The following is a 57,671-nucleotide window of genomic DNA, read 5'->3' on the forward strand; positions in this document are numbered from 1 at the left end:
CCAATTCAATGATTTCTCGAGACATTTCTCAAGAACGAAGTCAGTCGTCGCTAGCAGCGCCGCCGCCCTCGTCAGTGAGTGGGCTTATAGATCCACCACCCCCAAAACGTCAACACTCAAAAATCATAAATCTCACAAAATCTCGCAAGACATTGATTTTATAGGGGAAATTTCGGCGCAAAAGCGACATAACCCCGGGGGAGGTAAACATGTGGCCTCCACGACCGCCGGAGCAACAGGCCACAAGGGCACGAAAGCGACAATGAAAGGGAAACCCTGGCAAGTCGGTTTAAATCCGGACAGCCTGGTTCGCGGACAGGTGTCTGCTGCCCCACGGGACTGCGCCTCGCTTGTTCTACGTCTATATGAAGTGCCTGCACTGCACAGAAGCCGGAAGAGAGATGAATCGCAGCACCTCCGACCCGCGACTTGTCGCGGCACGGCCTGACATGCGATAGAAAGGCCTTCCCGACAGACGCCCTATGCAGTGTTGACGTCTGCCACTATGCCCGCCGCGTTGCGGCCTCTTTTAAGAAAGATCCGTCCGTGCATGTTCTTGCCGAAGCCTTCATTGCCGAACTTCCCAATTATTACCGCGGCAAGGTTCGCGACAATTACGATCTGCCGGACGGGCGCCGGATCATCATCTCGAGCGATCGGCTGAGCGCCTTTGACCGCAATCTCGCCGTCATCCCCGACAAGGGACAGGTGCTGACGCAGACGGCGCGCTACTGGTTCGAGAAGACCGCCGACATCTGCCCCAACCATGTGCTGGCCTATCCCGACCCCAATGTAGTGATCGGCAAGCGGCTCGACATCCTGCCTGTCGAGATTGTCGTGCGCGGTTATCTCGCCGGCACGACCGGGACCTCGCTGCTCACGCTCTATAAGAAGGGTGAGCGCCATATCTATGGCCTTTCCCTGCCCGATGGCCTGCGCGACAATCAGGTTCTGCCGCAGGCGGTGATCACGCCGACCAGCAAGGCCTTCGACGGCGGCCATGACGAACCACTCTCGGAGAAGGAAATCGTCGAGGCAGGGCTTCTGACGGCCGAGCAGTGGCAGACGGTGAGCACCTATGCGCTCGCGCTTTTTGCCCGCGGTCAAGCGCTTGCCGCCGAGCGCGGCCTGATCCTCGTCGATACGAAATACGAGTTCGGCGTCGATAAGACCGGCACGATCATCCTTGCCGACGAGATCCACACGCCCGACAGCAGCCGCTACTGGATTGCCGCGACTTATCAGGACCGTTTCGAAAAAGGCGAGCGACCGGAGAGTTTCGACAAGGATTTCGTGCGGGCCTGGGTTGCTGAACGCTGTGACCCCTATCACGATGACATTCCGGAGATTCCGCAGGAGCTCGTTGAGGCGACTGCCGATGTCTATCGCAAGGCCTATCACAGCATTACCGGGGAGACGATCACGCCGGTCAGCATGGAGACAGACGTGCTTGCGCGTGTCCGGGCAAACCTTGCCCCCTACTTCGTGTAGGCCGGGACCCGATGCAGGAGCGGGAGGACAAGGTGCGCAGACCCAGGCGACGGGCAGAAGAGACACGGGCGGAAATTCTCGACACCGCCGAAACCCTGTTTCGCAAGCAGGGCGTTTCCGGCTGCTCGATCGCCCATATTGCTCAGGCGCTTTCCATGTCCCCCGCCAATGTGTTCAAGCACTTTCATTCCAAGGTGGCGCTCGCCGATGCGATCTGCGAACGCCAGATCTCTGCCATGTCGCAGAAGGTGGAAGCGCTGCATCTCGAAGGGCCGGCGCCCGAGCGGCTGAAAACGCTCGCCTTTGGCCTGATGGACCTGCACACCCAAGCCGTGGCCGATAACCAGTTCATGCTCGAGATGATCTTCTATCTGTCGGAGACGGAAATCGAGAGCAGCAAGCACTACGAGAAGATGGTCGAAACCCTGTTTGCCGACCTGATCCGGCACGGCGTCGAGGCCGGCATCTACCATAGCCGTGATCCGCAGGTGAGCGGGCGGGCGGCGGCGGCGGCCTTTGCAAGCGTTTTACACCCGGTTTTCCTGACGCGTCACTCACGCGCGCAGACGGCCGAGCGGTGCAGCCAGATTGTCGATCTCGTCAATGCCGCACTGCAAAATCCCCTTGCTAAGTGACGGTATCTGAATTACGTCACTTAGCAAATGTCGCGAGTGCCCTGCCCGGAATGCATTGTTTCGCTTGCCGGATATAAAGGTGCACTTCACTATTCCCTGCCGTGCACCGCTCCGTGCACCCTCATTCTGGATGTGACCATGACCACACGTCGCCTCATCGTTCCCCTTCTCCTGACTGTCGCCCTTGCCGGATGCAGCGATCAGGGCAAGTCCGGGCAGGCAGCAGGCGGGGCTGGCGCAGCCGGTCAGCAGCGCCCGCCGTCAAAGGTCAGCGTCGTCACCATGACCAAAGGCGAGCGTCCGGTGACACGGGTTCTGCCGGGTCGCGCCGTGGCCTATCAGACCGCCGATATCCGTCCGCGCGCCAATGGCATGATCGAGCAAATCACCTTCAAGGAAGGCAGCGAGGTCAAGGCCGGCGACCTTCTCTACAAGATCGACGACGATACCTATGTCGCCCTCCTGGAAGAGGCGAAGGCAAGCCTCGCCAAGGCCGAGGCAAGCGTTCCGAGCGCCCAGGCCAACCTCACGCGCTACGAGCGCCTGGTGAACAGCGGCGCCACCCAGATCGAATATGAAAACGCCCGCGTTACCCTGCTGCAGGCGCAGGCGGACGTGGCTCAGGCCAAGGCCTCCCTGCAATCGGCCCAGATCAATGTCGGCTATACGGAAATCAGGGCGCCCTTCGATGGGGTTACGACGATCTCCACCGTCAGCGTCGGCAATATCGTGACGGCCAATCAGACGACGTCGCTGACGACGCTTCGCCGGCTGGACCCGATCTATGTCGACCTTAACGATTCCAGCGCCAACCTCCTGGAGCTGCGCTCGGCGATCGCCGCCGGCCGCCTGAAGGGCAACCCGACCCAGGCCGATATCAAGCTGACGCTGGAAGACGGCACCAATTACGACAAGACCGGCAAGCTCGACATGGCGGAACTTGCCGTCAGCGAAACGACAGGCACCTACCAGATCCGCGCCGTCTTCGACAATCCGGACAATCTCATCCTGCCGGGCACCTATATGCGCGCCACCGTCACCGTCGGCTATGAAGACGGCTATCTCATCCCGCAGCGCGCAGCGACACGCAATGCCACCGGCCTCCTGTCGGCGAAATTCGCGACCGCCGACAACAAGGTGGAAACCCGCACCTTCGAGCAGAGCCAGGTATCGGGCAACAACTGGCTGGTGACCACCAATATCAAGGACGGCGACAAGCTGATCGTCGATGGCTTCCAGTCCATTGCAGACGGTGCAACGGTCGTGCCCGTCGATGCCAAGGTCGATGACAAGGGCTTCGTCGTCGAATCCGCTGCGGCCCCGGCCGCAACCCCTGCTGCAAAACCATGACCGGTTTCTGGCACGGACAATCAGGCGTTAAGGGGTAACCAATGGCCAAGTTTTTCATCCGACGCCCGGTCTTTGCATGGGTCATCGCAATCGTCATCATGCTTGGCGGCGGGCTTGCAATCTCGACACTGTCGATTGCGCAATATCCGGAAATTGCCCCGACGACCGTTCGCATTTCCGCCACCTATACAGGGGCCAGCGCCGAAACCGTCGAAAAATCGGTGACCACCATCATCGAGGACGGCATGACCGGGCTCGATGACCTCACCTACATGACGTCGTCCTCGAGCACCGGCTCGGCCACGGTGACGCTCACCTTCGGCAACACGATCGATCCCGATATCGCGCAGGTGCAGGTGCAGAACAAGCTGCAGCTCGTGCAGTCGCAGCTGCCGGACGTGGTTCAAACCAATGGATTGTCGGTGGAGCGCACCACATCCAGCATCCTTCTGGTCGGCGCGCTTGTCTCGACCGATGGCAAACGCCAGCCCGTCGAACTCGGCGACATCTTCTCCACCCAGATCGAGGACCAGATCAAGCGCCTGGAAGGCGTCGGCAGCGTGCAGGTGTTCGGCACCGGCTATGCCATGCGCATCTGGCTCGATCCCTTCAAGCTCAACAAGTTCCAGCTGACGCCGACCGATGTGACGTCCGCCATTCGCGCCCAGAACACTCAGGTTTCCGTCGGTTCGATCGGCGCCCAGCCGGTGGGGGAAGGCCAGCAGTTGAATGTGACGGTCACCGCGCAGAGCCAGCTGCAGACCGTGGCCGACTTCCGCGCCGTCATCTTGAAGACGGAAACGGGCGGCGCCACCGTGCGCCTGTCGGACGTGGCCCGCATCGAGATCGGCCAGGAAAGCTATTCGACCAGCACCCGCTCGAACCGCAACCCGGCAACCGGCTTTGCAGTCAACCTTGCCACCGGCGCCAATGCGCTCGACACAGCCGCCCGCGTGAAGAGCGCGCTTGCAACGGTCGGTCCCTCCCTGCCGGAAAACGTCATCATCACCTATCCCTATGACACCTCGCCCTTCGTGCAGCTGTCGATCGAGAAGGTGGTGCATACGCTGATCGAGGCGATCATCCTCGTCTTCGTCGTGCTCCTGGTCTTCCTGCAGAATCTGAGGGCAACCTTCATTCCGATGATCGCGGTGCCGGTCGTGCTTCTGGGGACCTTCGGCATCCTGGCGGTGACCGGCTATTCGATCAATACGCTCACCATGTTCGCCATGGTTCTGGCGATCGGGCTTCTCGTCGACGATGCCATTGTCGTCGTGGAAAACGTCGAGCGCATCATGACGGAGGAAGGCCTGTCGCCGCTCGAGGCGACGGAAAAATCCATGGGCGAGATCACCGGCGCCATCGTCGGCATCGCGCTTGTGCTGACGGCCGTCTTCATTCCCATGGCGTTTTTCGGCGGGTCGACCGGCATCATCTACCGCCAGTTCTCTGTCACCATCGTTTCCGCCATGCTGTTGTCGGCAGTAGTGGCCATCGTGCTCACACCGGCGCTCTGCGCCACCATGCTGAAGCCTGCCCATCACGGCGAAAGACGGGGCCTTGCCGGCTGGTTCAACCGCAATTTCGACCGCACCACCGGTGGCTATGTGAAGACCATCGGCTATTTCCTGAAGCGCCCGCTGCGGGTGATGCTGATGTTTGCCATCATCATCGGCGGCTGCGCCTGGTTCTTCCTGCGTCTGCCGACCTCCTTCCTGCCCCAGGAAGACCAGGGCGTACTGTTCACCATCGTGCAGCTGCCGAACGGCGCCACGACCGCACGCACGGAAGAAGTGGTCAAGAAGATCGAGGACTATTATCTCGACAAGGAACCGGACGCTATCCAGGACGTGTTTTCCGTCAACGGCTTCTCGTTCACCGGTTCCGGGCAGAATTATGCGATGGTGTTTGCCAAGCTGAAGGATTTCGACAAGCGCACCGATCCGAAGCTTGCCGCCTCGGCGGTTGTCGGGCGTGCCATGGGCTATTTCTTCACCCTTCGCGATGCCAGGGTCTTCCCGCTGCAACCGCCGGCCATTCCCGGTCTTGGCAATTCCAGCGGCTTTTCGATGTATCTCGTCGACAGCGGTAAAACCGGGATCGATGCATTGACCTCGGCCTCTCAGACACTTCTTCAGGCAGGCAACAGCAATCCGTCCGTCACGGCGCTCAGATCCAACAGCCCGCCGGCGGAAAACCAGCTGAAGTTCCTGCTCGACCAGGAGAAGATGGGAGCGATGGGTCTCGACATCGCCACCGTCAATTCCATGCTGTCGACCATCTTTGCCGGCAGCGACGTCAACGACTTCACGCTGAACAACGAATTGAAGAAGGTCTATGTGCAGGGCGATGCGCCCTATCGCATGCAGTCTGACGCCATCAACAGCTGGTATGCCCGCAACGGCAACGGCGAGATGGTGCCCTTCTCGTCCTTCATCAAGCCGCAATGGGTGAGTGGGGCGCCGACGCTCAGCCGCTTCAACGGGATCAGCGCCATTTCCATGGAAGGTGCCGCTGGCCCGGGCGTCAGTTCCGGTACGGCCATGGACGCAATGGAGAACCTCACCGCCGGTCTTGGCGGCGGCTATACCGTGGCCTGGCAGGGCATTTCCTATCAGGAACGCCTGTCGGGCTCACAGGCGCCGATGCTCTATGCCTTGTCGCTTCTCGTCGTCTTCCTCTGCCTTGCAGCGCTGTATGAGAGCTGGTCGATCCCCTTCTCGGTCATCATGGCCGTACCGATCGGCGTTCTGGGGGCTGTGGCGGCTGCAACGCTGCTCGGCCAATCGAACGACGTCTATTTCAAAGTGGGCCTGCTGACGACCATCGGTCTTGCCGCCAAGAATGCCATCCTGATCGTCGAGTTTGCCAAGGATCGCCAGATGGCGGGAATCGGGCTGATGGAGGCGACGTTGGAGGCGGCGAAACTGCGTCTGCGTCCCATCATCATGACCTCGCTTGCCTTTATCCTGGGGGTCGTGCCGCTTGCCATTGCAACCGGAGCAGGGTCTGCCGCGCAGAACTCCATCGGCATTGGCGTACTGGGGGGTATGCTTTCTGCAACACTCCTGGGAATTTTCTTCGTTCCTTCATTTTTCGTGGTGGTCAGAAAGCTTTCACGCGGTAAAAAAACGCCGAATTAACCTTTTGTGCCGCGAGGCATTAACCATTCCGAATCGCGGGTACCGCCTCCGACCGTCGCGGCCGGGGGCATTACAATAAGAGTTCGATGAGTGAAATCATCGCCAACCAGGGTGTACTCATGACTTCCATTCGCGCAGCAGCCCCCCTCGTCATGCTTCTGCTTTCAAGCTGCGTGCTCGGGCCGGACCACAAGGCACCGGAAATTACCCTTCCGGCGAAATTTGCCGAAGGTGGCGTGGCAAGCAACGGCGATCTTTCCCAGCAGGCCTGGTGGACTGCCTTCCGCGACCGTCGCCTCGATGGCTTCATGAAGCAGGGGCTCGAACAGAACCTGTCGATCCAGGAAGCTCTGGAGCGAATCAACCAGGCCGAGGCCAATGTGGTGGTTGCCGGCGCCGGCGCCCTGCCGAGCCTGACCTTGTCCTCGCAGGCTTCGCGCAGCGGGGCCGAAGGTTTCCGCAATACGCCCAATACGTCCCCGACCACCGCCGCCTCGGGCACGCTCGACGTCTCCTGGCTGCTGGACCTGTTCGGTCGCTACAAGCGCAACAAGGAAAGCGCACTGGCCTCGCTCGACGTCGCCTATGCCAATGTCGACACGGCGCGCCTGTCGCTTCTGTCGTCCGTTGCCTCGGCCTATATCGATGTGCGCTACTATCAGGAGCGTATCGCGCTGGCGCAGCAGAACCTCAAGTCGCGCCGCGAGACGCTTGACCTGACCAAGCTGCAGCTGGAAGCCGGTGCGGCTTCGCGCCTCGACGTCGTGCAGGCCGAGGGTCTTGTCAATTCGACCCTAGCCGACATTCCGGGCTTCGAAACCAGCTTCCGCCAGGCGTCGCACCGGGTTGCCACGCTTCTGGCGCTTCCGGCTTCGTCGCTGGTGTCAGACCTGCAGAAGGGCGGCGGCCAGCCGGTCGCACGCGTCAACCCGAAGTCCGGCATTCCGGCCGACCTCATCCGCAACCGCCCGGATATCCGGGCGGCAGAACGGACGCTGGCTGCATCGGTTGCCTCCATCGGGGTTGCCGAAGCCGAGCTTTATCCGAGCATCAGCCTCGGCGGCTCGATCTCGCCCGGCTATACGCGCGTGGGTGGCTCGGAATCCGGTCGCCTGAGCTGGTCCTTCGGCCCCGCGCTGAACCTGCCGATCTTCGACGGTGGCCAGCTGCGCGCCAATCTGAGCTCTGCCGAATCGCAGGCTCGCGGAGCCTATCTCTCCTGGAAGAGCACGGTTCTGAGCGCCGTCGAGGAAGTGGAAAACGCGCTCGCCGCCATCACGCGCGACGGCCGTACCGTCGCGGCCCTTCGCGATACCGTGCGCTCCTACGAAGAAGCCCTGTCGCTGTCGACCGCAAGCTACCGCGACGGCGCCTCTTCGCTTCTGGACGTTCTGGATGCGCAGCGCCAGGTATCGAGCGCGCAGGCAAACCTCGCCGCAGCCATCCAGCAGCAGGCCCAGGATTACGTGACGCTGAGCGTTGCCATCGGCGGCGGCTATGCCTGGGGTCGCGGCCCGACGGTTCTGGCGGCAGCCAACACGCCGAAGCGTTAATCATCCAGACAACTGGCACAGCAAAAACCCCGCAGCTTCGAAGGCTGCGGGGTTTTTCATGTAAGGATCTCTTGGGCGAAGCCGGGAGAGGATAGGCGACCGCGGGGGACGCGATCGCCGTCCGTTCAGGCGCCGCTCTTGGCGCGCTCGACGTAGGAATTGTCTTCCGTCGCGATCACGACGCGGGTGCCGGCATCGATATGCGGCGGCACCATGGTGCGCACGCCGTTCGACAGCATGGCCGGCTTGTAGGAGGACGATGCCGTCTGGCCCTTGACGACCGGCTCGGTCTCGACGATTTCCAGCGTCACGTGGCGCGGCAGCTGCAGGGCCAGCGCAATGCCTTCGTGCATGGACAGGATGCAGGTCATGCCTTCCTGGAGGTAGGCCTTCTGGTCGCCCATGGTTTCGGCATCCACGACCACCTGGTCATAGTTGTCGGGGTTCATGAAGTGGAAGCCTTCGCCATCCTCGTAGAGGAACTGGTGGTTGACGTCTTCGACGAAGGCCCGCTCCACCTGTTCCGTCGTGCGCCAGCGTTCCGACACCTTCACGCCGTCGACGATGCGGCGCATGTTGACCTGGGTGACGGGCGTGCCTTTGCCAGGATGGAAGTTTTCGGCGGTGAGCACGACATAGAGCTTGCCGTCGACATCGAGGACATTGCCCTTGCGGACGGAGGAGGCGATTACCTTGACCATTGGATTTCCTTGTGACTGCCTTGGCTTGTCAGTTCGCAGAATGCGTCGTAGAGGTCCAGCCTTCCGCCGGCCTTTGGCACGCTTGATCTGTTTTCCCGGGCGCAACTACCTTAAATTGGCGGAAATAGAAAGCCTTCGCATGGAATGGCCCGGAATAAAGCCCAGTTATGGAGCCTGACTTGCCCCACGCCTCTCCTCCTCTGCGCGCCGCCTGGTGGCGACCGGACATCCATGCCGATCGCCGCCCGCTGCTGATCGGCCGCAACCGTATCCAGGCGCGGTTTCGCCGGTTCTTCGAAGAGGCCGATTTCATTGAGGTCGATACGGCAGCCCTGCAGGTTTCTCCGGGGAATGAAGCGCATCTGCATGCCTTTTCGACCGAGGCGCTGACCACGGACGGCCGCGCAAGCCTCCTTCATCTGCACACATCGCCGGAATTTGCCTTGAAGAAGCTTCTGGCTGCCGGCGAAAGCCGGATCGCCTGCTTTGCCCATGTCTATCGCAACCGGGAGCGCGGGCCGCTGCACCACCCGGAATTCACCATGCTGGAATGGTATCGCGCCGGCGAAGGCTATGAGCGACTGATGGAAGACAGCGCGAAGCTCATTGCGCTTGCCGCCGAAACTGCCGGCACACGCTCCTTCCAGTTCCGCGGCCGCCAGATGGATCCATTTGCCGAACCCGAACGCCTCAGCGTGGCGGAGGCCTTCGAGCGCTTTGCCGGGATCGATCTTCTCGCCTCCGTGTCGCGCAACGGGGAGACGGACCGGGAGCAACTGCGGGCCGGACTTCTCAGCGCCGGCATTCGCACCGCCAACGACGACACCTGGACGGACCTCTTCAGCCGCGTTCTCGTGGAAAAGATCGAGCCAAACCTGGGCGACGGTCGCGCCACGATCCTCGACCGCTATCCGATTTCGGAGGCAGCTCTTGCCCGGCCGGCTCCGGACGATCCTCGCGTCGCCGAACGCTTCGAACTCTATGCCTGCGGTGTGGAGCTTGCCAATGCCTTTGGCGAGCTGACGGACGCGGTCGAGCAGAGACTGCGGTTCGAAGCGGAAATGGTCGAAAAACAGCGCGTCTATGGCGAGACCTATCCACTCGACGAGGAGTTTCTCTCCGCTCTTGCCATCATGCCGGAAGCGAGCGGCATCGCGCTCGGCTTCGACCGGCTGGTGATGCTGGCAACAGGGGCCACGCATATCGAGCAGGTGATGTGGGCGCCGGTCGCAGAGACCGCCGGATGACCACACGGCGCACGCTCAAGACACCGGCGGATCTGGCCGGAGCCGGGCTGCTTGACGCAGCCGGCGTTGAGGCCGCATCGAAGGTGGCCAGCCGCTATGCCGTGGCCGTCACGCCCGCCATGGCGCGCCTCATCGATCCCGCCGATCCCGCCGATCCCATTGCCCGCCAGTTCCTGCCCGACAGTCGCGAGCTCGACGTGACCCTAGAGGAGCGCGCGGATCCCATCGGCGACAGCGCCCATTCGCCGGTCAAAGGCATCGTCCATCGCTATCCCGACCGGGTGCTCCTGAAGGCGGTGCATGTCTGTCCGGTCTATTGCCGCTTCTGCTTCCGCCGCGAAATGGTTGGCCCCGGCGGCGATGGCACGCTGTCGGCCCCGGAACTCACCGGCGCGCTCGACTATATTCGCGCGCACCCCGAGATCTGGGAGGTGATCCTCACCGGCGGCGATCCGCTGGTTCTGTCGCCGCGCCGGCTGTCGGAGATTCTCGGGGGCCTGAGGGATATCGAGCACGTCAAGATCGTGCGTTTTCATAGCCGCGTGCCGGTGGTCGATCCGGAGGCGATCGATTCCGCACTCATCGGCGCACTCAAGGACAGCGGCAAGGTGACCTATGTGGCGCTTCACGCCAATCATCCCCGCGAGATGACGCACAGCGCCCGCGCCGCCTGCGCCCGCCTGATCGATGCCGGCATTGCCATGGTCAGCCAGACGGTGCTCTTGAAGGGCGTCAACGACGACCCGGCGGTTCTGGCCGACTTGATGCGGGCCTTTGTGGAGACGCGGGTCAAGCCCTATTACCTGCACCATCCGGATCTTGCACCGGGCACCAGCCATTTTCGCCTGGATATTGCCGAAGGCCAACGCATCGTCGCCGCCCTGCGTGGCCATGTCTCCGGCCTTTGCCAGCCAACCTATGTGCTCGATATCCCCGGTGGCTTCGGCAAGGCGGATATCGGCCGGACGGCCGTTCGGCCGCTCGGCGACGGCTGCTACTCGGTCAGCGATTATCGCGGCGGCGAGTACGTCTATCCGCCGAAGGCCTGAGGCTCCTTGCGCCGGCCTTTGCGTCAGTAAAGGCCGATGGCGGCACCGACCGTTGCGCCGGCACCTGGCGTCGAGGGGGCGGGATTGGCGAGATATTGCCGGAAAAGCTGCACCATCTGCTGGTCGCGCGCCTCCGCGGTCGCTCCTCCCATCACCACGCCGATGAACCGCTGGCGCCCTTTCTGCACCGACGTGACGACATTGTAACCGGAGGCGCTGGTATAACCGGTCTTGATGCCATCAACGCCCGGATAAAGGTCGAGCATGAAGTTGTGCCCCTTGAGCGGTTTCCCGCGAAACGTCGCCTCGCGTGTGCTGAACAGCGCGAATTCCCGCGGAAAATGATGCATCAGCGCCATGCCAAGAATGGCCATGTCACGCGCCGTGGTCAGTTGGCCATCGGCCGTCAGGCCGGTGGCATTGCGAAACGTGGTATTGGTCATGCGCAGCGCCCGCGCCTTCTTTGTCATCAACTGCGCAAAAGCATCCTCGCTGCCGCCCAGTCGCTCGGCCATGGCAATGGCGGCGTCATTGGCAGAGAGAACGATCATGCCGGTTACGGCATCGCGCACGCTCACCGTGCCGCCCGGGGCAACATCGAGCTTGTAGGGAACGGTGGAGGCGGCGTGGCGCGACATCGGGATCTGCTCGTCCCAGCGAAGGCTGCCCCGGGCAATCGCCTCGAAGGTGAGATAGAGCGTCATCATCTTGGTGAGCGAGGCGGGCCGGTTCAGAGCCTCAGCATTGTCCGAAGCAATCACGGCGCCTGTGGAGGCGTCGATCAGAATGCGCGCCTGCCCGGCCCATGCCTGAGCGCCGGCCGACAGGAGAAAAACGACAAGCCATGCCGCACGTTTCAGCAAGCCAATCCTGTGCTGCATGATATCTTCCTTCTGCCCGTCCTCGTGCGGCAACGCCTGTCATGTGCGGCAAGCCGGCGCCGCTACACATAGGGCGGCAGGCGGCTGGCGTCTTCCACTCATCGCACCGGATCGATCAAATTCGGGAGAGCCCGGCGCCCTCACCGGTCGCCTGCATGGGCCATGCCAGCGGCAATGATGACCAGATTGGCACAGCCGCACGCCGATGCAGCCGCTAAATGCCCAATATTGTTGCGAAACCTATGGACGGAACCGGTCAGCGCGCTACTCTTCTCCCCTCAATCGTCGTGGGGAGACGCGGATGGGTACTGTTCAGCCAGACCAGGCACAAGACGTCAGAGAGCAGACCATCTTTCCCGACCCGGACGACGTTCTGGCGCGCTCCTTTGGCCTTTCCGGCGACCTCCGACAGATCCCGTCCAATCCTCATGCCTATACCTTTTCCTCTGATGACCTTTCCTACCGGCTGGATTTCACCGATGACGCCGAGCAACAGGCGCGCTTTCAAGGACAGGCGGACCTGATTTCGGGCCTCATGGAAGGCGAGGAGACCATTCAAGGCCCGCTGCCGATCCGTGACATCTATGACGAGTTTGTCGTGAAGCTTGCGGCGGACGAAGACGAACCGTATTCCTGGGCGCGGCTTCTGCGTCTGCCCGACGGGGTAGCCCTTGCAGGCGACAAGGCACCCTCGGCCCATGAAGCACGAGCCCTTGGCCAGTTTTCCGCCCGGCTCATCCGTGCGCTGGATGGTGAAAGCCGCAAGGGCGAGGGCCGGACGACGCCGGTACTCACCTCGATCCACGATCTTCGCCAGGCCGGTCCGAGCGTGGTGAAGCTGTTGCGCGCCGTTGGGGATTCGTCCGTGCGGGACCCCGTGGCAAAGACGATGGTGGCGGCACTGCGCCAGATCCAGCCGCTCGGCCCCGCGCTTCGGGTCAAGATCGTTCATCACCAGCCGGTGCGTGCCGATGTGCTTGGCGAAAGGCTGGACGGTGCGTGGCATCCGGTTTCCTTCATCAGCGCAGACGCCCTCGGCGAAGGCTGGATTGCCGCATCGCTTGCCGCGCTCTGCGCCGACCTCCTTGTGTCGGGCGATGCCGATATTCTGGATTTCCTGCCCGCCGTCAGCGGCTTTCACGACGAACTGCCGCTTCTCGAGGAAGAGTTGAAGGCCCTCTGGCCGCTGACATTGATCCGCATCGGTCTTTTGCGGGCAATGGCCGAACATCAGGCAGTGGTTGCCGCAAGTGACGAGACGCTGGGCGCCCGCCAGGCGGCCCGGGAGCTGTTTTCCCGTGCAACGGCCGTCCATGCCGCCTTCGTCGAGGCGGCGATCCTTGATGCGGTCGACTGGCCACGCGAGGGCGCCCCGGAATTCGGCCTGCTGCTGCCGGAGATCGAGGCGGACGCCATCCGTGTGGTCGACCTTTCGGTGACAAGTCCGCTGTTTGCAGAAGGAAACTGGCAGGATCCGGACATCGACTGGCGGCTTCTTGCCCGCATCGCCTGGGACAGCCGCATGGGTGCCACCCGTTTTGGGGAATACAGGTTTTCGCGCGCCCAGCTGGCCGGTGGCGAAGAGGCGGACAATTATGCGCTGCATGTCGATCTTTGCCTGCCGGCAGGCGCTGTCGCGGTCGCGCCGATGGGCGGTATCGTCCATCTCGTCGACAATCGGCTGGTGCTCGTCGGAAAGGAGGCAAGCCTCTATCTGGAAGGGCTCGACAGCGTGCTTGTCGATGGAACCGCGCTTTTTGCCGGAGACCGGCTGGGTGTCGTTGCCGGCGGTGAAGGATCCGTCGGTGGCCTGCGCATCCGCATCTGTCGGGCCCCCGACCTCCTGCCGCCGCTGTTTGCGTCTGCCCGCTTTGCGCGCCTGTGGAGCCGGCTTGTGCTCTCGCCATCCCTGTTGCTCGGCCGTGACCTTGATGCGCCGCCGACCGGCCGACAGCCGCTGTCCCGCGGCTGGCAGGACTGCGTCTTTGATGGAAACGGCCGCTCCTTCGTGGATCTTTCCGGGGCCGCGGGGCTTCTCGGCCATGGCAATGCCGACATGGCAGAGGCGGCCTATCGCCAATGGATGACGCTGGCCGGCGTTCAGGGCACGCAGGCCGAGGCGGATTTCCGCGACGCCCTTCTGCGTCTTCTGCCCGATGATTATAACGTCGTGCTGACGGTGACCGATGAAGAATCGGCGATGCAACTGGCCGAGGCGCTTGCCGCGCAATTGCCACAAGATGGCGAAACGCTGGTCATTGCCGATGAACGCCGCCATGGCTTCGGCCGTCTGGGATCGGCGATCTGGCGGTTCGTCCGGGACGGTGAGGCGCCTGATCTTGTCGTGACCGGTTCACCGGTGCCCGGAGAGCCGCTGGCGGCCGTCATCGCAAAAGCCGTTCATGAAGATATCGCAGTGCCGGCGCCCGCTGTACCCCCCGGTGCGGTTGCCTGCCGGATCGGCTGCTGCGTTCTGAACGCTCTCACCGATGACGCCTCTATCGAGCGGGCTGACACCACCGCGCGCTATCTTGGCGAGCAGCTTCACAGGATCGGTGGCTGGATGCCCGAACTTCTGGCTGTGGAGGGCGAGGGCTTCGCATACGATCTTCTTCTGCCGGACGAGACGCTTTCCTCCTTCGATCTGGCACGACAACTGGCCGCGCACGGCATTCTCATGCCGCGCCCGCAAACGCCCGACCGGTTGCCATTTTCCGCGCCGCTCTGCCTGACGCATCAAAGCGTCGACCGGCTGACACAGGCGCTGGCGAGCGTTCTTGAAAAGCTGCGTCCCGAGGCGGGCACCCTTGATCAACCGGCACCGTCCTTGACCGACCTTGAGGATGAGCCTGTATGAGCAGCTATTGAAACGCGCGCAATCGGCGAACAGGATTTCGCAAATCCGCCTCACTCCTGTCATGAAACGGAAAAAAATTCTAGGTAGACAGGAATTCGATTGAAGTTGCCGATCGACTCACATATGGTCCCCATCCAAGGACGAGCCTTAATTCGCGCGTCCGGAAGAGCGCAACACCAACAGGGAGAGTGACATGTCGAAAACCGTCCGTAATGCCGCCCCTCTTTGGCGTTCGCATGATGTGAAACGCACGGGAATTTTCTCCGCCCCGTGCTGTCGAATGTGACGCTTCACCTTCCAAGGATCTGAACAGTCAATTCGTCGCGCTGTCTTGAACAGCCACACCAGGAGTATGACCATGCAAAAGCAGGTTATCGAATACGGCGGCGAGCCCGTCGGCATCGTCGTGCCGGACCAGGACCGCCTGAAGTTCATCGCCGTGAAGTTTCACGTGATCGATCTGGATGAGCAACGCTTTTCCTCGGCTGACGAGGTGCGTCTTGCCATTCGCAACCACGTGCTTGCCCAGAAAAGTGCCGCACCGGTTGTCCGTGCGGCCGTGGCGTGAGGCGCAGCAAGGCGCCGCCCGCGTGAAGGATTCCGGCCGAACGGACATCCAGGTTCAACCGACATGCCAGCCGCCCTGCCTCATCCGGCGCGGGCGGCTTTTTCTATTCAGGGATGAGACGACGGGGCTGATCAGAAGGCGGTGAAGGTCAGCGTCGTCAGCGAGCGCTCGATGCCGGGGATCTTGACGATCCTCTCATTGATGAAGCGGCCGATCTCCTCGCCTTCCGGCAGATAGATCTTCAAAAGCAGATCCCAGTCACCGCTCGTGGAATAGAGCTCGGAGACAAGTTCGGTCTTGTAGATGGCATCGGCCACCTCGTAGGTGGTCCCCGGCGCGCAGCGCAACTGGACAAAAATCGGCTTCATGACATGTCTCGCTCGTCGGATCGCTCTGGCGATCGGTATGGGTGCGCCACTATTGTCCGATGCTGCCGGAGCGCGCAAGGCGGTCCTTGCCGATCTCGGTCAGCAGCCACGTGCGAAACGCCATCAGGGGCGGGTAGCTTGCGCGATCCGGGGGATAGGCCAGATGATAGTCTCCCGTGCGCATATCCGTATCGGGAACGGCTTCGACCAGGCGGCCGAGCTCCAGTTCGCGCGCAATCAGCACCCGGGGCAGAAGTGCGACGCCAAGCCCGGCCGTCGCCGCCTCCGCCATGGTGATGAACTGGTCAAACAGCATGCCGTGCAACGCATCGAAGCTGACGCCCTGCTGGCCGAACCACATCTCCCAGGCGTCGGGGCGTGTATTGAGGTGGAGAAGAGGCGCCTTGAGCAGGTCCTCCGGAGCTTTCAGGCAATGACGGGCAAAAAGATCCGGGCTGCAGGCGGCAATCACCGTCTCATCCATCAGGGCAGTGAGAACGGCTCCGGGCCAGCGCGGCGCGCCGAAATGAATGGCTGCATCCAGCGTATCGAAGCGAAAGTCGAAGGGCTCCAGCCGAGTAATCAGGTTGACCACCATGCCTGGATACTCCTTGAGAAAGCGCGGCATGCGCGGCGTCAGCCAGCGCGTTCCGAAGAAGGGCAGGATGGCCAGGTTCAGCGTGCCGCCGGATGGATTGGCGCGCAGGTTGAGTGACGCGTTCGAAATGCGCCGCAGGGCCTCGCGCACTTCGCGCACATAGGTGTCGCCGGCAATCGTCAGGCGGATCGTCTGGCGCTCCCGCAGGAACAGCGCCACGCCAAGCTGCCTTTCGAGCGCGGAAATCTGCCGGCTGACGGCACTCTGGGTAAGCCCGAGTTCCTCGGCCGCCGCTGTGACGCTGCCGGTGCGGGCAGCAGCCTCGAAGGCGGAGAGCAGCGAGAAGGATGGCAGAAAGCGCCGGGGCGGCAGCATGGTCATTCCTCCGGAGAATGAACTGTTGAGAAGAATTCGATATTCACCGGGATGGCCGGCCTGTAAAGATGCCATCGGCGGCGTTCCGGGCCCCTCCGGCCGCCTTATCCGGACATGTCCCATGCTCAATGATCCCCGCTCCCATGGCCTTTGGGAAAAGACCGCACCCGCCGCACCGCAAACCCGCAGCCTGAAGGGACCGGTGAGCGCCGACGTGGTGATTATCGGCGGCGGCTATACCGGCCTGTCGGCAGCCCTTCATCTTTCCGAAGCGGGGCGCCAGGTGGTTCTTCTGGAGGCAACAGACATCGGTTTCGGCGGCGCCGGGCGCAATGTCGGGCTCATCAATGCCGGCATGTGGGTGATGCCCGATGATCTTCCGGGCGTGCTTGGCGAAACGCATGGCGAGCGCCTGCTTGATCTGCTCGGCAACGGCCCGCAGGCCGTGATGGCACTGATCGACCGTCATGGCATTGAGTGCGAGCTGACCCGCACCGGGACCCTGCATTGCGCCGTAGGCGACGACGGTTTGAAGGAAATCGAGGATCGAGGCCGCCAGTGGCAGAAGCGCGGCGCACCGGTCAGCGTGCTCGATGCGGCCGAAACCGAGCGGCGGATTGGCACCCGCGCCTATCGCGGCGCGCTTCTCGACATGCGCGCCGGCACGCTGCAGCCGCTTGCCTATGCGCGCGGACTTGCCCATGCCGCCGTCAAGGCTGGCGCGGTACTCCACACAGCAAGTCCAGCCATCGGCTGGCGTCAGGCGCAGGGGCGCCACACCATCGAGACGCCGGAAGGCTCCGTGACGGCCGATTGGCTGATCGTCGCAACCGATGCCTATTCCACCGGCCCGTTTGCGGCCGTGCGCACCGAACAGGTCCGTCTTCCCTATTTCAATTTCGCCACCGTGCCGCTGTCGGACAATCTGCGCCGCTCGATCCTGCCGGAGCGGGAGGGATGCTGGGATACCAAGGAAATCCTCTCCTCCTTCCGCATGGACGCCCGCGGACGGCTGGTCTTCGGCTCGGTCGGCGCGCTTCGCGGGACAGGTGTCGCCGTTCACCGCAACTGGGCAAAGCGGGCGCTGCGCCGGCTGTTTCCACAACTGGGTGACGTCGCTTTCGAGGCCGAATGGTATGGCCAGATCGGCATGACCGACAATGCGCTTCCCCGCTTCCACACATTTGCCAAACGCGTCATCGGATTTTCCGGTTATAATGGGCGCGGAATTTCACCCGGCACCGTCTTCGGTCAGGTGCTGTCGCGCCATGTGCTGGGCGAGATGGGTGAAGAGGATCTTCCCCTGCCTGTCACCGTGGCGAAGGACCCGGCCTTTCGCACGCTGAAGGAAGCCTATTACGAAGCGGGCGCGCAGCTTGCCCATTTTACCGGTGACCGGTTCTAAAGCCCGACGGCTTGACCCGCCCCGACGAACATCGCAGATGACACCGACAGACAGACGAGAAGGACAAAGATGACCCTCGCCACGCTCAACCTCAACGCCGAAACCGCTGCCATTCTTGCAAAGCTTGGTGTTGCTGCTTCCGCCTATACGGGCGGCACGCTTGTCGTGCGCTCGCCGATCACAGGCACGGAAATCGGGCGCCTGCCGGAAATCTCCGCAGCCGATACGACGACCGCCATCGATGCCGCGCATCAGGCCTTTCTTGAATGGCGTCAGGTGCCGGCGCCCAAGCGCGGCGAACTGATCCGGCTGCTCGGCGAAGAACTGCGCGCGGCCAAGGTGGATCTTGGTCGCCTCGTTTCCATCGAGGTCGGCAAGATCACCTCGGAAGGCCTCGGCGAAGTGCAGGAGATGATCGACATCTGCGATTTCGCCGTCGGCCTGTCGCGCCAGCTCTATGGGTTGACCATCGCAACGGAGCGCTCCGAGCATCGGATGATGGAAACCTGGCATCCGCTGGGCGTCACCGGCATCATTTCGGCTTTCAACTTCCCCGTTGCCGTCTGGTCGTGGAATGCGGCGCTGGCGCTGGTCTGCGGCAATTCCACGGTCTGGAAGCCGTCCGAAAAGACGCCGCTGACGGCGCTTGCCACACAGGCGATCTTTGAAAAGGCGCTTGCCCGCTTCATCGCCGAAGGTGGCAAGGCACCGGCCAATCTTTCAACGCTGTTGATCGGCGGGCGCGAGATCGGCGAAGTGCTGGTCGACCATCCGAAAGTGCCGCTCGTTTCAGCCACCGGCTCCACGGCGATGGGCCGCGCCGTCGGCCCGCGCCTTGCCAAGCGCTTTGCCCGCGCCATCCTGGAACTCGGCGGCAACAATGCTGCCATCGTCACGCCGACGGCCGATCTCGATCTCACGTTGCGCGGCGTTGCCTTTTCCGCCATGGGCACGGCCGGCCAGCGCTGCACCTCGCTTCGCCGCCTCTTCGTCCATGAAAGCGTCTACGACAACCTCGTGCCGCGCCTGCAAAAAGCCTATCAGTCCGTCACCATCGGCAACCCGATGGTGGATGGCAATCTCGTCGGCCCGCTGATCGACAAGGCAGCGTTTGACAAGATGCAGGCGGCTCTGGAAGCCGCAAAGGCCGAGGGCGGCAGCGTGACCGGCGGTGAGCGCGTCTCTGCCGAAGACGCCGCCGACGCCTATTACGTACGCCCCGCCATCGTCGAAATGCCGTCGCAATGCGGCCCGGTGATCGAGGAAACCTTCGCGCCGATCCTCTACGTCGTCAAATATTCCGATTTCGACGCAGTGCTTGCGCTCCACAACGACGTGCCGCAGGGCCTCTCTTCCTCGATCTTCACTAATGACATGCGCGAGGCCGAAACCTTCATTTCCGCCCGTGGCTCCGATTGCGGCATTGCCAATGTCAACATCGGCCCATCGGGCGCTGAAATCGGCGGGGCCTTCGGCGGCGAAAAGGAGACCGGCGGCGGCCGCGAATCGGGTTCCGATTCGTGGAAGGCCTATATGCGCCGGGCCACCAACACGCTGAACTATGGCCGCACGCTGCCGCTCGCGCAGGGTGTGAAGTTCGACATCGCCTGACACGGGATCAACAGGGGGCAGCGATGAAGCCGCTGCCCCTTGCACGACAGGGGCAGCGCAACGCGCTAGTCTGCGGACCGAATCGCCGCTGACGTCAAAAGGTCCCCGCCCATGCCCGCTCCCCTTAATCTCCTCACCGATATCGATGGCTTGAGCGTTGGCCATGCCACGGATCTCGCCCTCGGATCCGGGGTCACGGTGGTGGTTTTCGATGAACCGGCCACCGCTTCCGGCATCGTGCTCGGCGGAGCGCCGGGCGGACGCGATACCGCACTGCTTGACCCCTATCTTACGGTGGAAAAGGTCGATGCGCTGGTGCTGTCGGGCGGATCGGCCTTCGGGCTCGATGCGGCCGGCGGCGTACAGGCGGGGCTGCGTGAGATCGGACGTGGGCTTCAGGTCGGCACCACCCGGGTCCCGATCGTGCCGCAGGCCATCCTCATGGATCTCCTGAACGGCGGCAACAAGGACTGGGGTCTTCATTCTCCCTATCGCGATATGGGTTACGAGGCATTTGCGGCGACCGCAAAGGGTCCCTTCGCGCTCGGAACCGTCGGCGCCGGCACTGGCGCCACCACGGCAACCTTCAAGGGCGGGCTCGGATCGGCAAGCGCGGTGACGCTGAGCGGACACCGGATTGCAGCGCTGGTGGCCGTAAACGCCCTTGGCTCGGCGACCGTGGGAGAGGGCCGGCACTTCTGGGCAGCCCCTTTTGAAGAGGGACAGGAATTCGGTGGTCTCGGCCTTCCCGCCACATTCACGCCGAGCGATCGATCGATGCGTTTGAAAGGCGTGAACCTTAAGGCAACGACCATCGGCCTTGTGGTGACCGATGCCATCCTCACCAAGGCGCAGGCGCATCGCCTGTCGATCATGGCGCATGACGGGCTTGCCCGGGCGATCCTTCCCGCACACCTGCCGGCCGACGGCGATACGGTCTTTGCAGCCGCGACCGGCAAACGCGCCCTCGAAGACCCGCTCGACTTCATGGAGCTTTGCCACCTGGCAACACTCACCTTTGCCCGCGCCATCGCACGCGGCGTATTCGAGGCAACGGCGCTGCCGGTTGAAAAGTCGCAGAAAGCCTGGCGCGACGGCCGGGCCTCAGATCAGACAGCTGGTTGAGCCTGACGTTTCATCACGGCAACCGTCACGAACCACAGCACGACGCCCAGCGCGATCAGCAGGCCGGCAATGGTGTATTGCACCGGATCGCGCCCCGTCCAGGGCCCGGCCAGAAAGGCGCAACTGGCAGCCCCCAGCACCGGCACGATGGTTGGCGTGCGAAAATGTTTGTGTTCCACCTTGTCCTTGCGCAGCACGAGGACCGCAATGTTGACGATGGTGAAGACGCAGAGCAGCAACAGCGCCGTGGTGCCGCCGAGCGCCGGCACGCCGCCGGCAAAGGTGATGAGGAGGGCTGCAATCAGCGTGGTGAAGAGGATGGCGACGAACGGCGTCTGTCGCGTCTCGTGCACCTTGCCCAAGACCGGCGGCAGCACGTTTTCGCGCGACATGCCGTAGATGAGGCGGCTTGCCATCATCATGTTGATGAGGGCGGAATTTGCCACGGCAAACATGGTGATGAGACCGAAGATGCCGACCGGAAAGTCCGGAGCACCGGCGGCGACCACTTTCAGAAGCGGCGTTTCACCCTCGCCAAGTTCTGCGGCAGGCACCAGCGTGATGGCCGAAATGGAGACGAGGACATAGATGATGCCCGTCAGCACAAGCCCACCCAGCAGGACTTTCGGAAAGATCCGGCTCGGCTCCTTGCATTCTTCCGCCATGTTGACGCTGTCCTCGAAGCCGACCATGGCAAAGAAGGCAAGCGTCGTTGCCGCAACAACCGACCAGATCGCGCCATGATCTCCGGCCGGCTGAAAGGTCCAGGCGCGCGAGACATCGCCCTGCCCGCCCGCAATCGCCCAGAAGCCGATCCCGATGATGAGGAGCAGGCCGGACAGTTCGATGACGGTCAGCACCACGTTGACCTTGACGCTTTCGCCGACGCCTCGAAAATTGACGATGCCGACCAGCGCCATGAAGGCAAGCGCCACGCCGGTGACGCCAAAGGCGCCGGCATCGAAGCCCGTGGAGGCGGTAAAATTGGCGGCAAAGGCGCGTGACGCCGTGGCCGCCGAGGTGACGCCGGAGGACATGACGGCAAAGGCCACCAGAAACGTGATGAAATGGATGCCGAAGGCCTTGTGCGTATAAAGCGCAGCACCCGCCGCACGGGGATATTTCGTCACCAGTTCCAGATAGCTGAAGGCCGTCATGAGCGCGACCAGGAAAGCGACGAGGAAAGGCAGCCAGACGACGCCCCCCACTTCCGCAGCCACCTGCCCCGTCAGCGCATAGATGCCGGTGCCCAGAATGTCGCCGACAATGAACAGCAGCAGCAGCCCCGGCCCCATCACCCGTTTCAGCTCCGGCTGGCTGCCGAGCTGCTCAGTCCCCCGATTGTCCTGCATGATCCCCTCCTGATGCACCGCATTGGCAACGTACGTGTCGTGACACGCCGTGCTGACGGATATGGATCACGAACAGTGAGGAACAAGTCGAGGCCTTGAAGGTTCGACATCAATGGCGTGCTGCCCTTCGGGGCGGCGGAGCGCGCATGTCTTACCGAACCATGTCTTATCAAACAGGAGGGACGACCATGGATGACAGACCGAGCGGCACGATGCCGAAGGGCACCGATGACAAGGTTCTGACCAACCGGCAAGGCCATCCGATCACCAACAACCAGTCGCAGCGCACCGTTGGCGCGCGCGGCCCGGCAACGCTTGAAAACTACCAGTTTCTCGAAAAGATCAGCCATTTCGACCGGGAGCGCATTCCCGAGCGCGTCGTGCATGCGCGCGGCTTCGTCTGTTACGGCGAACTGGAAGTGACCGGCAAGATCGGCGACGAGCCCGCGTCCAGATATACGCGCGCAAAACTGTTCCAGACGGCAGGCAAGAAGACGCCGCTCGCCATTCGCTTCTCCACCGTCATCGGTGGGCGCGATTCCTCCGAGACGGCGCGCGACCCGCGTGGCTTTGCCGTCAAGTTCTATACCGAAGACGGCAACTGGGATCTGGTCGGCAACAATCTGGCGGTCTTCTTCATCCGGGATGCGATCAAGTTTCCCGATGTCATCCATTCGCTGAAGCCGGATCCGGTGACGTTTCGCCAGGAACCGAACCGCATCTTCGACTTCATGAGCCAGACGCCGGAAAGCATGCATATGCTGACGCATCTGTTTTCGCCGCGCGGCATTCCGGCAAGCTATCGGCACATGGAAGGCTTTGGCGTCAACACCTACAAGATGGTGAATGACCAAGGTGAGACGGTGCTGGTGAAATACCATTTTCACCCGCGCGCCGGTCTGGCCTGCCTCACGGCGGAAGAAGCTGCCAAGGTGCAGGGCCAGGATTTCGGCTCGGCCTCGAAGGATCTCTTCACCGCGATCGAGCGGGGCGAATATCCGCAATGGGACATGTTCGTGCAGATCATGGAGGATCACGATCATCCCGAACTCAGCTGGGACCCGCTCGACGACACCAAGATCTGGCCGGAACACCAGTTCCCCCTGCGCCATGTCGGCACGATGACTCTGAACCGCAATGTCGAGGATTTCTTCAACGAGAATGAGCAGATCGCCATGGGTACCGGCGTGCTGGTGGATGGGCTGGATTTTTCCGACGACAAGATGCTGGTCGGGCGTACCTTCTCCTATTCCGACACCCAGCGTTACCGCGTCGGCAGCAATTACCTGCAATTGCCGGTCAACCAGCCGAAGAACGCCAAGGTCTCGACCAACCTCTCCGGCGGCCAGATGAGCTTTCAGCGCGATCTGGCGCCGGGGCAGAACCCGCATGTGAACTATGAGCCGTCCATCCATGACGGGCTGACGGAAAGCGCCCGCGCGGAGCCGAACAATCCGCCGGAAATCCGCGGCCGCCTGACCCGCGAAGTGCTGGAACGCCGCAATGACTATGAACAGGCGCGTGGCCGTTTCTGCACCATGATGGACTGGGAACGCGACGACCTGATCTTCAACATGGGGGACCTTCTGTCGCAATGTCAGCGCGACGTGCAGGAGCGCATGGTCTGGCACTTTTTCATGGTGCATGACGATTATGGCCGGCGCGTTGGCGAAAAGCTCGGCATTTCGGTGAGCGACATCGCCCATCTCGGCCCCCTGCCGAAACAGGTGCTGACGGACGAGGAGACACGGCGCCTGCAAAATCTTGGCCGCAACGGCGACGTGATCGATCCGGCCGTCTGGGGCCAGTGGACGAGTTCGGTAAAGAACCACAAGGCAACAGCCGAAGAGGTTCTGATGGGCAAGCTTCCCAAGGCCGGCATGATGCAGAGCGAAGCGGCCGAATAACCGCTCATTTCACGCAACACGATCCGGGAGATCCGTCTCCCGGATTGTCTTATTCCGTCGCCTCTGCCCGGCGGCCCAGCCGCGCCAGCGCCAGAAAGATAACCAGCCCGACAAGCGAAAGCCCGGTCAGCGACCAGAGAACGCTTGCCGCGCCGGCTCTTTCCAGAACGAAGGCAAGGCCGAACGGGGCAACCGACGATACGGCAAGCCGTACCAGCGTCATCTGCCCCTGTCGGGCACCGTAGCCTTCGCTGCCGAAGAGCGTCAGCGGCAAGGTTCCGAAGACGATACTGGCCAGACCCGAACCGAAGCCGAATAGGACGGCAAACACCATCGCACCCGGCACGAACGGATGGGTGAGCGTCAGGATCAGAATGGCAAGCGGCGGAAAGACCGCCATCAATACCGCCAGATGCAGCGCATCGAGATTCTTGCCGAAGATCATGTTGGTGAAGCGGCTCAAAACCTGCGCCGGCCCGAAGACTGTGGCAACCAGGACGGCTGTGCCTCCGAGCCCCAGCGCTGTCAACACCGGCACCATGTGGAAGAGGAGCGCCGCATTGCCGAAGGACACCACGCCCATGCCGGCCAGCATCAGGCGGAAGCCGCGTTCCCGAACGGCTTCGGGAAGAAGACCCGGGACGGGTTCACCGCGATTGCGGGTCGACGCGTCAACGGCACCGCGGGCACCCTTGCCCTGCAGCCCGAGCCAGGCATGCAGTGGCAGGCAGATGAGGAGATTGAGCCCCGCAAAGGCAAGATAGACCTCGCGCCAGTCGAGATGCGCGTGGAGCGCCGATGTGAAGGGCCAGAACAAAGTGGAGGCAAAACCTGCAATCAGCGTCAGATAGGTAATGCTCCGCGATGCCTCCCGCGGCCGGATTTCCACCAGAAGGGCAAAGGCTGCCCCGTATTGGACGAGATTGGAAGACACTTCCATCAGCACAATGCCGGCGACGAACATCGGCAGGCTTGACGACAGAGCACACAGAAGCAGTGACATGACTGCCATCAGCGAGCCGGTTGCCATCACCCGGCCCGTGCCGAAGCGGTCCATCAGGCGCCCGGCATAGGGCGCAACAAGGCCCGAGAGAAAGAGCGAGGCCGACAGAAGGCCAAAGAGCCAGTCGACCGTCCAGCCGAAATCCCGCGCCATGGCCGGCGCCAGAATGCTGAAACTGTAATAAAGTGTGCCATAGCCGATGATCTGCGTCACCCCTAGGGCGACAATGGCGGCAATCGGCAGGCGCTCACTCATATCGAACTCAGTTTCACCCGTTGTTCCAGCTTTTGCGCATCCTCTTTCCGCTCGCTGTAGCGATCGGTCAAGTGGCCCGAGACATCGCGGGTGAGAAGGGTGAATTTCACCAGTTCCTCGCAGACATCCACCACCCGGTCATAATAGGCGGATGGTTTCATGCGGCCGTGTTCATCGAATTCCTGAAAGGCCTTGGCAACCGACGACTGGTTCGGGATGGTGAGCATCCGCATCCAGCGCCCGAGAATGCGCATCTGGTTCAGCGCATTGAAGGATTGCGAGCCGCCGGACACCTGCGCCAGCGCCAGCGTCTTTCCCTGCGTCGGGCGGATCGAGCCGATGGACAAGGGGATCCAGTCGATCTGCGCCTTCATGATGCCGGTCATGGCGCCGTGGCGCTCGGGGCTCACCCACAGCTGGCCTTCCGACCATTCGACCAGACCGCGCAGTTCGGCCACCTTCGGATGACTGACCGGCTCGGCATCGGGAAGCGGAAGCCCGGCCGGATCGAACAGGCGCACCTCGCAGCCGAAATGCGTCAGCAACCGGCCCGCTTCCTCGGACAATAGCCGGCTATAGGAAATGGTTCTGAGCGATCCGTATAGAATGAGGATGCGTGGCTTGTGGGTGGAGAAGGTCGGCCGCAGTGCAGCGGGGTCCGGCATGCGCAAATGATTTTCCACCACCGCCGGCAGGGAGGAAGAGAACTCAGCCAAGACGTTTGCCCTCCGCGTCCAGAACCTGCTCTCCGTCCTCCTTGGCAAACGGACCCTTGTGGGTATCGGGCAGTATATCGAGCACCCGTTCGGACGGGCGCGACAGCCGCGTGCCAAGCGGTGTGATCACGAATGGCCGGTTGATGAGGATCGGATGCGTGAGCATCGCATCCAGCAACTGATCGTCGCTGAGCGCCGGGTCATCAAGGCCCAGCTCCCTATAGGGCGTGTCCTTTTCTCGGATCGCCTCGCGCACCGAAAGCCCGGCAGCGGCGATCATTTTCTGAAGGTCGGCACGCGAAGGCGGTGTCTTCAGGTAGTCGATGATGATGGGTTCGATGCCGGCATTGCGGATCATGGCGAGCGTGTTGCGTGAGGTTCCGCAGGCGGGATTGTGGTAGATGATGACATCCATGGCGTTTCACGTCCTTTCGACAGAGGTTGACCGCACGGACGCGCCGCGCTCGTACCAGGGCTTGCTGGCATTGACGATCCAGACGACCGACAGCATGACCGGCACCTCGATCAACACGCCGACCACGGTTGCCAGGGCGGCACCGGACTGGAAGCCGAAGAGGCTGATGGCAGCAGCCACCGCCAGCTCGAAGAAGTTGGAGGCACCGATGAGGGCCGAGGGGCCGGCCACGCAATGGGCTTCACCGCTGATCCGATTGAGCAGGTAGGCAAGGCCGGAATTGGCATAGACCTGGATAAGGATGGGGACGGCCAAAAGCGCGATCACCATGGGCTGCGCGATGATCTGTTCGCCCTGGAAGCCAAATAGCAGCACAAGCGTCGTCAGAAGTGCGACAAGCGACAGCGGCTGCATGACCTTCAGCAGAGCGTCGAGCGCAACCGTTGAGCCGGAGGCCAGAAGCCGGCCCCGGATAAGCTGGGCGGCGATCACCGGCAGGACAATATAAAGCATGACCGAGAGGATCAGCGTATCCCATGGCACGGTGATGGCTGACAGGCCGAGCAAAAGACCAACAATCGGAGCAAAGGCGATGACCATGATTGCGTCGTTGAGCGCCACCTGCGACAGGGTGAAATGCGGCTCGCCTTTGGTCAGGTTAGACCAGACAAAGACCATCGCCGTGCAGGGCGCCGCTGCCAGAATGATGAGGCCAGCAATATAGCTGTCGATCTGGGCGGACGGCAGCAACGGGCGAAACAGCCAGCCGATGAACAGCCAGCCAAGCAGCGCCATGGAAAATGGCTTGACCGCCCAGTTGATGAAAAGCGTCACGCCAATTCCGCGCCAGTAACGGCCGACATGCCCCAAAGTGGCAAAGTCAATCCGGATCAGCATCGGGATGATCATCAGCCAGATCAGTACCGCCACCGGCAGGTTGACCTTGGCGACTTCCAAGACGGCAATCGCATGAAAGACGCTGGGCATGAGAGCGCCGAGCGCCACACCGGCAAGGATGCAGAGAAAGACCCAGAGGGTGAGATAGCGTTCGAATGTCGACATGATCAGAAGGTCCTGCCCTTGGTGCGGCGAGCTGCGCAGGTGCGGCGGCGACCTGCCAGTGGATCGTGCTGCAGGATGGTCATGGCTTGTTTTCCTCGGCGGCCGTGGCGCAACAGATGTCGATGGTATGTGTGACAGGCGCGCAGATCTCCGGACGTCCACCACAGCAATCCTCCATCAGAAAGCGGATGAGGCCGGTCAGTTGTTCGTAGGCGGCAGAGTAGACGATGGAACGCGAATCGCGCTCTGCCGCGACAAGCCCTGCCCGCTCCAGTTCCTTCAAGTGAAACGAGACATTGGAGGCCGAAACGCCAACGGCCTCGGCAATTGCACCGGCGGCCATGCCCGCGGGCCCGGCGACCACCAGCATGCGGATGATCTTCAACCGCGTTTCCTGCGAGAGCGCACCAAACAGAACGACTGCCTGCTTTCCATTCATAATTCAATAATCCTATAAGTATTGAATTATCTTGTACACGTCTGCGCGACCTGAGGCAAGAGGCAGCAAAAAGCCCGCGACAGGACATCGCGGGCTTCGGTCATTGATCAGCGAAGCGGCATCAGATCTTGGCGGGTGCGCCGGCTTCCTTCAGGGAGGCAAACTTCATCGTCAGGCTGCGCAGGTTGTGGTCCAGCCAATCGGCCATGGCCACTTCCTCGTCCAGATTGGCCTTGAGACCGGCCGTTGCCGCCGGAAAATTGCCGAGTTCGGCAATGGTCAGCAGCGATTTGTAGGCAGCGATCTCGTAATTTTCGAAGGCGAAGTTGGCGAGCGAATTCTTGACGATCTCGTCACCGGCCATGCTGTGGCTGATGGCCGCCATGGAGCCTCCCATGGACAGCGCCATGTCCTTCAGCGCCGAATTGCTTTCGGAAAGGCCGGACAGGATCGCCTCGAGCCGCTGGATCTGCCCCTCGGTTTCGCGGATATGGGCTTCCAGCCGGGTGGCGACTTCCGGATAGTTCTCGATGCGGGAAACCTGCGGCTTCATGATCGAAAGAGCCTGGTTTTCCATGGCGTGGGCGTTTTTAAGGCCCGTCACGAAAATCGTGCGTGTTTCGTCGGCTACGGCCATTATGATCTCCTGGTTGATGCCGGCCTAACCGGCAAAGCCAGGGATTGTTCCAGCCCGCCGTCAGGCGAGGAAGGAGCGCCATTGCGCGCGATACGCGGCAAGCCCCTCGGCAGACAGAGGAACGACCGCCCGTCCGGTTTCAGACGGCAGTGCCGAGCCGCAGAGCAGGGCTGCACCATGGGTGGTGCCGGTGGACCCGGCAAGGGCCAGCACGCTGCGGCCAAGAAGACCTGCAAGCGCTGCCAGATAGGCCTCATTTGCGGCAAACGGCCCCTCCACCAACACGGGACCGTCCGCCCCCAGCAGGTCCAGGCAGGCTTCGGTCATCAGTGCTAGATACAGCGAAGCAGCTGCCCAGCGGTCATGACGGCAAGGGCCCCCACCACCCTTCTCCTCGATCCAGCGCATGCGCCGGCCGGGAAACGGCCCGGATCCTTCTGCCACATTGGGAAGCAGCATCAGCCCCGAGGCGATGACGGCAGGAAGGGCTTGAAGGACACCCTCCTGCGAATCGAGAGGGCCAAGGGCGCTGGCGAGCATCTCGTATTCCCGCCCCCCCATGAAGCGTGCGGAAGGAACCGCGCGGCCATAGGCATCGACATTGGCCAGCGTATCGCGGGCCGGATCAAGATGATTGAGATCGCCGCCGACGGCGAAACTGACCACCCAGGTGCCGGTGGAGACGACCGAAAACGGCGGCTCGCGGCCGACGAGATGGGCGAGAAGCGAAGCGTTGGAATCGTGCAGGCCGCAAAAGACCGGCACCGGAGACGGCAGGCCAAGTTCGGCTGCAAGCTGCGGCAGAAGATCCCCCAGACGATCGAAGGCGGAACGCACTCGCGCCATCTGCTGACGGATGCCGAGCGCATCGACCAGGCCGGACCATCCGCCGTCCCGGGGGCACCATAGGTCGGTATGGCAGCCAAGCGAGGTGACTTCATTGGCCGCAATGCCCGTCAGCCGGAACGCCCAGTATTGCGGATAGGTCATGATCTGCGCGACACGGGCAAATTCATCCGCAAAGACGGTCTTCTGGTAGTGCAGTTGCGCTCCAAGGTTCAGCCCGCCGGGAAGCGCCGGTGAAAATGTCTCTATAAAAGGCGGACGTAGCGCCGCATAGGTTTCCTCAATCGCCGGCGGGTAGCGATGCTCGTAATCCAGTACCGGCAGCGCAAGTTCGCCTGATACATCGACAAGTGCTGCAGACGCGCCGTGGGTGGTGATCGAAATGGCATCGAAGCCCACGCTGCCGGCCAGCTCCTGCAAAGCCTTGCGAAAGAAGCGCCAGAGCGCCTCGATATCGTAATGTGGATAAGGCGGCGCGTCGATGACGTGGTTGCGGACACGGCGCACATCGAGCTCCTGCCCGCTCGCACAATCGAGAATGGCGACCTTGGCATTGGTCTTGCCGACATCGAGAACCGCAACGCGCGTGTAATCGGTCATGGCAGGTGAAACACCGTGACGAGATCGGTGGCAACAGGGGAATTGTCCGGATGGGTGTCCATGATATCGGCCATGTGCGCCCACCAGCGCTTCATGACGGGATGGTCCGGCAGGCTTGCCATCGTGTGGTCGGCGGGACGGGTGAGAATGCCGAAGAGGATGTTGGTCTCACGGTCGAGATGGATCGAATAGTCGCTGACACCGGAGGCATGCAGGAGATCCACCAGTTCCGGCCAGATCTCGTCATGGCGCCTGCGGTATTCGGCTTCCATGCCCGGCGACAGCTTCATCTTGAAGGCGTGTTTTTCAAGGCTCATGCGCGTCTTGCCTGTCTGATGCGGCGCGCCAGGATCGGCAGCGCAATGGTGACGATGAGGAGAAGGCCGACGAAGATCGACATCACGATGCCGGGGACGTTGAGGAGCCCGAGGCCGAAGGTGACGAGCCCCATGACGAAGGCCGCGATAACGACGCCGAGAATGCTGCCCGAACCGCCCAGAATGGACACGCCGCCGAGCACGACCATGGTGACCACTTCCAGTTCCCAGCCCTGCGCGATCGAAGGTCGCGTCGAGCCGAGCCGCGAGGTGAGGCAGACGGCTGCGATACCGCTCATCAGACCCGTCAGCAGGAAGAGGATGAATTTTACCCGCTCCACCGGCACACCGGAAAAGCGCGCAGCAAATTCATTATTGCCGATCACCATGACCTGCCGGCCGAAATTGGTCCAGTGCAGCAACACGGCAAACAGCGCGGCGCAGAGGAGAAACAGACCGAACTCGAAGGAAAACACCCAGACGAGGTAACCCTGGCCGAAATAGGCAAAGCTGTCCGGATAGCCGCCATAGGCCTTGTCCCCCAGCGCGATGTAGGAAATGCCGCGGAACAGGCTCATCGTGCCGATGGTGACGACGATGGAGGGCAGCTTCAGCGCCGAGACGAGAAAACCGTTGACGGTACCGCAGGCAAGGCCGGTGCCGATACCGATTGCCACAAGGCCCGGCGTTCCGACACCCGCCTGTGCAGCCGCCCCCATGGCCGTGGAGGCAAGCGCGATGATGGCGGCAACCGACAGATCGATTTCGCCGGCGATGATGAGCAGCGCCATGGCAAAGGCGACGAGCGCCTTTTCGGTGAAGTTGAACGTCGCGTCCGAGAGGTTCCAGGCATCCAGGAAATAGGGAGAGGCCAGCGAATTGGCGATGAAGATCAGCACCGCCACGCCGAACAACAACACTTCCCAGCTGGCAAGAGTGCGGGACAAGGGGGTGCCGAGCCGATCCGGAATGGTGCGGCGGGCGGGGACCGGCGTATCGCGCTTGTTCATGCCGTCACCTCTGTCGTGTTACGGTTGCGAAGGATGATACGGCCTTTTCGAGCTTCGGCGCGGGCGTTGAACACGACGGCGAGCACAATCACCACACCGGAAATCGCCATCTGGGCAAAGGGCGAAATGCCGATGACGGGAAGCGCATTCTTGATGACGCCGAGAAACAGCGCGCCGAGGACCGCACCGGCCACCGAGCCAATGCCGCCAGCAATGGAAATCCCGCCGATGACGCAGGCGGCTACGCTATCCAGCTCGAAACCGTTGGCGATATCGACATAGGCGACAGCGTAGCGCGAGACCCAGAGATAGCTGCAAAGACCGGCCATGGCGCCAGACAGAACGAATGCGAAGAAACGCGTCGCGCCGATATCGATGCCGGCATAGACCGCCGCAACGGGATTTCCACCAGACGCAAAGGCGGCACGGCCAAACGGCGTGCGGGTGAGCACGAACCAGAAGACAAGCACTACCAGAACCGCCACCCAGGACAGGACCGGCAAGCCCAGAAGCACGGTGCGCGGCACATTGAGGAAGGTCGGCGTCATCTGGTGGGCGTTGACCCAGCTGCCGCCCGAGAGCACGAAGGCCATGCCGCGATAGATGGTGAGCGTGCCGAGTGTCACGACGATCGGCGGGATCTGCAGGATCCAGACGAGAAAGCCATTGATGGCGCCCAGACATGCGCCGATCCCGAGCGCCATGACGATCAGCGCCACAAGCGGCAGATCGGGAAAGGCGGCATTGGTCATGGCAACCGCCATGCCGGTAAAGGCGAGATTGGCAGCCACCGAGAGATCGATGGATTTGGTGAGGATCACCGTCATCTGTGCGAGCGCCAGGATGATCAGGATCGACGTGTCGTTAAAGATATTGGCCAGGTTGGTCGGCTCGGCAAAGCCCGGTGCGCGGGTGGCAAAGCCTGCAACCATCAGCACAATAATGCCGGTCAGCAGGATTTCGCGGTTTTTCAGAAGTCGTGTCATCGCGGATCCTTCACGCATTGCCGGTTGCGGCACGCACCAGCACTTCGGCTGAGGCCTCGGCGCGCTCAAAAATTCCAGCCTGCAGGCCCTCGCGCATCACCATGACCCGATCCGACATGCCGAGAATTTCAGGCAGTTCGGACGAGACCATGATGATGGAAAGGCCCTGGGAGGCGAGTTCGGAAATGAAGCCATGCACGGCAGCCTTCGAGCCGATGTCGATGCCCTTGGTCGGTTCGTCGAGAATGATGACCTTCGGCTGCGTGGCGAGCCACTTTCCGATGACGACCTTCTGCTGGTTGCCGCCCGACAGCGTGCCGACCGGAACCGAGAGGGCCGCGGCGCGCAGATCCAGCCGCTCCGCATACTGGCGTGCCAGCTTCAACTCGTTCGCGGCATTGAGAAGGCCTGAGCGCGAGGTTCTGGCAAGCGAGGGCAGCGACATGTTCTGGAAAATCGGCATGGGCAGCGCCAATCCATGGCGACCCCGCTCTTCCGGCACATAGACGATGCCAGCTGCAATTGCCTCTGCAGAAGAGCGGATCTCAATACGGTTTCCCTCAAGCGTCAGGCGGCCGGATGACGGCCTGGTGATGCCGAACAGCGACTGGCAGAGTTCCGAACGCCCGGCACCGATCAGGCCGTAGACCCCCAGAATCTCGCCGCGCTTCAGATCGAAGGAAATGTCGTTGAATTCCGTCGGGTGGCAGTAATTCTCGACCGACAGCACCGTCTGGCCGATCTCGACCTTGATTTTGGGAAACACGTCATAGACGTCGCGGCCAACCATCAGCCGGACGATATCGGCCTGCGGCGTCCCCTTCAGCCGCCCCTGGCCGACAGCCTTGCCATCGCGGAACACGGCAAAGTTCTCGGCAATTTCATAGACTTCATCGAACTTGTGGCTGATGAACAGGATCGCCTTGCCCTGGCGCTTCAGGCCTTCCACGATGCGGAAGAGATCGTCGATTTCCTTGCGCGAAAGGGCGGCCGTCGGCTCGTCCATGATGACGATGCGGGCCTCGACGGAAAGTGCGCGGGCAATGGCCACCAGATGGCGCTGGGCAATCGAGAGATCCTTCAGCCGGATCGTCGGATCGATCTCGCTCTCCAGCTGCCGCAGCAGTTCGCGCGAACGGGCATGGATGGTGCGCCAGTCGATGGTGCCGAAACGGCCGCGCGGGGCATGGCCGAGAAAGATGTTTTCACCCACCGTCAACTCGTCAAACAGTACAGTTTCCTGGTGGATGGCGGTGACGCCGGCATCGATGGCAGCCTGGGCGCTTGCAAACTGCACCGGCTGACCGTCGAGCAAGATCTCGCCTTCATTCGGCCGGTAGATACCCGTGAGGATCTTGACGAGTGTCGACTTTCCCGCGCCGTTTTCGCCGATCAGCGCCGTCACCTCGCCCGGATAAAGCGCGATGGACACCTGATCGAGCGCTTTCACGCCGGGAAAGATCTGGCTGATGCCGCGCATTTCCAAGAGCGGCTTCTGCGCCCCACGGCTTTCGATAACAGTCATCGGTGCGACAGCATTCATTGTTGTTTTCACCATTGGAGCCCCTCATCCGCCTGCCGGCACCTTCTCCCCGCATACGGGGAGAAGGAGATATGCCGCGCCCTCAAAACCCAACGCGATGTTTCGTGCGGCAGGTTCCCTCTCCCCGTGCAAACGGGGAGAGGGTCAGAGTGAGGGGCAAAGCGTCAAGCGTGAGGGATGATCAGAAGATCTTCGAGAACTGGTCGATGTTCTTGGCGTCGTAGACAAAGGGATCGGCCATGGCCGCTTCGCCATTGTCGCCGATCTTGATCGAGCCCATGCGGCCAGCCTTCACCTCGGTGCCGGGCTTGCCGGTCGCGTCACCCTTCACCAGGTGATAGGCGATCTGGGTTGCCGAATAGCCAAGGTCGATCGGGTTCCAGATGGCAAATTCCTTGGTGGCACCGGACTTGATGGCGCCGGCCATTTCGGAGGGGAGACCGAGGCCGGTGACATAGACCTGGCCGATCTTGCCGGCATCCTTCACCGCCTGCGAGGCGGCGAGCACGCCGACCGTGGTCGGAGCGACGATCACCTTGACGTTGGGCTGCGAGGTGAGCAGTCCCTGTGCTTCACGGTAGCTCTTGTCGGCAAGGTCGTCACCGTAGACGGTGGTTGCGAGGTTGAGGCCTGGGAAATCCTTCAGCTGCTTCTTCATCTCGCCGATCCAGATATTCTGGTTGGTCGAGGTGGTGGTGGCGGACAGGATGGCGAAATCGCCCTTGCCGCCGGGCAGATGGTTCTTGGCGAGCGTCAGGCACATCTTGCCGATCAGCTCGTTTGACGACGGGTTGAGATGCATGATGCGGCCGGCAGGCGCCACGCCCGAATCCCAGGAAATGACCTTGATGCCGCGCTGGGCCGCCTTCTTGAGCGCCGGGACGACCGCATCCGGATCGTTGGCGGAGATGGCGATGGCATCGACGCCCTGCGCGATCAGCGAGTTGATGACTTCGATCTGGCCTTCGGCCGTCGTCGTCGTCGGGCCGGTATAGATGATCTTGACGCCACCCAGTTCCTTGGCAGCTTCTTCGGCGCCCTTGTTGGCGGCTTCAAAGAAGCCGTTGCCGAGCGACTTGACCACCAGCGCGATCTTGATGTCGGCAGCAGAGGCAAAGCCCGCCATGGAAACGGAGGCTGCCAGCGCAAGGGCTGCCGCACCCAGATGTCTTCTCGATAATTTCATGTCCATTCCTCCCAAAAAAGACCGTTCTCTCCCCGTCTTCGGCCGGTCGTCTCCTCACGCGACCGAAGACGTATCCTCTCTGCCCGCGGATGCCACGGGCTTTACCGTGATCAGCTTCACGCCGGCACTTTCCACCATCGCAACCGCCTCATCGGTCACGCCGTCATCGGTAATGATGGTTGAAACATTTTCGAGCGGGCAGAGAATCATGCTGGAGCGCCGGGCAAACTTGCCCGAATCGACCAGCAGGATCAGTTCATCCGCCTGGCGCATCAGCCGCTGCTCGCTCTGGATGACGAGCGCATCCGGCTCCATCACGCCCAGCGCCGAAATGCCTTGCGCACCGACGAACATGCGGCGCGCATAAAAATTGCGGATCGCGTCGTTTTCGAACGGCGACAGGATCAGGCTCTGGTCGCGATAGATCGCGCCGCCCGGCACCGTCACAGTGCATTTCGACTGCTTGACCAGATGTTCGGCAATGGCGAAGGAATTGGTCATCACCTGCAGACGGCGGGCCGACATGAAATGCACCATCTGGAACGTGGTGGTGCCGCCGTTGATGATGATCGAATCGCCTTCCTCGCAAAGCTCGACCGCTGCGCGCGCAATTGCGCGCTTCTTATCGATATTGACCGATTCCGATACCCGGAACGGACGTGCCGCCAGATTGCCCAGTTGCGGGGGATGCATGGCTTCCGCCCCGCCCCGCACCCGGCGCAGCTTTCCCTGCACATGAAGAGCCGCAATATCACGCCGGATCGTCGCCTCGGAAGCCTCCGTCAACTCGGCAATATCCTGCACCGTGATCACAGGCTTTTCCTGGATCGCGCTCAAGATGATGCGATGGCGTTCACGTTCGTGCATGGGTTCCTCCTTGCTGTCGATATAGGCTTAGCAAAAGATCGCTGTCAATCATAATCGATCAAAAATATCTATGTTGCGCCGCACAATGAAAAGTTATGATCGTTTTTGATTGACAATCGCGATGTGCCTGCGCGATATCCTGAAGCCAACCGAGGTGGCTTGGGATGAGCGGCCTTGAACAACAGATCTGGGAGGATTTCCATGACGGGCCAAACACACCTTCTCGAAAGCCGCTGGGACGATGCCCACGCGGCAAACCTCGATGAGCCGGGCAAGCTTCTTTACCGCTCCAACCTTCTCGGCGCCGACAAGCGCATCACCAATTACGGCGGCGGCAACACCTCGGCCAAGGTCATGGAAACCGATCCGCTGACCGGCGAAAAAGTTCAGGTCCTCTGGGTCAAGGGCTCCGGCGGCGATGTCGGCACGATCAAGCTCGACGGTTTTGCAACGCTTTACCAGGAGAAGCTTGAGGCGCTGAAGGGCATCTACAAGGGCGTCGAGGATGAGGACCGCATGGTCGGCTTCCTGCCGCATTGCACCTTCAACCTCAATCCGCGCGCGGCCTCTATCGACACGCCGCTGCACGGTTTTGTGCCGTTCACGCATGTCGACCACATGCATCCCGATGCGATCATTGCCATTGCCGCCTCGAAGAATTCCAAGGAACTGACGCAACAGATTTTTGGCGCCGATATCGGCTGGCTGCCCTGGCGCCGCCCCGGCTTCCAGCTGGGCCTCGATCTCGAAGCCTTCGTGAAGGCCAATCCGACGGCAAAGGGCGTGGTGCTGGAAAGCCATGGCCTGTTTACCTGGGCAAACGACGCCAAGGATTGCTACCTGCTGACGCTGGAGATCATCAACAAGGCGATCGAGTGGTTTGCCAAGGAAACTGAGGGCAAGCTGATCTTCGGTGGCGCCGTCACCCAGAGCCTGCCGGCTGAAGAACGCCGCGCAATTGCTGCCCGCCTGATGCCGGAAATCCGTGGCCGCATCGGAAAGCTCGAGCGCAAGCTTGGCCATTTCGACGATCAGGATGCGGTTCTGGAATTCGTCAATTCCGCCAACCTGAAGCCGCTCGGCGCGCTCGGCACATCCTGCCCCGACCATTTCCTGCGCACCAAGATCCGCCCGCTGATCCTCGACTTCAATCCGGCAACCCCGGATGTCGATCAAGTCCTCTCCAGCCTCGACCAGGCGCTGGAAGACTACCGCGCCGATTACACGCGCTACTATGAAGCCTGCAAGCACGACAATTCGCCAAAAATCCGCGATCCGAATCCGGTCATCTTCCTCGTTCCCGGCGTCGGCATGTTCTCCTTTGCCAAGGATAAGGCCACGGCCCGCATTGCCGGCGAGTTCTATGTCAACGCCATCAACGTAATGCGCGGCGCCTCCACCGTGTCCGACTATCAGGGCCTGCCGGAGCAGGAAGCCTTCGATATCGAATACTGGCTTTTGGAAGAGGCAAAGCTGCAGCGTATGCCCAAGCCCAAGAGCTTGGCCGGTCGCGTCGCCTTTGTGACCGGCGGTGCCGGCGGCATCGGTCGGGCAACGGCCGAACGCCTCGTGTCAGAAGGCGCCTGCGTGGTGCTGGCCGATATCGATGCGGACGCGCTTTCGTCAACGCTTGCCGATTTCTCCAAACGCCACGGCGTCGATTCGGTCCGTTCCGCGAAGCTCGACGTGACGCAGGAAACGGCTGTGATCGACAGCTTTGCCGCCGCATCCGTCGAATTCGGCGGCGTCGACATTCTCGTCTCCAATGCCGGCATCGCGTCTTCGGCACCGGTAGAAGACACCACGCTTGCCATGTGGGACAAGAATATCAGCATTCTCGCCACCGGCTATTTCCTTGTTTCACGTGAAGCATTTCGTCTTTTCCGCCGCCAGAAGCTCGGTGGAAACGTCGTCTTCGTCGCCTCCAAGAACGGCCTTGCCTCCTCCCCCAATGCGTCGGCCTACTGCACCGCAAAGGCTGCCGAAATCCATCTGGCGCGCTGCCTGGCACTCGAAGGGGCCGACGCCGGCATCCGCGTCAACACGGTCAATCCCGATGCGGTTCTGCGCGGCTCAAAGATCTGGAACGGCGAATGGCGCGAACAGCGCGCGGCTTCTTCGAAGATCGAGGTGGACGATCTGGAGGAACATTACCGCAAACGCTCGATGCTGAAGCTCAACGTGTTTCCGGAAGACATTGCCGAGGCGATCTATTTCCTCGCGTCGGATCTTTCGGCGAAATCGACGGGCAATATCATCAACGTGGATGCGGGCAACGCGCAGAGCTTTACGCGATAAGGGCCTTGCGTCCCTGATCCTTAAGCCCCTCTCCCCGTCAAGACGGGAGAGGGAGGCTACCGGACGAGGGGACGCAATCATTTGGGAGGAAACACAATGACAGAACCGACAATTTCGAGCGATCAGATCGCCGAACACAATGACCAACACGAAGCCGCACTCGCGTCCGATTATTCAGCACTGGGTGAAAAGCTCGCGCGCAGTGGCATCGATATCGATGCCATCACGCAAAAGGTGTCCGAGTTTTTCGTCGCCGTCCCTTCCTGGGGTGTCGGCACCGGCGGCACGCGTTTCGCCCGCTTTCCCGGCCTCGGCGAGCCGCGGCACATTTTCGACAAGCTCGATGATTGCGGCGTGATCCAGCAGCTGACGCGGGCCACCCCCACCGTTTCGCTGCACATTCCCTGGGACAAGGCCGACCCGAAGGAGCTGAAGGCCAAGGCCGCATCGCTTGGCCTTGGCTTTGACGCGATGAACTCCAACACGTTTTCCGATGCCGCCGACCAGGCGCATTCCTATAAATATGGATCGCTCAGCCACGGCGATGCGGCAACCCGCGCGCAGGCCGTCGAGCACAACATCGAATGTATCGAAATCGGCAATGCGCTCGGCTCCAAGGCCCTGACCGTCTGGATCGGCGACGGCTCCAATTTCCCGGGCCAGACGAATTTCACGCGTCAGTTCGAGCGGTATCTCGACTCCATGCGGGAGATCTACAAGGCGCTGCCCGACGACTGGCGGCTGTTTTCCGAGCACAAGATGTACGAGCCGGCCTTTTATTCCACCGTCGTCCAGGACTGGGGCACCAATTACCTGATTGCCCAGACGCTCGGCGAGAAAGCCTTCTGCCTCGTCGATCTTGGCCATCATGCGCCCAACACCAATATCGAGATGATCGTCGCCCGCCTCATCCAGTTCGAAAAACTCGGCGGCTTTCACTTCAACGATTCGAAATATGGCGACGATGACCTGGATGCGGGGTCAGTGGACCCTTACCGCCTCTTCCTCGTCTTCAACGAGCTGGTGGATGCGGACCACCGTGGCGTCCAAGGTTTTCATCCGGCCCACATGATCGACCAGAGCCATAATGTCACCGATCCGATCGAAAGCCTGATCTCCTCTGCCAACGAAATCCGGCGCGCCTATGCACAGGCCCTGCTGGTGGACCGCGCAAGCCTCGACGGCTTCCAGGAGGCAAATGATGCCCTGATGGCGACCGAGACGCTGAAGCGCGCCTACCGCACCGATGTCGAGCCGATCCTGGCACAGGCAAGGCTGCGGTCGGGCGGCGCGATAGATCCCATCGCAGCCTATCGTTCGAGCGGGTATCGTGTAGCAGTTGCGGCCCAGCGTCCCGCTGTCAAAGGTGGTTCCGGCGGCATCGTCTGAATGTCACAGTGGGGTGCGCCTGGAACGTCAATACCGAACCGGGCGCACAACCCACTGTATTAGCGACATAAAATAAAGTTTGTTAACCGTAACTCTTAATCAGATTTTAAAAACTTCCGGATCGGCCCCTTCGCAGCGCAGCATAGTTTGATACACTGTCGGCTATTGGAAATGGGGTCGAGACTATGGCGGACGTATCGGAGCGGGCGAGACAGGCAGAACGCGAGGCAACCGGCGACGCCGGCCTGCGCCGTCCGGCAGCAACGATCCCGGAGAAGCCGGCGCTGCTGCGCGGCAGTGATCTCCTGCCGATCGAACTGAGCTTTGCAACCGCCTCCTATGATCAGCTGGAGGTGCGGCTTGATCCGGCTCAGAAGACCCTCTGGTACTTTATGCGCCCCACCCAGGCGCCAAGCTATACCCCGGCACTTTTGAAGGACCTGAGCAGTCTTCGCGCGCGCATCCAGAAACTGTTCGAGCGCCCGAGTGACGAGTTGCCGCTGCTCTATCTGGTCAACGGCTCCAAGCAGCCGAACATCTTCAACCTCGGCGGCGATCTCGGCTATTTTGCCGAGCACATCCGCTCGCGCGACCGCGACGGGCTTCGGCGCTATGCGCTGGATTGCGTCGATCTCGTCTATTCATCATCGCAAAGCCTCAACCTTCCGATCTTCCTCATCTCGCTGGTACAGGGCGATGCGCTGGGCGGCGGCTTCGAGGCAGCGCTTGCCTCCGACATCATCATTGCCGAGCGCAAGGCAAAGTTCGGCCTGCCGGAAATCCTGTTCAATCTCTTCCCCGGCATGGGCGCCTACAGCTTCCTGTCGCGCCGCCTCGACCCGACCCGCGCCACCAAGATGATCATGAGCGGGCAGATCTACAGCGCCGACGATCTTTTCGAGATGGGTCTCGTTGACATGGTGGTGGACGACGGCAAGGGCGAGGAAGGCGTTCGGGAATATATCGCCCGCAACAGCCGCAAGCATGCCATCCAGCGCACGATGCGCGACGTGCGCCGGCGGGTAAACCCACTCACCCACCAGGAACTGATCGATGTGGTCGATCTGTGGGTGGATGCGGCCATGGCACTCGAGGATGCGGATCTGCGCAAGATCGATCGGCTGCGCGGGGCGCAAACGAAGCGCATCGAGGCGGGCCTGCTCTAGGACGGGACCGAGACGCGCTTGCGCGCCTCAGGATGCAAGCCGTGATCGGACCTCCTGCTGCAGGCGCTCAACTTCTCCTGTCAGCGTGTGAAGATGGTCTTCACCCCGTCTGGACAGTTCCGGGTCGTTGATTTCCCGCCATTCCAGGCACAGCTGGTAGATACGCGCGGCCCCGACATTGGCGGCGGCACTGCGCAGCGCATGGGCGCAGTTGCGAAAGCTCTGCACGTTCTCCTCGGCAACGGCCTGGGCAAGCTCGCTCAACGCCTCGGCCGAATCGTTGACGAACTGTTCGAGCAGCTCGTCGACGAATGCCGGGCCACCCAGTTGCTCCAGCGCCTCGCAGGTCATGGCATCAATGATCGGACGGTCGGCAGCAACAGCGGCAACGGCTGGCGCCTCCACCACCTCAGCGGCCGGTTCCGGCATGGTATCGCCGATGATGGCGGCAATCGTTTCCAGAAGATGCCGGGGTTCGACGGGCTTTGTCAGGCATCCGGCCATGCCGGCTGCCAGGCAGCGCTCCCGCGCCTCGGCCGTGGCATCGGCGGTGACCGCAACAACCGGTATTTCCTTGGTGCCGAGGGCTGCAAAGCGATAGAATTTGACGGCCTCGATGCCGTTCATCACCGGCATGTTGAGATCCATCAGCACCAGGTCGAGATCGCCTTGCAGCATGCGCTCGACCGCCGCCTCGCCGTTCTCGACCACTTCGTAATGATGTCCGCTGGTTTCCAGAATCTTGCCCAGCACCATCTGGTTGGTCTTGTTGTCGTCGGCGATCAACAGGCGGAACCGCCGCCCGGCGCGGGCCGGAACATGCGCCTGCGCGAGGTTTTCGGCACTTTCCCGCGTCATTGCAAGGAGAACCGGGATGTTCACCGGTTCATCGGGCGCAACAACGGTGAAAAACAGATGACGCATGACGGGAGTAAGGCGCCCCTCCCCCGGATGGCGCTTGACGAGAACCAGGAGCGGCGCGTCATCGAGCGGGAAAGCATCGAGCAGCAGCCGTGCCAAGCGGGCGGGCGATGGATCGCGCATCTGCGAATCGATGAGAACCAGCGGCTGTTTGACGCCTTCAAGACGCAAGGCGCGGACAGCCTTCACAGCCGCTTCGAGCGTTGAAACCGGACGGGCATGGCGATAGGCATCCGCCTCCAGCCTGCCCTGCCCGAGGAACACGAAGGGCGGCAGCGTCACATCGGCATCTTCCTCGAAGACCGCCTCGACCGGCAGGCGGAAGAAGAAGGAACTGCCCTCGCCTGGCGCACTGACCACACCGATATCGCCGCCCATCGCCCGCACCAGCTGGCGCACGATTGCCAAGCCGAGCCCCGTGCCGCCGAACCGGTCCATGATGGTGCCGTCAGCCTGGGTGAAGCGTTCGAAGATGCGCCCATGTGCAGAAGGGTCAATGCCGATGCCTGTATCGGCGACTTCCACATGCAGGCCCGCGCCATCCGCGGTGGTCTTGTAGTCGACCTCGATGCGGATGTGGCCATTTTCGGTAAATTTGACGGCGTTGCTGGCAAGGTTGAGCAGGATCTCTTCCAGATGCCGGCGATCCGCCAGCACGAATTGCGGCGTGTTGACGCCCACATGCAGAGACAGCCTGAGACCCTTTGCATGCGCCGCCACGCCGGCCATGGCCCGCACGTCCTGCAACAGACGCGGCAGGTCGACCTTTTCGGGCAGGATCTTCACCTGGCCGGCCTCGATGCGGGAGAGATCAAGCAGCGCCTCGATCAGCGACAGCAGCGAACGGCCGGAGCGGCTGATGGTGCGCACCATATCCTTGTGCTCGCCTTTCAGCGCCATGCCCATCAACAGGTCGCTAAGGCCGATAATGGCATTCAGGGGCGTGCGCAGCTCATGGCTCATGCTGGCGAGAAAAAGGCTCTTGGCGCGGCTTGCCTCTTCCGCCTCGCGCTTGGCCTGCGACAGCTTGCGCACGAGCTTTGCGGTATAGGCCGGGATCACGATAAGGGCGCCGATGAGGCCGATGGAGAGGTTGATCTCCGTCTGCCAATAGGGCGTGGTGAGGACGACCGCCAGAAAGCAGAGGACGGCTGCGACGGCTGCAAGCGCCAGATAGACGATGCCGAACCGGAACCCATTGCCAAGCACGGCCCAGAAGTAGACCAGAAACAGGGCGGCACCCGCTTCGCCACTGACATGCAGCCCATAGGAAAAGGCCCCGACATCGGCCACGATGCCGGCCACCCGGCGCCAATGACTGACGCCAGGGTAAAACAGGATATGCAGAAAAAGACCGAAGGCAAAAATCTCAAACAGCGCGACCGGTACGGCAGCCACATCGAGGGCAGAGGCTGCCGCCTCGGAGCCGAATAGCTGCGCCAGCACCAGATAGAGGATGATGCCGGAGGAGAGGATGAGGCGATTTGCCGTCAGTTCGTGCTCGGTATCCGGGCGCGACCGCAACATCAGCCGCAATTGATGCAACGAGACCGAGAGCGGCTGGCAAAACAACAACCTCAGATCAAGGGACAGTGTCCGCCTCATGCACTCAGTCCCAGCCCTTGCGGATCGGGGTTCTGCTGCGAGCGCACCAGATCGATGAACTGCGCGGCAGGCATGGGGCGGCCGAAGAGATAGCCCTGCATGACATCGCAGCCATCGACCTTCAAAAGCGTCGCCTGCGCCTGCGTCTCGACGCCTTCGGCAACCACGGCAAGGCCAAGGCTGTGGCCGAGATTGGCCACCGTGCGCACGATGGCGTGGTCGCTCGGATCCTCCACCATGTTGCGCACGAAGCATTGGTCGATCTTGATGCGGTCGATCGGGAATTGCTTGATGTAGTTCAGTGACGAATAGCCGGTGCCGAAATCGTCGATGGAAATGCCGACCCCCAGCGCACCGATCTGCTTCAGTGCGGAAATCACGCTCTCGGTATTCTCGATCACGATGTTTTCCGTGATCTCGATTTCGAGGACGGCGGGATCAAGATCGGCGGCGGCAAGCGATCGCGTGATAAGGTCAGCGACGTCGACGCGCCGGAACTGTACCGGCGACAGGTTGACGCTGATGCGCAGGCCGGCAAGTCCGAGGCGCTGCCAATTGCGCGCCTCGCGGCAGGCCTGCGCCAGCACCCATTCATTGATGGGCACGATAAGGCCGTTTTCCTCCGCCCGCGGCAGAAAACTCCCCGGCGTCACCAGTCCCTTTTCCGGGTGCTGCCAGCGCAGCAGCGCTTCGGCGCCGATGACGAGACCGGTCACGGCCGAAATCAGCGGCTGGTAATAGACGACGAATTGGCTTTCATCGATCGCCGTGCGCAGCTTGCCATCGAGAATGGCGTTGTTGCGCATGCGCTCGGCCATGTTCGTTTCGAAGAAACGGAACTGGTTTCCACCGTTTTCCTTGGCCTGATACATGGCAAGCTCGGCATTCTTGACCAGCTTGCTAACGTCGGTGCCGTCCACCGGATGGGCGGTGATGCCGATGCTTGCGCCGCAGGCAAAGCGCTTGCCTTCCCCGGCAAAGGGCTTGCCCATCACCTCGATGACCGCGCGTGCGCGGGTTGCGGCATCCGGATCGCCACTGCTGATCGATTGCAGCATGGCGAATTCGTCGCTGCCGAGCCGTGCCACCATATCTTCAGGCCCGGCCAGTTGCTGGAGACGGCGGGCGACTTCCTTCAGAAAGTCGTCGCCCGCATCATGACCGAGCAATTCATTGATGCTCTTGAACTCGTCGATATCGATGAAATGCAGCGCAAAGGACCGGTCGCCCCGCCGTGCCCGGGCAACCTCGCGGCGCAACCGGTCGAGCAGGAAATTGCGGTTCGGCAGGTTTGTCAGCGCATCATGGCGCGCCACATGCAACAGATGCTCTTCGGCCCGTTTGCGCTCCGTAATATCGAGCGCGCTGGTGACCACGCCGACAATGGTGTTGCTGCCATCGCGAAGCGGTGATTTGGTGGTGAGGAAAACCCGCTTGTCACCGGCGGCGCTCGTCATCTCCCGCTCGAAACTCTGCAGGGGCTGGCCGCTGAGAATGACCTTGCGGTCCAGCATGCGGTTCGGTCCGGCGATTTCCGGATCGACCAGCAGATCACTGCTCTTGCCGACCAAGCTTGCCGGATCGCGCGCCATGAAGGCGCCGACAAAGGCATTGACGAACAGAATGCGGCCCTCGCGGTCACAGGCGCTGACCATCGCCGGCACCGTATCGATGACCTGCGCCAGCCTTTCGCTCGAATCGCGCAGAACCGCCTGGCGTGACTGTTCGCTGGTCGCAAGCTCGACAGCGAGAAAGCGGGCACGGCTTTCCAGCAGCATCTGCTGCTTGCGCAGCTTCAGGAGGTTGCGGGCCCGCGTGATGAATTCCTGATGATCGATGGGGCTTTGCAAGAAATCGGTGGCGCCGGCTTCCAGCGCCCGCATGCGAAAGCTGCGCTCTTCATAGACCGTGATGACGATGACCGGGATCTCGGAAAATCCATGCAACGCGCGCACCGCGCGGATGAAACCGGCGCCATCCATAACCGGCATCTTGAAATCGGTCACGATCAGATCCGGGACCAGGCCAGCCTCGAAGGCAGCAAGCGCGCTGACCGGATCTGCAAAGACACGGATGACCACCGCATCTTCAATCGAGGACGCTAATCGCTCGAAGATGCGCCGGTTGGTTTCCTGGTCATCGAGAATCGCAATTAGGGGCATTCTGGATTCCGGTATCATATCGGCGGCCTTCCGATCGGCGGCAGATATTGGTCATGCTGCAACAGAATTCGTGCCTTCAAAAGTCACATTCCCGCCACGTTAGGCAGGAAACCGTTAACGTTTTGATACTGGATCAGCTTTGCTGGTATCGGTAATGGCAGGCCGTCGTTATCGCTGTATCGACTTGGGATCTTGCACCGCCCGAAAGGGGGTCTCCCTTCATCGTGGCTACGGGAACACACCTGTCCCGTCCCAGACTGGCGCAGGATCGGTTTGCTTTGACCGCGGCTGCGGCTGCGCTTATCTTGAACACCTGTTGAATCTAAGGGGGGCGCAATGCCTTTTTCCTCTTATGACACACTGGAGACGGAGGATCTGCGCATTCTGCGCGCGATGCTGGAAGAGGTGTGCCTGCAACGATCGATCGCTGTTGACAGTGAGGAAGCCCAGACCATCGGTCGCGCGCTGATCGACTGGTATCTCTTCGGCATCCGCGAGCCGGATCAGTTGAAGGCGATGCTCGATCCCTTGTCCGAGACCGCCGGCTGATTGCAAGCATCGTCGTCTGGGATCATAAGACACTGCCGCCAGATAAAGGCGGAGAAACTTCCCCGCCGGCTCGCCGTTGAGCCCTCCCCCTGACGGATCGCTCATGCCGAAGAAACACAAGCGCAGTGCGCTGGAAAAGCTGCAGAAACACTGGCTGCGGGCAAGCGCTGATGAACGCCGGTCATTTCTGGCAAGCCTCCATGCCAGGGATTCCGATCCGGAAGGAGCCTGCGGGACCGAGACTTTCCTAAGCGGGCGCGACGAGCTGATTGCCAATGGCCGCTACCTGCTGCCGCTGACGGTCGCCCGCATCGAGAAGATCATGATCGCCCGCCGCATCGGCCCGTCCGAAGCGATGGCAGAAATGGGCTTTGCCGGACAGGGTACGGCGCTGGCGCGCGCGCTCATCCGCAAGGCGAGCATCCGGCTTCGGGTCATCGCGGCCCTGCAAGACTGGCTGCGCGCCCAGGAGGCCGCCTCCGCGGCGAAGCCGGGGGCGATATCAAGCGAGGCATCACAGGGTCAGCCGGGTGACGCCACGCACCGTCAGCCGGAATGAACCGCTCATCCGCAACGCATTGATCGCAGCGTCCTAGAAGTCGATGGCGCGCCCATTGATTTCCCAGTCGCCGAAACGGGCCGGATCAGCCCCGCCGCGGCCACCGCGTTCGGCCGGCATTTCCATGGGTTTTTCGCGGGCGCGACGCTCCTCGGCTTCCTGCAGCGCACGCTGGGCGGCCGGCGAAAGCACCTTGGCCACCGGCTCTGCGCTTGCGTCCGTTTCGATATTATCGTTGTCCGGCGTCTGCATGGGGTCAACCTCCTTGCGTTGCGGGGAATATTGAAAACACGCCCCGGATAACCACATTTCCTTACGATAGAACGCGGCGCGCATGAAGTACCGCGTTACCTTTCCCGGGAGAACCCACGATGAACATGATCCGCACCGCCATGCTTCTGGCCTTCATGACGGCACTCTTCATGGGCGTCGGCTTCCTGATCGGGGGACGCGGCGGCATGATGATCGCGCTTCTGATCGCGGCCGGCATGAACCTGTTCTCCTACTGGAATTCCGACAAGATGGTGTTGTCGGCCTACCGCGCGCAAGAGGTGGACGGGCACAATGCGCCGGAATTCTATCACATGATCCGCGACCTTTCCGCCAATGCCGGACTGTCGATGCCGCGCGTCTATGTCTATGACAGCCCGCAGCCGAATGCCTTTGCCACCGGCCGCAATCCTGAAAACGCAGCCGTCGCCGCATCCACCGGCCTTTTGGAACGGCTATCGCCCGAGGAAGTGGCCGGTGTGATGGCGCATGAACTGGCGCATATCCAGAACCGCGACACACTCACCATGACGATTACCGCCACGCTGGCCGGTGCCATTTCCATGCTGGGCAATTTCGCCTTCTTCTTTGGCGGTAACCGCGAGAACAACAATCCGCTCGGCTTCATCGGCGTGCTGGTTGCCATGATCGTTGCACCGCTTGCCGCCATGCTGGTGCAGATGGCCATCAGCCGTACGCGTGAATATTCGGCCGACAGGCGCGGCGCCGAAATCTGCGGCAACCCGCTCTGGCTTGCCTCGGCGCTTGGAAAGATTGCCGGTGCCGCGCAGTCGATCCACAATCAGGATGCCGAGCGCAATCCGGCAACCGCCCACATGTTCATCATCAACCCGCTGTCGGGCGAGCGGATGGACAACCTTTTTTCGACCCACCCGAACACCGAAAACCGCATTGCCGCCCTGCATTCCATGGCATCGAGCATGCCCATGACCTCGACGCGCCCTGCAACGACTGCTAGACCCACGCGCACATCGCGTTCCGTGCCGACAACCGGCCCGGCGCGCCGCAACGATGACGAACCGCGCAAAGGTCCTTGGTCTTGACGGCAGACGACAACAACAAGAAACGACAAAAGCCCTCACCACCACGCCCGGGTGGAGACGGGGCGCCAAGACATCCCGTCTTTGCCGACAAGCCGGGCCTTGATGTGCGCATCGCCGCCTCGAAGATCCTCGCCGCCGTCATCGACAAGAAGACATCGCTCGATGGCATGCTGGATGCCGGCCATGGCAATCCGGCCTACCGGGCCTTGAGCGAGGCAGATCGTTCGCTGCTGCGCGCGATCCTCAACACCACGCTTCGCCACCTGCCGCGCATCGAAAAAAGCCTGTCGATGATGCTCGACAAGCCGCTGCCGGAGGGCGCACGCGCGCTCCAGCACGTTCTGACGACGGCGGCCGCGCAGATTCTTTATCTCGACATTCCCTCGCATGCCGCCGTCGACCTTGCCGTCGAGCAGGCGCATCGCGATCCGCGCAACCGGCGCTTTGCCAAGCTCGTCAACGCGCTCCTGCGCCGGATGGTGCGCGAGCGCGACGAGATCCTTGGGGCAAGCCAGGCCATCTCCCCGGTGCCCGGCTGGTTTTACACCCGGCTGGTCAAGGCCTATGGCGAAGCCGAGGCCCGCCGGATTGCCGAAGCCCAGCTGACCCCGGCACCCATCGACCTCACCGTAAAGGACGACGGACAGGCCTGGGCCGAGCGCCTCAATGCCCGTATTCTGCCGACCGGCAGCCTGCGGCTTGCCGCGTTCGATGGTGGCATTCCCGCGGTCGAAGGTTTCGAGGAAGGCGCCTGGTGGGTGCAGGATGCGGCAGCCAGCCTCCCGGCCCAGTTGTTCGGGGGCCTTGCCGGCAAACGCATTGCGGATTTGTGTGCCGCTCCCGGCGGCAAGACCGCCCAGCTTTGCGCGCTCGGCGCCGAAGTGACTGCCATCGAAATGTCCGGCAACCGGGCCTTGCGGCTTGCCGAAAACCTGTCGCGGCTCAATCTGCAAGCGACCATCGTCCAGTCCAACCTCTTTGACTACAAGCCCGAAGAACTGCTGGATGGCGTGCTTCTCGATGCGCCCTGCTCCTCCACCGGCACCACGCGCCGGCATCCGGATGTGCTGTGGACGAAGGACGCCAAAGATATCGAGAAACTGGCAGACCTGCAGGGGCGCATGCTGCGCCATGCCCTGACGCTGGTAAAGCCAGGCGGGCTCGTGGTGTTTTCCAACTGCTCGCTCGATCCGCTGGAAGGCGAGCAACTGGTGGCGCAATTGCTGCGCGACGATGCCTCCGTCAAGCGCTTGGCCATCCGCCGCGAGGACTGGCCGGGCTTGGAAGAGGCGATCAATCCGCTCGGCGAATTCCGCACGACGCCCGCCATGATCGCCCCCAGCGAAAGCCATGCCGGCGGCATGGACGGGTTTTTCGCCTGCGTTCTGCAGCGTGGGTAAGGATTTGTTCACCATAAGCGCGCACATTCGGGACTTGTAATGGACTGCAGCCGTTTCACAGGAAGCGGCAGGCGGGAGGGGTCCATCAGGGATTTCCGGATTTGACCATGCTCATGGCAGAGCGCCGACACTATGCTGCTCTCTGGACGACCGAGGCTCGCAGGCGCCTCTGTCAGCGCATGACGGCGCTTGGCATGACGCGCTGCCGAGTTCTTCTCGACGTGCCGGACCGGCTGGTGGTGGCGCCCACCGACCTGCGCTCCATCGATCCTTATATTGCCGAGGAAATCATGGAGGGACGCTTTCCGCTGGCCGGAAAGCTGCTCGAAGCCGGTGAGACCTCACCGTTCCTGATGCAACTCCCCTCGCTCGCCTTTGCCGAGCGTCTTCACTCGTTTGCCTTCCTGCGCCACATGCGGGCGATCCGCTCCCCGCAGGCGCGCGCGCGGGCACGCAGCCTCGTGTCGTCATGGATGCATTTGCACAACGCCCGCATCTCCGGCCTCGCCTGGGAGCCGCATGTGGCGGCAGAGAGGATGATTGCCTTCCTCTGCCATTCGCCTGTCGTGCTGCAGGGAGCCGAAAGTGGGTTTTACCGGCGCTTCATGAAAAGCCTTGCCATCCACCGGCGCTATCTGCGCAAGGTGGCCACGTGCCTGCCGGAGGGCGAAACGCGGCTGCGCATCCAGATCGCGCTAGCCATGGCCTCGCTTTCCATTCCCTCGACGGAAAAGCTTATTCGCCGCGAGGGCCAGAAACTCGACCGGGAACTTGAGCGGCAGATCTTGGCCGATGGCGGCCATGCCTCGCGCAACCCCCGCACGGCGCTCGACCTGCTTCTGGATCTCCTGCCGCTGCGCCAGACCTATATCAATCTCGGCCATGACGTGCCGGGAAAGCTGATCCCGACCATCGACCGGATCTTTCCGGCGCTGCGCTTCTTTCGCCACCAGGATGGCGATCTTGCCCTTTTCAATGGTGCAAGCGCCACGCCCGCCACCGAGTTGATGTCCGCCCTGCGCTACGACGAGACAGGCGGCAAGCCGTTCAAGGCTCTGCCGCACAGCCAGTACCACCGGCTCACCGCCGGCGAGACGACGATCCTCATCGATACGGGAAAGCCCGCATCGCCGGAACTGTCGCGGTCGGCCCATGCCGGCTGCCTGTCGTTTGAAATGTCGGCCGGGCGCAACCGCTTCATCGTCAATGCCGGAGCGCCGAAATTTTCCGGCCGCGATTTCCGCCTGCTGTCGCGCTCGACGGCCGCCCATTCCACGGCAACCCTTGGTGAAACGTCCTCGGCGCGCATCCTGCCCTCCCGCTTTCTCGGGCCGATCATGATGGATGGGCTCGAGGAGGTCGAAGCGCGCCGCTGGGACGATGCCTATGGCAATGACTGGGTGAAAGCCTCCCATGACGGCTACCTGAAAAGTTTCGGCTATATCCATCAGCGGGAAATCGGCCTGGCTGCCAAGGGCAACAAGATCAAGGGCCACGACCATTTCTTCATGCCCGAGGGTGCGGGACGAAAGGCCGGAGGGACGGTTTCGGCGGTGCTGCGCTTTCATGTCCACCCCGCCATCCTTCTGCAGCGCCTGCAGGAGGACACGATCCGCCTGGCCGCGCCCGATGGCGAAACCTGGTTGTTTTCCGTGCCCGGCCAGACCGTTCAGATCGATGAGGATGTCTTCTTCGCCGATGTATCGGGCATGCGGGCCAGCCAGCAGATGGTCATCGAATTTGTACTGCCCGACACACCCGACCTGCGCTGGATGCTTAAACAGCAGGTTTAGCCACAAAAACCTCCGCCCACCGCCCTGCCCGCGCCTGATCGTCGTTTCCTCCTGTGCCAAGCTGTGATAACGCGGCCCGGATCGAGGCGCCCGGCAGCACGGGGCGCGTTACCCAGCACGGAGTTCCCCCGATGGCCGTCGTTTCCAAGATGATCCCCGCCCCCGACAAAGTGAAAATCCGCACGGCGCTTCTGTCGGTCTCCGACAAGACCGGCATTGTGGAACTGGCACGCGCCCTTGCCGACCACGGCGTGCGGCTTCTGTCGACCGGCGGCACGTTCAAGGCCATCCGCGAGGCGGGCCTTGACGTGACCGATGTCTCTGACGTTACCGGCTTTCCCGAAATCATGGATGGCCGCGTCAAGACGCTCCATCCGGGCGTTCATGGCGGGCTTCTGGCGATCCGCGACGATGCCGAGCATGCGAAGGCGATGGAAGAGCACAAGATCGGCGCGATCGATCTTGCCGTCATCAATCTTTATCCGTTCGAAGAAGTGCGGGCAGCCGGCGGCGATTATCCGACGACGGTCGAAAACATCGATATCGGCGGTCCGGCGATGATCCGTGCTGCGGCCAAGAACCATGCCTATGTGACGATCGTTACCGATCCGCAGGATTATCCGCAGCTGATCGAGGCGATGCGCGCCGACGAGGGCAAGACGGCTTACGCCTTCCGCCAGAAACTTGCGGCCCGCGCCTATTCCCGCACCGCCGCCTATGACACGATGATTTCCAACTGGTTTGCCGAAGCGCTCGATATCGAGATGCCGCGTTACCGCACCGTCGGCGGCATTCTTGCCCAGGAAATGCGTTACGGCGAAAACCCGCACCAGTCCGCCGGCTTTTACCTGACCGGCGACAAGCGCCCCGGCGTATCGACGGCAACGCTCATCCAAGGCAAGCAGCTTTCCTACAACAATATCAACGACACCGATGCCGCTTATGAGCTGGTCAGCGAATTTCCGGCCGAGATGGGTGCTGCCTGCGCCATCATCAAGCACGCCAACCCCTGCGGCGTCGCCATCGGTTCTTCGCTCGTCGATGCCTATGGCCGGGCGCTTGCCTGCGACAGCACCTCTGCCTTCGGCGGCGTGATTGCGCTCAACCAGATGCTGGATGCCGCAACGGCAGAACAGATCATCAAGCTGTTCACCGAAGTCATCATCGCGCCGGATGCCTCCGAAGAAGCCAAAGCGATCATTGCGAAAAAGCCGAACCTGCGTCTTCTGCTCGCCGGCGGCCTTCCCGATCCGCGTTCGCGCGGGCTCACCGCCAAGACCGTTTCCGGCGGGCTTCTCGTCCAGACCCGTGACAACGGCATGGTGGAAGACCTCGATCTGCGCGTCGTCACCAAGCGGGCGCCGAGCAAGCAGGAACTGATCGACATGAAGTTTGCCTTCAAGGTGGCAAAGCATGTGAAGTCGAATGCCGTTGTCTATGCCAAGGATGGCCAGACGGCCGGCATTGGCGCCGGCCAGATGAGCCGCGTCGATTCCGCCCGTATCGCGGCGCTGAAGGCCGAGGAATCGGCCAAGGTGATGGGCTGGGCTGCGCCGATGACGCAAGGCTCCGCAGTTGCCTCCGAGGCCTTCCTGCCGTTTGCCGATGGTCTCCTGTCGATGATTGCCGCTGGCGCGACCGCACTTATCCAGCCGGGCGGCTCCATGCGCGACGAGGAAGTGATTGCAGCCGCCGACGAACACGGCGTTGCCATGGTGTTTACCGGCATGCGCCACTTCCGCCACTGATCACAGTCGCGCCTCAAACCATCCTGCACGATGCCCGGGTTACGCCCGGGCATTTTTCGTTAAGGATCAGCGCTCTTCCGGGCGCTCCACGGCCGGATAACGGGTCCCGATAAGAAGAACGAGGCCAGCCAGAAGAAACAGGATGAGCATGGCCATCCCGAGCCGCGCCGAGCCTGAGGCATAGGTGACGAGCGAGAAGGAGAGCGTCGCCATGAAGCTCGTGGCGCGGCCGGACAGCGCATAGATGCCGAAATAGCGCCCGGCTTCATCCGGATGCACGCTTCTGGAAAGGTAGGAGCGCGACGAGGCCTGCACGGGGCCGAAGGCCATGCCGATGAGCGCCCCGAAGATCAAATAAACCTTTTCGGCGGACGTGGCGAACACGCCGCCGGTATCGACAGCCGACAGCGGTACAAGCCCGAACAGGATGTAACCGGGAGCCGTCGAGATGATGCCAAGCGTTGCTATCAGCAACAGCACAAGGCTGAGGATGACGACGGTTTTTGAGCCGGACAGCCTGTCGAGCCGGCCGGCAGCAAGGCAGCTGAAGATCGCGACGACATTGATGAGGATGCCGAACAGGCCGATTTCGAGCGTCGCCCAACCGAACATGCCCGCCGCAAAGGCGCCGCCGAGGATCAAAAGACCGTTTACGCCGTCCTGATAGAGCATGCGGGCGATGAGAAATCGCAGGATGGTTTTGCGCCGCGTGACGAGTTCGGAAAGCGTGGCAGACAGTTCGCGCACGCCGGATAGAACCGCCTTTTTCATCGGTTCGCCGCGCGTGGCATCCGGCGTGAAAAAAAACATCGGCAAGATGAAGACAAGATACCAGCCGGCAGCCAGAGGTCCCGTGATGCGCGCATCCTCGCCGAGCGCCGGATCGAGCCCGAAGAGCGGCGCCATGCCGAGGATCGTGACCCCCGTCTTCGGATCGGCGGCCAGAAAACCGACGACGAAGATCAGCACCACCATACCGCCGAGATAACCCAGCCCCCAGGCGGTGTTGGAGACACGGCCCACCTCGCTTGCCGGCACCAGCCGCGGCATCATCGAATCATTGAAGACGATGGAAAATTCCGCCGCGATCGAGGCAAGGATCATGAAGGTAACCGGCCAGACGAGGGCTGAGCCCGGGGCTGCAAACCAGAGCATGGCCAGCGATGCAATCTTCACCACGGCAAAACAGGCAATCCACGGTTTTCGCGGGCCGGATTGATCGGCAATCGCACCGAGGACCGGCGACAGAAGCGCGATCACGATGGAGGAAACGGTTGCCATGTTGCTCCACATGGCCTGGGCTGCCACCGGATCCTGCGTCAGGCGGGCGACGAAATACGGCCCAAAGACGAAGGTGGTCACCACCGTGAAGAAGGGCTGGGCTGCCCAGTCGAACAGCATCCAGCCCCAGATTCCGCGAGACGGCACCTTGGGCACCGTCCCGGAGTTTTCAAACGTCACGGCGCTCCTCCCGTTTCAGAGCGCCATTGGATCACCGAACCCCGGTCTGGGCAAGGTCCGTGAACAGGCTGGCCGCCACCATCATCCGGGCCAACGTCGTGTCGCCGCCTTCGCTCAAGGCCATCAACTCGCTGCTGATGCGGTTGAGACGCAGCCGGTCGCTGGCAAGCCAGGCTTCCAGCGGCTTGTCGTCGGCACCATGCGTCTGCAGCGCAATCGTCACGATATCCCGCCTTGCCGCTGCGATCTGCTGCAGGGCGCGGATGATGGCGAGGTTTTCGTAATGATCGGCCGTGCCGAACCGTTCGCCCGCCTCGAGGAAGCGGTTGACCCGGAACGTGTCGGTGGCGTGGAAATAAACCTCCGTTGCCCGCGAAAGAGGCGCACCGCTGCGCTCGGAAATCAGCATGATTTCCGGCACGAGAACCAGGTTCGGCAGAAGGTCGAGTTCGCCTGCAAGCGCGGCCGGCACGCCCTCGATGGGGGCGGCACCCTCGCCTGCCGCCGTGCTGCGGATGGTGCTGCGCAAGCCATCGATGCCGGCGCGGATGCGCTTGATGGCATCTTCCACCGGAGCAGCAACAATGCCGGTCTGCAGGATGAAGATGGTGGCACCGAAGAAGATCTCGCCGATACGCTCATAAAGATCGTTCTGCACCTCGCCATCCAGCGTGCCATCCAGCGCATCGACCGCCGCCCAGAGTTTTGGCAGGTCATAGGCATCGCGGGCGATGAAGGCGGCTTTCACCACATCCACCTGCGCGCGCCCGCTGATATCGCTCATCATCTGGGCAAAGCCCGGACCGCCGCGGTTGATCACCTCGTTGGCCAGCACCGTCGCGATGATTTCGCGGTGCAGGCGGTGGTGAGCAATGTCATTTGCATAAGCCGCCTGCATGGGGCCCGGGAAGTAAGCCGTCAGCACAGCGCCAAAATAGGGATCATCCGGCAGGTCACTTGCCACGATCGCATCAAACAGCACGATCTTGGCATAGGAGAGAAGCACGCCCACTTCCGGACGTGTCAGCGGCTTGCCCGCCGCATAGCGTTCGGCAAGTTCGGCATCATCCGGCAGCGTCTCCACCTTGCGGTTCAGCTCCCCTTGCCCTTCCAGCGCCGACATCAGCCGCGACAGTTCTTCGCGGTTGCGCACGCCACGCCGTGTCGTCAGCGAAATGGCAAGCGACTGCAGGTAGTTGTTGCGCAGGACAAGCGCCCCGACATCCGCCGTCATCGAGGCGAGCAGTCGGTCGCGCTTGTCACGCGGCAGCCGGCCATCCTGCATGGCAGGGCTCAGCGCAATCTTGATGTTGACCTCGACGTCGGAGGAATTGACGCCGGCCGAGTTGTCGATCGCGTCGGAATTGCAGCGCCCGCCGGCAAGTGCATAGGCGATGCGGCCCTTCTGCGTGACACCGAGATTGGCGCCCTCGCCGATCACCTTGGCGCGCACCTCGCCGGCCGTGACGCGGATCGGATCGTTGGCGCGGTCACCAACCTCCGCATCCGTTTCCGACTGCGCCTTGATATAGGTGCCGATGCCGCCGAACCACAAAAGATCGACCGGGCTTTTGAGGATCGCCGTGATGATCTCGAAGGGAGTGGCGATATCCTTGTCGAGGCCGATGGCGGCCTTTGCCTCCGGCGTCAGTTTCACCGATTTTTCCGTGCGCGGAATGACCATGCCGCCCTTGGAGAGAACCGAACGGTCGAAATCCTGCCAGCTGGAGCGCGGCAGGGCAAACATCCGCTCGCGCTCGGCAAAGGTCTTTTGCGTATCGGGGTCCGGATCGATGACGATGTCACGGTGATCGAAGGCGGCAACCAGCCGGATGTGCTTGGACAGCAGCATGCCATTGCCGAACACATCGCCCGACATGTCGCCGACGCCAGCCACCGTAAATGGCGTGGTCTGAATATCGACATTCATCTCGCGGAAATGGCGTTTGACCGCCTCCCAGGCGCCGCGTGCGGTAATGCCCATTTTCTTGTGGTCGTAGCCGGCCGAACCGCCGGAGGCAAAGGCGTCGTCCAGCCAGAAGCCCGCCTCCTGCGCAAGACCATTTGCGGTGTCGGAGAAGGTCGCCGTGCCCTTGTCGGCGGCGACGACGAAATAGGGATCGTCCCCATCCAGTCGCAGCGTATCGGCCGGGCCGACCACGTCGCCACCGACGATATTGTCGGTGATCGACAGGAGCGTGCGGATGAAGGTCTTGTAGGCATCGCGGCCCGCATTGAAGAAGGCATCGCGCTGCGCCGGTGACGGCAGCTTCTTCGGGAAGAAGCCGCCCTTGGCGCCAACCGGCACGATCACGGCATTCTTCACCTGCTGCGCTTTTACGAGCCCCAGCACTTCCGTTCGGTAATCCTCGCCGCGATCCGACCAGCGCAATCCGCCGCGGGCCACCTTGCCGAAGCGCAGGTGGACGCCCTCCACTTCCGTGCCATAGACGAAGATTTCGCGGAACGGGCGCGGCTGCGGCAGGCCGTCCAGCAGTTTGGGATCCAGCTTGAAGGCGATCATCGGCTTGGGCTGGCCGTTCTCGTCCGTCTGGAAATAGTTGGTGCGCAGGGTTGAATCGATGACGTTGACGTAGCGGCGCAGCGTGCGGTCGTCGTCGAGATTGGGAACGGCCGTCAGCGCCTCCTCGATGGCGGCATGATGGCGGATGAGACGCTCCTCGCGCTCGGCATCGCCCAGTTTGGGATCAAATCCATCCCTGAAGAGCGAGAAGAGATCCCGGCTGATGGACGGATAGCGGGCCATGGTATCGGCAATATGGGCCTGCGAATAAACGATGCCGGTCTGGCGCAGGTAGCGGGCATAGGCCCGAAGCACGGTGACTTCGCGCACGGAAAGACCCGTCAGCAGAACCAGCCGGTTGAAGCTGTCATTATCCGCCGACCCGTCGAAGGCGGCGAGGAAGGCTTCCTCCACCAGCGGCGCCTCCCGCTCCATGTCGATTGCGCGCTCGTCGGTCAATTGCAGTTCCATGTCATGCAGCACGACGCGCGTGCCGCTTTGCGTGAGCACAAGGTCGAAGGTGCGCTCGCTCACCACCTGAAAGCCGAGATTCTCCAGAAGCGGCACACGGCGCGACAAGGCCAGATGGCCGCCGGCGTGGAAGATTTTCAGAGACAGAATGCGCCGCTCTCCATCCTGGCGCTCGTAAAGCGAAATGCGGATC

The 57,671-nt window shown here is 62.1% G+C and carries 45 protein-coding genes (1 of these 45 running past the window's edge); 22 read left to right on the plus strand and 23 right to left on the minus strand.

Annotated elements, in window-relative coordinates; translation table 11 throughout:
• Positions 1-546: 546 nt before the first annotated feature.
• From J2858_RS20580 to J2858_RS20600, 5 genes are all read left to right on the plus strand, one after another.
• Positions 547-1,491 carry a phosphoribosylaminoimidazolesuccinocarboxamide synthase gene (locus J2858_RS20580; RefSeq protein WP_210106741.1) on the plus strand — a complete coding sequence of 315 codons (945 nt, stop codon included), beginning with the start codon at positions 547-549 and terminating at the stop codon, positions 1,489-1,491.
• Positions 1,492-1,523: 32 nt separating this feature from the next.
• The gene (locus tag J2858_RS20585) at positions 1,524-2,126 is read left to right on the plus strand and encodes a TetR/AcrR family transcriptional regulator (protein ID WP_210106742.1); all 603 of its coding nucleotides are present in this window, start codon (positions 1,524-1,526) and stop codon (positions 2,124-2,126) included.
• A 138-nt stretch (positions 2,127-2,264) separates the two neighbouring features.
• On the plus strand, positions 2,265-3,476 hold the full coding sequence (locus J2858_RS20590) for an efflux RND transporter periplasmic adaptor subunit (protein ID WP_210106743.1): 1,212 nt from the start codon (positions 2,265-2,267) through the stop codon (positions 3,474-3,476).
• A 41-nt stretch (positions 3,477-3,517) separates the two neighbouring features.
• Positions 3,518-6,619, plus strand: coding sequence for an efflux RND transporter permease subunit (locus J2858_RS20595; RefSeq protein WP_210106744.1), 3,102 nt, complete (start codon positions 3,518-3,520; stop codon positions 6,617-6,619).
• Between the two features lie 119 nt (positions 6,620-6,738).
• Entirely contained in the window at positions 6,739-8,172 is a 1,434-nt protein-coding gene (locus tag J2858_RS20600; RefSeq protein ID WP_210106745.1) for an efflux transporter outer membrane subunit, read from the plus strand.
• 125 nt (positions 8,173-8,297) lie between these two features.
• Here the strand turns inward: J2858_RS20600 and efp are convergent, their stop codons facing one another.
• The gene (gene efp, locus J2858_RS20605; protein ID WP_210106746.1) at positions 8,298-8,873 is read right to left on the minus strand and encodes an elongation factor P; all 576 of its coding nucleotides are present in this window, start codon (positions 8,871-8,873) and stop codon (positions 8,298-8,300) included.
• 179 nt (positions 8,874-9,052) lie between these two features.
• On the opposite strand from efp, the gene epmA reads away from it, so the two are divergent.
• Both epmA and J2858_RS20615 read left to right on the plus strand, forming a co-directional pair.
• Positions 9,053-10,120 carry an EF-P lysine aminoacylase EpmA gene (gene epmA, locus J2858_RS20610; protein WP_210106747.1) on the plus strand — a complete coding sequence of 356 codons (1,068 nt, stop codon included), beginning with the start codon at positions 9,053-9,055 and terminating at the stop codon, positions 10,118-10,120.
• Positions 10,117-11,169 (plus strand): lysine-2,3-aminomutase-like protein, encoded by a 1,053-nt coding sequence (locus tag J2858_RS20615; RefSeq protein ID WP_210106748.1) that lies wholly within the window; start codon positions 10,117-10,119, stop codon positions 11,167-11,169. Before epmA ends, J2858_RS20615 begins: the two co-directional genes overlap by 4 nt.
• Before the next feature lie 23 nt (positions 11,170-11,192).
• On the opposite strand, the gene J2858_RS20620 is transcribed toward J2858_RS20615, so the two are convergent.
• Positions 11,193-12,050 (minus strand): D-alanyl-D-alanine carboxypeptidase family protein, encoded by an 858-nt coding sequence (locus J2858_RS20620; protein WP_210106749.1) that lies wholly within the window; start codon positions 12,048-12,050, stop codon positions 11,193-11,195.
• Between the two features lie 301 nt (positions 12,051-12,351).
• On the opposite strand from J2858_RS20620, the gene J2858_RS20625 reads away from it, so the two are divergent.
• Both J2858_RS20625 and J2858_RS20630 read left to right on the plus strand, forming a co-directional pair.
• Positions 12,352-14,907, plus strand: a complete 2,556-nt coding sequence (locus tag J2858_RS20625; RefSeq protein ID WP_210106750.1) for a hypothetical protein — start codon at positions 12,352-12,354, stop codon at positions 14,905-14,907.
• A gap of 358 nt (positions 14,908-15,265) precedes the next feature.
• Positions 15,266-15,475, plus strand: coding sequence for a hypothetical protein (locus J2858_RS20630; RefSeq protein WP_210106751.1), 210 nt, complete (start codon positions 15,266-15,268; stop codon positions 15,473-15,475).
• A gap of 131 nt (positions 15,476-15,606) precedes the next feature.
• Here the strand turns inward: J2858_RS20630 and J2858_RS20635 are convergent, their stop codons facing one another.
• Together J2858_RS20635 and J2858_RS20640 are read right to left on the minus strand one after the other, a co-directional pair.
• Positions 15,607-15,843 carry an Lrp/AsnC ligand binding domain-containing protein gene (locus tag J2858_RS20635; RefSeq protein ID WP_210106752.1) on the minus strand — a complete coding sequence of 79 codons (237 nt, stop codon included), beginning with the start codon at positions 15,841-15,843 and terminating at the stop codon, positions 15,607-15,609.
• A gap of 49 nt (positions 15,844-15,892) precedes the next feature.
• Positions 15,893-16,822 carry a LysR family transcriptional regulator gene (locus J2858_RS20640; RefSeq protein ID WP_210106753.1) on the minus strand — a complete coding sequence of 310 codons (930 nt, stop codon included), beginning with the start codon at positions 16,820-16,822 and terminating at the stop codon, positions 15,893-15,895.
• 115 nt (positions 16,823-16,937) lie between these two features.
• Here J2858_RS20640 and J2858_RS20645 point away from each other — a divergent pair, with 115 nt between their 5' ends.
• The 3 genes from J2858_RS20645 to J2858_RS20655 all read left to right on the plus strand — a co-directional run bounded on the left by J2858_RS20645 (position 16,938) and on the right by J2858_RS20655 (position 20,957).
• The gene (locus tag J2858_RS20645; RefSeq protein ID WP_210106754.1) at positions 16,938-18,221 is read left to right on the plus strand and encodes an NAD(P)/FAD-dependent oxidoreductase; all 1,284 of its coding nucleotides are present in this window, start codon (positions 16,938-16,940) and stop codon (positions 18,219-18,221) included.
• 69 nt (positions 18,222-18,290) lie between these two features.
• Complete coding sequence (amaB, locus tag J2858_RS20650) at positions 18,291-19,832, plus strand: L-piperidine-6-carboxylate dehydrogenase (RefSeq protein WP_210106755.1); 1,542 nt, start codon at positions 18,291-18,293, stop codon at positions 19,830-19,832.
• 111 nt (positions 19,833-19,943) lie between these two features.
• Positions 19,944-20,957 carry a P1 family peptidase gene (locus J2858_RS20655; RefSeq protein ID WP_210106756.1) on the plus strand — a complete coding sequence of 338 codons (1,014 nt, stop codon included), beginning with the start codon at positions 19,944-19,946 and terminating at the stop codon, positions 20,955-20,957.
• Here the strand turns inward: J2858_RS20655 and J2858_RS20660 are convergent.
• A complete protein-coding gene (locus J2858_RS20660) occupies positions 20,942-22,309 on the minus strand; it encodes an APC family permease (protein ID WP_210106757.1) in 1,368 nt (455 codons plus the stop codon). The two genes, J2858_RS20655 and J2858_RS20660, sit on opposite strands and share 16 nt — an antisense overlap.
• Before the next feature lie 188 nt (positions 22,310-22,497).
• On the opposite strand from J2858_RS20660, the gene J2858_RS20665 reads away from it, so the two are divergent.
• On the plus strand, positions 22,498-24,216 hold the full coding sequence (locus J2858_RS20665; protein ID WP_281067754.1) for a catalase: 1,719 nt from the start codon (positions 22,498-22,500) through the stop codon (positions 24,214-24,216).
• A 49-nt stretch (positions 24,217-24,265) separates the two neighbouring features.
• Here J2858_RS20665 and arsK read toward each other — a convergent pair whose 3' ends face one another.
• The 13 genes from arsK to J2858_RS20730 all read right to left on the minus strand — a co-directional run bounded on the left by arsK (position 24,266) and on the right by J2858_RS20730 (position 36,098).
• Positions 24,266-25,474 (minus strand): arsenite efflux MFS transporter ArsK, encoded by a 1,209-nt coding sequence (gene arsK, locus J2858_RS20670; RefSeq protein WP_210106758.1) that lies wholly within the window; start codon positions 25,472-25,474, stop codon positions 24,266-24,268.
• Entirely contained in the window at positions 25,471-26,190 is a 720-nt protein-coding gene (gene arsH, locus J2858_RS20675; protein WP_281067755.1) for an arsenical resistance protein ArsH, read from the minus strand. Before arsH ends, arsK begins: the two co-directional genes overlap by 4 nt.
• On the minus strand, positions 26,183-26,605 hold the full coding sequence (gene arsC, locus J2858_RS20680) for an arsenate reductase (glutaredoxin) (RefSeq protein ID WP_210106759.1): 423 nt from the start codon (positions 26,603-26,605) through the stop codon (positions 26,183-26,185). Before arsC ends, arsH begins: the two co-directional genes overlap by 8 nt.
• A 6-nt stretch (positions 26,606-26,611) precedes the next feature.
• The gene (gene arsB, locus J2858_RS20685) at positions 26,612-27,667 is read right to left on the minus strand and encodes an ACR3 family arsenite efflux transporter (protein ID WP_210106760.1); all 1,056 of its coding nucleotides are present in this window, start codon (positions 27,665-27,667) and stop codon (positions 26,612-26,614) included.
• A gap of 79 nt (positions 27,668-27,746) precedes the next feature.
• The gene (locus J2858_RS20690) at positions 27,747-28,106 is read right to left on the minus strand and encodes an ArsR/SmtB family transcription factor (RefSeq protein ID WP_210106761.1); all 360 of its coding nucleotides are present in this window, start codon (positions 28,104-28,106) and stop codon (positions 27,747-27,749) included.
• A gap of 121 nt (positions 28,107-28,227) precedes the next feature.
• Positions 28,228-28,743, minus strand: a complete 516-nt coding sequence (locus J2858_RS20695; protein ID WP_210106762.1) for a ferritin-like domain-containing protein — start codon at positions 28,741-28,743, stop codon at positions 28,228-28,230.
• Positions 28,744-28,803: 60 nt separating this feature from the next.
• The gene (locus J2858_RS20700; RefSeq protein ID WP_210106763.1) at positions 28,804-30,189 is read right to left on the minus strand and encodes an FGGY-family carbohydrate kinase; all 1,386 of its coding nucleotides are present in this window, start codon (positions 30,187-30,189) and stop codon (positions 28,804-28,806) included.
• Positions 30,186-30,506 carry an L-rhamnose mutarotase gene (gene rhaM / locus J2858_RS20705; RefSeq protein ID WP_210106764.1) on the minus strand — a complete coding sequence of 107 codons (321 nt, stop codon included), beginning with the start codon at positions 30,504-30,506 and terminating at the stop codon, positions 30,186-30,188. Before rhaM ends, J2858_RS20700 begins: the two co-directional genes overlap by 4 nt.
• On the minus strand, positions 30,503-31,516 hold the full coding sequence (locus tag J2858_RS20710; RefSeq protein WP_210106765.1) for an ABC transporter permease: 1,014 nt from the start codon (positions 31,514-31,516) through the stop codon (positions 30,503-30,505). The genes rhaM and J2858_RS20710 overlap by 4 nt, the downstream gene beginning before the upstream one ends.
• The gene (locus J2858_RS20715) at positions 31,513-32,502 is read right to left on the minus strand and encodes an ABC transporter permease (RefSeq protein ID WP_210106766.1); all 990 of its coding nucleotides are present in this window, start codon (positions 32,500-32,502) and stop codon (positions 31,513-31,515) included. The genes J2858_RS20710 and J2858_RS20715 overlap by 4 nt, the downstream gene beginning before the upstream one ends.
• A gap of 10 nt (positions 32,503-32,512) precedes the next feature.
• A complete protein-coding gene (locus J2858_RS20720; RefSeq protein ID WP_245366891.1) occupies positions 32,513-34,027 on the minus strand; it encodes a sugar ABC transporter ATP-binding protein in 1,515 nt (504 codons plus the stop codon).
• A 199-nt stretch (positions 34,028-34,226) separates the two neighbouring features.
• Positions 34,227-35,231: a rhamnose ABC transporter substrate-binding protein gene (rhaS, locus tag J2858_RS20725; protein ID WP_210106767.1), complete on the minus strand. Its 1,005-nt coding sequence runs from the start codon at positions 35,229-35,231 to the stop codon at positions 34,227-34,229.
• A 54-nt stretch (positions 35,232-35,285) separates the two neighbouring features.
• A complete protein-coding gene (locus J2858_RS20730; RefSeq protein WP_210106768.1) occupies positions 35,286-36,098 on the minus strand; it encodes a DeoR/GlpR family DNA-binding transcription regulator in 813 nt (270 codons plus the stop codon).
• 201 nt (positions 36,099-36,299) lie between these two features.
• Between J2858_RS20730 and J2858_RS20735 the strand changes: the two genes are divergently transcribed.
• The 3 genes from J2858_RS20735 to J2858_RS20745 all read left to right on the plus strand — a co-directional run bounded on the left by J2858_RS20735 (position 36,300) and on the right by J2858_RS20745 (position 40,951).
• Positions 36,300-38,396, plus strand: coding sequence for a bifunctional rhamnulose-1-phosphate aldolase/short-chain dehydrogenase (locus J2858_RS20735; protein ID WP_210106769.1), 2,097 nt, complete (start codon positions 36,300-36,302; stop codon positions 38,394-38,396).
• Positions 38,397-38,492: 96 nt separating this feature from the next.
• Positions 38,493-39,785 carry an L-rhamnose catabolism isomerase gene (rhaI, locus tag J2858_RS20740; RefSeq protein WP_210106770.1) on the plus strand — a complete coding sequence of 431 codons (1,293 nt, stop codon included), beginning with the start codon at positions 38,493-38,495 and terminating at the stop codon, positions 39,783-39,785.
• 185 nt (positions 39,786-39,970) lie between these two features.
• A complete protein-coding gene (locus J2858_RS20745) occupies positions 39,971-40,951 on the plus strand; it encodes a crotonase/enoyl-CoA hydratase family protein (RefSeq protein WP_210106771.1) in 981 nt (326 codons plus the stop codon).
• Positions 40,952-40,978: 27 nt separating this feature from the next.
• Here J2858_RS20745 and J2858_RS20750 read toward each other — a convergent pair whose 3' ends face one another.
• Positions 40,979-43,399 (minus strand): ATP-binding protein, encoded by a 2,421-nt coding sequence (locus tag J2858_RS20750; protein WP_210106772.1) that lies wholly within the window; start codon positions 43,397-43,399, stop codon positions 40,979-40,981.
• Between the two features lie 74 nt (positions 43,400-43,473).
• Entirely contained in the window at positions 43,474-45,639 is a 2,166-nt protein-coding gene (locus tag J2858_RS20755; RefSeq protein WP_210106773.1) for a putative bifunctional diguanylate cyclase/phosphodiesterase, read from the minus strand.
• 336 nt (positions 45,640-45,975) lie between these two features.
• On the opposite strand from J2858_RS20755, the gene J2858_RS20760 reads away from it, so the two are divergent.
• Positions 45,976-46,188 carry a hypothetical protein gene (locus J2858_RS20760; protein WP_210106774.1) on the plus strand — a complete coding sequence of 71 codons (213 nt, stop codon included), beginning with the start codon at positions 45,976-45,978 and terminating at the stop codon, positions 46,186-46,188.
• A 103-nt stretch (positions 46,189-46,291) separates the two neighbouring features.
• Positions 46,292-46,747, plus strand: a complete 456-nt coding sequence (locus tag J2858_RS20765; RefSeq protein ID WP_210106775.1) for a hypothetical protein — start codon at positions 46,292-46,294, stop codon at positions 46,745-46,747.
• A gap of 33 nt (positions 46,748-46,780) precedes the next feature.
• Here J2858_RS20765 and J2858_RS20770 read toward each other — a convergent pair whose 3' ends face one another.
• The gene (locus tag J2858_RS20770) at positions 46,781-46,999 is read right to left on the minus strand and encodes a DUF1674 domain-containing protein (RefSeq protein WP_210106776.1); all 219 of its coding nucleotides are present in this window, start codon (positions 46,997-46,999) and stop codon (positions 46,781-46,783) included.
• A gap of 119 nt (positions 47,000-47,118) precedes the next feature.
• Here J2858_RS20770 and htpX point away from each other — a divergent pair, with 119 nt between their 5' ends.
• The 4 genes from htpX to purH all read left to right on the plus strand — a co-directional run bounded on the left by htpX (position 47,119) and on the right by purH (position 53,022).
• The gene (gene htpX, locus J2858_RS20775) at positions 47,119-48,081 is read left to right on the plus strand and encodes a zinc metalloprotease HtpX (protein WP_210106777.1); all 963 of its coding nucleotides are present in this window, start codon (positions 47,119-47,121) and stop codon (positions 48,079-48,081) included.
• Positions 48,072-49,481, plus strand: a complete 1,410-nt coding sequence (locus tag J2858_RS20780) for an RsmB/NOP family class I SAM-dependent RNA methyltransferase (RefSeq protein ID WP_210106778.1) — start codon at positions 48,072-48,074, stop codon at positions 49,479-49,481. Before htpX ends, J2858_RS20780 begins: the two co-directional genes overlap by 10 nt.
• A gap of 107 nt (positions 49,482-49,588) precedes the next feature.
• Positions 49,589-51,274, plus strand: a complete 1,686-nt coding sequence (locus tag J2858_RS20785; RefSeq protein ID WP_245366939.1) for a heparinase II/III family protein — start codon at positions 49,589-49,591, stop codon at positions 51,272-51,274.
• A 131-nt stretch (positions 51,275-51,405) separates the two neighbouring features.
• Entirely contained in the window at positions 51,406-53,022 is a 1,617-nt protein-coding gene (purH, locus tag J2858_RS20790) for a bifunctional phosphoribosylaminoimidazolecarboxamide formyltransferase/IMP cyclohydrolase (RefSeq protein ID WP_210106779.1), read from the plus strand.
• Between the two features lie 66 nt (positions 53,023-53,088).
• On the opposite strand, the gene J2858_RS20795 is transcribed toward purH, so the two are convergent.
• Positions 53,089-54,423, minus strand: a complete 1,335-nt coding sequence (locus J2858_RS20795) for an MFS transporter (protein WP_210106901.1) — start codon at positions 54,421-54,423, stop codon at positions 53,089-53,091.
• 91 nt (positions 54,424-54,514) lie between these two features.
• On the minus strand, positions 54,515-57,671 hold the 3' portion of the coding sequence (locus tag J2858_RS20800) for an NAD-glutamate dehydrogenase (RefSeq protein WP_210106780.1). It continues 1,595 nt past the right edge of the window; only the last 3,157 of its 4,752 coding nucleotides appear in the window; its start codon lies off the right edge, out of view; it ends in the stop codon at positions 54,515-54,517.

This window comes from Neorhizobium galegae, from assembly GCF_017877135.1.
Classification (GTDB): domain Bacteria; phylum Pseudomonadota; class Alphaproteobacteria; order Rhizobiales; family Rhizobiaceae; genus Neorhizobium; species Neorhizobium galegae_A.

Coding starts and splice junctions, on each gene's coding strand:
- J2858_RS20590 (WP_210106743.1), top strand. CDS start 2,265: ATGACCACACGTCGCCTCATCGTTCCCCTTCTCCTGACTGTCGCCCTT.
- J2858_RS20595 (WP_210106744.1), top strand. CDS start 3,518: ATGGCCAAGTTTTTCATCCGACGCCCGGTCTTTGCATGGGTCATCGCA.
- J2858_RS20600 (WP_210106745.1), top strand. CDS start 6,739: ATGACTTCCATTCGCGCAGCAGCCCCCCTCGTCATGCTTCTGCTTTCA.
- efp (WP_210106746.1), bottom strand. CDS start 8,873: ATGGTCAAGGTAATCGCCTCCTCCGTCCGCAAGGGCAATGTCCTCGAT.
- J2858_RS20615 (WP_210106748.1), top strand. CDS start 10,117: ATGACCACACGGCGCACGCTCAAGACACCGGCGGATCTGGCCGGAGCC.
- J2858_RS20620 (WP_210106749.1), bottom strand. CDS start 12,050: ATGCAGCACAGGATTGGCTTGCTGAAACGTGCGGCATGGCTTGTCGTT.
- J2858_RS20625 (WP_210106750.1), top strand. CDS start 12,352: ATGGGTACTGTTCAGCCAGACCAGGCACAAGACGTCAGAGAGCAGACC.
- J2858_RS20630 (WP_210106751.1), top strand. CDS start 15,266: ATGCAAAAGCAGGTTATCGAATACGGCGGCGAGCCCGTCGGCATCGTC.
- J2858_RS20635 (WP_210106752.1), bottom strand. CDS start 15,843: ATGAAGCCGATTTTTGTCCAGTTGCGCTGCGCGCCGGGGACCACCTAC.
- J2858_RS20640 (WP_210106753.1), bottom strand. CDS start 16,822: ATGACCATGCTGCCGCCCCGGCGCTTTCTGCCATCCTTCTCGCTGCTC.
- J2858_RS20645 (WP_210106754.1), top strand. CDS start 16,938: ATGCTCAATGATCCCCGCTCCCATGGCCTTTGGGAAAAGACCGCACCC.
- amaB (WP_210106755.1), top strand. CDS start 18,291: ATGACCCTCGCCACGCTCAACCTCAACGCCGAAACCGCTGCCATTCTT.
- J2858_RS20655 (WP_210106756.1), top strand. CDS start 19,944: ATGCCCGCTCCCCTTAATCTCCTCACCGATATCGATGGCTTGAGCGTT.
- J2858_RS20660 (WP_210106757.1), bottom strand. CDS start 22,309: ATGCAGGACAATCGGGGGACTGAGCAGCTCGGCAGCCAGCCGGAGCTG.
- J2858_RS20665 (WP_281067754.1), top strand. CDS start 22,498: ATGGATGACAGACCGAGCGGCACGATGCCGAAGGGCACCGATGACAAG.
- arsK (WP_210106758.1), bottom strand. CDS start 25,474: ATGAGTGAGCGCCTGCCGATTGCCGCCATTGTCGCCCTAGGGGTGACG.
- arsC (WP_210106759.1), bottom strand. CDS start 26,605: ATGGATGTCATCATCTACCACAATCCCGCCTGCGGAACCTCACGCAAC.
- arsB (WP_210106760.1), bottom strand. CDS start 27,667: ATGTCGACATTCGAACGCTATCTCACCCTCTGGGTCTTTCTCTGCATC.
- J2858_RS20690 (WP_210106761.1), bottom strand. CDS start 28,106: ATGAATGGAAAGCAGGCAGTCGTTCTGTTTGGTGCGCTCTCGCAGGAA.
- J2858_RS20695 (WP_210106762.1), bottom strand. CDS start 28,743: ATGGCCGTAGCCGACGAAACACGCACGATTTTCGTGACGGGCCTTAAA.
- J2858_RS20700 (WP_210106763.1), bottom strand. CDS start 30,189: ATGACCGATTACACGCGCGTTGCGGTTCTCGATGTCGGCAAGACCAAT.
- rhaM (WP_210106764.1), bottom strand. CDS start 30,506: ATGAGCCTTGAAAAACACGCCTTCAAGATGAAGCTGTCGCCGGGCATG.
- J2858_RS20710 (WP_210106765.1), bottom strand. CDS start 31,516: ATGAACAAGCGCGATACGCCGGTCCCCGCCCGCCGCACCATTCCGGAT.
- J2858_RS20715 (WP_210106766.1), bottom strand. CDS start 32,502: ATGACACGACTTCTGAAAAACCGCGAAATCCTGCTGACCGGCATTATT.
- J2858_RS20720 (WP_245366891.1), bottom strand. CDS start 34,027: ATGACTGTTATCGAAAGCCGTGGGGCGCAGAAGCCGCTCTTGGAAATG.
- rhaS (WP_210106767.1), bottom strand. CDS start 35,231: ATGAAATTATCGAGAAGACATCTGGGTGCGGCAGCCCTTGCGCTGGCA.
- J2858_RS20730 (WP_210106768.1), bottom strand. CDS start 36,098: ATGCACGAACGTGAACGCCATCGCATCATCTTGAGCGCGATCCAGGAA.
- J2858_RS20735 (WP_210106769.1), top strand. CDS start 36,300: ATGACGGGCCAAACACACCTTCTCGAAAGCCGCTGGGACGATGCCCAC.
- rhaI (WP_210106770.1), top strand. CDS start 38,493: ATGACAGAACCGACAATTTCGAGCGATCAGATCGCCGAACACAATGAC.
- J2858_RS20745 (WP_210106771.1), top strand. CDS start 39,971: ATGGCGGACGTATCGGAGCGGGCGAGACAGGCAGAACGCGAGGCAACC.
- J2858_RS20750 (WP_210106772.1), bottom strand. CDS start 43,399: ATGTTGCGGTCGCGCCCGGATACCGAGCACGAACTGACGGCAAATCGC.
- J2858_RS20755 (WP_210106773.1), bottom strand. CDS start 45,639: ATGCCCCTAATTGCGATTCTCGATGACCAGGAAACCAACCGGCGCATC.
- J2858_RS20760 (WP_210106774.1), top strand. CDS start 45,976: ATGCCTTTTTCCTCTTATGACACACTGGAGACGGAGGATCTGCGCATT.
- J2858_RS20765 (WP_210106775.1), top strand. CDS start 46,292: ATGCCGAAGAAACACAAGCGCAGTGCGCTGGAAAAGCTGCAGAAACAC.
- J2858_RS20770 (WP_210106776.1), bottom strand. CDS start 46,999: ATGCAGACGCCGGACAACGATAATATCGAAACGGACGCAAGCGCAGAG.
- htpX (WP_210106777.1), top strand. CDS start 47,119: ATGAACATGATCCGCACCGCCATGCTTCTGGCCTTCATGACGGCACTC.
- J2858_RS20785 (WP_245366939.1), top strand. CDS start 49,589: ATGCTCATGGCAGAGCGCCGACACTATGCTGCTCTCTGGACGACCGAG.
- purH (WP_210106779.1), top strand. CDS start 51,406: ATGGCCGTCGTTTCCAAGATGATCCCCGCCCCCGACAAAGTGAAAATC.
- J2858_RS20795 (WP_210106901.1), bottom strand. CDS start 54,423: ATGCTGTTCGACTGGGCAGCCCAGCCCTTCTTCACGGTGGTGACCACC.